Annotated in this window: 40 protein-coding genes; 23 read left to right on the top strand and 17 right to left on the bottom strand. The window is 63.6% G+C overall.

Going from position 1 to position 46328, the window contains the following annotated elements; genetic code table 11:
• Positions 1 to 68 precede the first annotated feature (68 nt).
• The 3 genes from D3227_RS32755 to D3227_RS32745 all read right to left on the bottom strand — a co-directional run bounded on the left by D3227_RS32755 (position 69) and on the right by D3227_RS32745 (position 3881).
• A complete protein-coding gene (locus D3227_RS32755) occupies positions 69 to 485 on the bottom strand; it encodes a hypothetical protein (RefSeq protein WP_342634029.1) in 417 nt (138 codons plus the stop codon).
• 130 nt (positions 486 to 615) lie between these two features.
• Complete coding sequence (locus tag D3227_RS32750; protein ID WP_120018315.1) at positions 616 to 2940, bottom strand: NADP-dependent malic enzyme; 2325 nt, start codon at positions 2938 to 2940, stop codon at positions 616 to 618.
• 161 nt (positions 2941 to 3101) lie between these two features.
• The gene (locus tag D3227_RS32745) at positions 3102 to 3881 is read right to left on the bottom strand and encodes an SDR family oxidoreductase (protein WP_120018314.1); all 780 of its coding nucleotides are present in this window, start codon (positions 3879 to 3881) and stop codon (positions 3102 to 3104) included.
• A gap of 121 nt (positions 3882 to 4002) precedes the next feature.
• On the opposite strand from D3227_RS32745, the gene D3227_RS32740 reads away from it, so the two are divergent.
• Together D3227_RS32740 and D3227_RS32735 are read left to right on the top strand one after the other, a co-directional pair.
• Positions 4003 to 4818 (top strand): UDP-2,3-diacylglucosamine diphosphatase, encoded by an 816-nt coding sequence (locus D3227_RS32740; protein ID WP_120018322.1) that lies wholly within the window; start codon positions 4003 to 4005, stop codon positions 4816 to 4818.
• A 127-nt stretch (positions 4819 to 4945) separates the two neighbouring features.
• Positions 4946 to 6160 (top strand): MFS transporter, encoded by a 1215-nt coding sequence (locus tag D3227_RS32735; protein ID WP_120018321.1) that lies wholly within the window; start codon positions 4946 to 4948, stop codon positions 6158 to 6160.
• Here the strand turns inward: D3227_RS32735 and dgcA are convergent.
• On the bottom strand, positions 6131 to 7114 hold the full coding sequence (dgcA, locus tag D3227_RS32730; RefSeq protein WP_120018313.1) for an N-acetyl-D-Glu racemase DgcA: 984 nt from the start codon (positions 7112 to 7114) through the stop codon (positions 6131 to 6133). The two genes, D3227_RS32735 and dgcA, sit on opposite strands and share 30 nt — an antisense overlap.
• Positions 7115 to 7190: 76 nt before the next feature.
• Here dgcA and D3227_RS32725 point away from each other — a divergent pair, with 76 nt between their 5' ends.
• From D3227_RS32725 to D3227_RS32710, 4 genes are read left to right on the top strand one after another with little or no spacing between them, the layout of a single operon-like run.
• Positions 7191 to 8378, top strand: a complete 1188-nt coding sequence (locus D3227_RS32725) for an ABC transporter permease (RefSeq protein ID WP_120018320.1) — start codon at positions 7191 to 7193, stop codon at positions 8376 to 8378.
• A 7-nt stretch (positions 8379 to 8385) separates the two neighbouring features.
• Complete coding sequence (locus tag D3227_RS32720) at positions 8386 to 9195, top strand: ABC transporter ATP-binding protein (protein ID WP_120018319.1); 810 nt, start codon at positions 8386 to 8388, stop codon at positions 9193 to 9195.
• A 14-nt stretch (positions 9196 to 9209) separates the two neighbouring features.
• The gene (locus D3227_RS32715; RefSeq protein WP_120018312.1) at positions 9210 to 10583 is read left to right on the top strand and encodes an MlaD family protein; all 1374 of its coding nucleotides are present in this window, start codon (positions 9210 to 9212) and stop codon (positions 10581 to 10583) included.
• A gap of 37 nt (positions 10584 to 10620) precedes the next feature.
• Positions 10621 to 11271 (top strand): ABC-type transport auxiliary lipoprotein family protein, encoded by a 651-nt coding sequence (locus D3227_RS32710; protein ID WP_425374577.1) that lies wholly within the window; start codon positions 10621 to 10623, stop codon positions 11269 to 11271.
• 109 nt (positions 11272 to 11380) lie between these two features.
• Here the strand turns inward: D3227_RS32710 and D3227_RS32705 are convergent, their stop codons facing one another.
• Entirely contained in the window at positions 11381 to 17611 is a 6231-nt protein-coding gene (locus D3227_RS32705; protein WP_120018310.1) for a kinesin, read from the bottom strand.
• Positions 17612 to 17898: 287 nt separating this feature from the next.
• Here D3227_RS32705 and D3227_RS32700 point away from each other — a divergent pair, with 287 nt between their 5' ends.
• The 3 genes from D3227_RS32700 to D3227_RS32690 all read left to right on the top strand — a co-directional run bounded on the left by D3227_RS32700 (position 17899) and on the right by D3227_RS32690 (position 19902).
• Positions 17899 to 18267 carry an Hpt domain-containing protein gene (locus D3227_RS32700; protein WP_120018309.1) on the top strand — a complete coding sequence of 123 codons (369 nt, stop codon included), beginning with the start codon at positions 17899 to 17901 and terminating at the stop codon, positions 18265 to 18267.
• Between the two features lie 193 nt (positions 18268 to 18460).
• A complete protein-coding gene (locus D3227_RS32695) occupies positions 18461 to 18781 on the top strand; it encodes a 2Fe-2S iron-sulfur cluster-binding protein (RefSeq protein WP_120018308.1) in 321 nt (106 codons plus the stop codon).
• 92 nt (positions 18782 to 18873) lie between these two features.
• Positions 18874 to 19902 carry an NAD(P)/FAD-dependent oxidoreductase gene (locus tag D3227_RS32690; protein ID WP_120018318.1) on the top strand — a complete coding sequence of 343 codons (1029 nt, stop codon included), beginning with the start codon at positions 18874 to 18876 and terminating at the stop codon, positions 19900 to 19902.
• A 14-nt stretch (positions 19903 to 19916) separates the two neighbouring features.
• Here D3227_RS32690 and D3227_RS32685 read toward each other — a convergent pair whose 3' ends face one another.
• Together D3227_RS32685 and D3227_RS32680 are read right to left on the bottom strand one after the other, a co-directional pair.
• Complete coding sequence (locus tag D3227_RS32685) at positions 19917 to 21395, bottom strand: MDR family MFS transporter (RefSeq protein WP_120018307.1); 1479 nt, start codon at positions 21393 to 21395, stop codon at positions 19917 to 19919.
• 234 nt (positions 21396 to 21629) lie between these two features.
• Entirely contained in the window at positions 21630 to 22247 is a 618-nt protein-coding gene (locus tag D3227_RS32680) for a DUF922 domain-containing Zn-dependent protease (RefSeq protein WP_120018306.1), read from the bottom strand.
• Between the two features lie 87 nt (positions 22248 to 22334).
• Between D3227_RS32680 and folP the strand changes: the two genes are divergently transcribed.
• Genes folP through D3227_RS32660 form a run of 4 tightly spaced genes read left to right on the top strand, consistent with a single transcriptional unit; the run spans position 22335 to position 24295 of the window.
• Positions 22335 to 23180, top strand: coding sequence for a dihydropteroate synthase (folP, locus tag D3227_RS32675; RefSeq protein WP_120018305.1), 846 nt, complete (start codon positions 22335 to 22337; stop codon positions 23178 to 23180).
• 3 nt (positions 23181 to 23183) lie between these two features.
• A complete protein-coding gene (folB, locus tag D3227_RS32670; protein WP_006206102.1) occupies positions 23184 to 23543 on the top strand; it encodes a dihydroneopterin aldolase in 360 nt (119 codons plus the stop codon).
• Entirely contained in the window at positions 23527 to 24039 is a 513-nt protein-coding gene (folK, locus tag D3227_RS32665) for a 2-amino-4-hydroxy-6-hydroxymethyldihydropteridine diphosphokinase (protein ID WP_120018304.1), read from the top strand. The genes folB and folK overlap by 17 nt, the downstream gene beginning before the upstream one ends.
• A 31-nt stretch (positions 24040 to 24070) precedes the next feature.
• The gene (locus D3227_RS32660) at positions 24071 to 24295 is read left to right on the top strand and encodes a hypothetical protein (protein ID WP_120018303.1); all 225 of its coding nucleotides are present in this window, start codon (positions 24071 to 24073) and stop codon (positions 24293 to 24295) included.
• A gap of 130 nt (positions 24296 to 24425) precedes the next feature.
• On the opposite strand, the gene D3227_RS41265 is transcribed toward D3227_RS32660, so the two are convergent.
• The 3 genes from D3227_RS41265 to D3227_RS32650 all read right to left on the bottom strand — a co-directional run bounded on the left by D3227_RS41265 (position 24426) and on the right by D3227_RS32650 (position 27149).
• Positions 24426 to 24656: a hypothetical protein gene (locus D3227_RS41265; protein WP_147377733.1), complete on the bottom strand. Its 231-nt coding sequence runs from the start codon at positions 24654 to 24656 to the stop codon at positions 24426 to 24428.
• A 102-nt stretch (positions 24657 to 24758) separates the two neighbouring features.
• Positions 24759 to 25307, bottom strand: a complete 549-nt coding sequence (locus D3227_RS32655; protein WP_120018302.1) for a DUF924 family protein — start codon at positions 25305 to 25307, stop codon at positions 24759 to 24761.
• 3 nt (positions 25308 to 25310) lie between these two features.
• Complete coding sequence (locus tag D3227_RS32650; RefSeq protein ID WP_120018301.1) at positions 25311 to 27149, bottom strand: monovalent cation:proton antiporter-2 (CPA2) family protein; 1839 nt, start codon at positions 27147 to 27149, stop codon at positions 25311 to 25313.
• A gap of 250 nt (positions 27150 to 27399) precedes the next feature.
• Between D3227_RS32650 and D3227_RS32645 the strand changes: the two genes are divergently transcribed.
• A complete protein-coding gene (locus tag D3227_RS32645; protein WP_006206106.1) occupies positions 27400 to 27666 on the top strand; it encodes a hypothetical protein in 267 nt (88 codons plus the stop codon).
• Positions 27667 to 27739: 73 nt separating this feature from the next.
• On the opposite strand, the gene D3227_RS32640 is transcribed toward D3227_RS32645, so the two are convergent.
• From D3227_RS32640 to D3227_RS32625, 4 genes are all read right to left on the bottom strand, one after another.
• Entirely contained in the window at positions 27740 to 28294 is a 555-nt protein-coding gene (locus D3227_RS32640; RefSeq protein WP_120018300.1) for a hypothetical protein, read from the bottom strand.
• A 90-nt stretch (positions 28295 to 28384) separates the two neighbouring features.
• Positions 28385 to 29482 carry a YcjF family protein gene (locus D3227_RS32635; RefSeq protein WP_120018299.1) on the bottom strand — a complete coding sequence of 366 codons (1098 nt, stop codon included), beginning with the start codon at positions 29480 to 29482 and terminating at the stop codon, positions 28385 to 28387.
• On the bottom strand, positions 29479 to 30954 hold the full coding sequence (locus tag D3227_RS32630) for a YcjX family GTP-binding protein (RefSeq protein WP_120018298.1): 1476 nt from the start codon (positions 30952 to 30954) through the stop codon (positions 29479 to 29481). The genes D3227_RS32635 and D3227_RS32630 overlap by 4 nt, the downstream gene beginning before the upstream one ends.
• 64 nt (positions 30955 to 31018) lie before the next feature.
• Positions 31019 to 31522 carry a SixA phosphatase family protein gene (locus tag D3227_RS32625; RefSeq protein ID WP_120018317.1) on the bottom strand — a complete coding sequence of 168 codons (504 nt, stop codon included), beginning with the start codon at positions 31520 to 31522 and terminating at the stop codon, positions 31019 to 31021.
• 233 nt (positions 31523 to 31755) lie between these two features.
• Between D3227_RS32625 and dksA the strand changes: the two genes are divergently transcribed.
• Positions 31756 to 32172: an RNA polymerase-binding protein DksA gene (gene dksA / locus D3227_RS32620; RefSeq protein ID WP_006202025.1), complete on the top strand. Its 417-nt coding sequence runs from the start codon at positions 31756 to 31758 to the stop codon at positions 32170 to 32172.
• Between the two features lie 115 nt (positions 32173 to 32287).
• Here dksA and D3227_RS32615 read toward each other — a convergent pair whose 3' ends face one another.
• A complete protein-coding gene (locus tag D3227_RS32615; protein WP_167480954.1) occupies positions 32288 to 33013 on the bottom strand; it encodes a flagellar biosynthetic protein FliO in 726 nt (241 codons plus the stop codon).
• A gap of 212 nt (positions 33014 to 33225) precedes the next feature.
• On the opposite strand from D3227_RS32615, the gene cckA reads away from it, so the two are divergent.
• Both cckA and D3227_RS32605 read left to right on the top strand, forming a co-directional pair.
• Positions 33226 to 35799, top strand: coding sequence for a cell cycle histidine kinase CckA (gene cckA, locus D3227_RS32610; protein WP_120018297.1), 2574 nt, complete (start codon positions 33226 to 33228; stop codon positions 35797 to 35799).
• A gap of 248 nt (positions 35800 to 36047) precedes the next feature.
• Complete coding sequence (locus tag D3227_RS32605; RefSeq protein WP_120018296.1) at positions 36048 to 36755, top strand: purine-nucleoside phosphorylase; 708 nt, start codon at positions 36048 to 36050, stop codon at positions 36753 to 36755.
• Positions 36756 to 36863: 108 nt separating this feature from the next.
• Here D3227_RS32605 and D3227_RS32600 read toward each other — a convergent pair whose 3' ends face one another.
• Both D3227_RS32600 and D3227_RS32595 read right to left on the bottom strand, forming a co-directional pair.
• Complete coding sequence (locus D3227_RS32600; RefSeq protein ID WP_120018295.1) at positions 36864 to 38777, bottom strand: PhoX family protein; 1914 nt, start codon at positions 38775 to 38777, stop codon at positions 36864 to 36866.
• Positions 38778 to 38907: 130 nt separating this feature from the next.
• Entirely contained in the window at positions 38908 to 39303 is a 396-nt protein-coding gene (locus D3227_RS32595) for a hypothetical protein (protein WP_120018294.1), read from the bottom strand.
• 305 nt (positions 39304 to 39608) lie between these two features.
• Between D3227_RS32595 and urtA the strand changes: the two genes are divergently transcribed.
• The 6 genes from urtA to D3227_RS32565 all read left to right on the top strand — a co-directional run bounded on the left by urtA (position 39609) and on the right by D3227_RS32565 (position 46137).
• Positions 39609 to 40919, top strand: coding sequence for an urea ABC transporter substrate-binding protein (gene urtA, locus D3227_RS32590; RefSeq protein ID WP_120018293.1), 1311 nt, complete (start codon positions 39609 to 39611; stop codon positions 40917 to 40919).
• 136 nt (positions 40920 to 41055) lie between these two features.
• A complete protein-coding gene (gene urtB / locus D3227_RS32585; protein WP_120018292.1) occupies positions 41056 to 42672 on the top strand; it encodes an urea ABC transporter permease subunit UrtB in 1617 nt (538 codons plus the stop codon).
• Positions 42669 to 43901, top strand: coding sequence for an urea ABC transporter permease subunit UrtC (gene urtC, locus D3227_RS32580; RefSeq protein ID WP_120018291.1), 1233 nt, complete (start codon positions 42669 to 42671; stop codon positions 43899 to 43901). The genes urtB and urtC overlap by 4 nt, the downstream gene beginning before the upstream one ends.
• Before the next feature lie 3 nt (positions 43902 to 43904).
• Entirely contained in the window at positions 43905 to 44651 is a 747-nt protein-coding gene (urtD, locus tag D3227_RS32575; RefSeq protein WP_120018290.1) for an urea ABC transporter ATP-binding protein UrtD, read from the top strand.
• A gap of 69 nt (positions 44652 to 44720) precedes the next feature.
• Entirely contained in the window at positions 44721 to 45416 is a 696-nt protein-coding gene (urtE, locus tag D3227_RS32570; protein ID WP_120018289.1) for an urea ABC transporter ATP-binding subunit UrtE, read from the top strand.
• Between the two features lie 544 nt (positions 45417 to 45960).
• Positions 45961 to 46137, top strand: a complete 177-nt coding sequence (locus tag D3227_RS32565; protein WP_120018288.1) for a hypothetical protein — start codon at positions 45961 to 45963, stop codon at positions 46135 to 46137.
• The last annotated feature ends 191 nt before the right edge of the window (positions 46138 to 46328 follow it).

Below are 46328 nucleotides of genomic sequence, written 5' to 3'. Positions count from 1 at the left end.
CCCCAAGCCGCGACTTCTCGCCAAAACCCGCCAACAAAGCCATCCGGAGCCTCCGATTCGTAAGGCCCTCACAGATTCAGCAATCCCTTCAAACGTAAAGTGCCGTTAACCTGACTTCGGCGCCCTGCGGCAAGCCGCTCGCGCTTTGACTGCAAGGCGTCGAGATTGGTATTCATGCGATCGATGCTGGCGTTGAGTGCGGCACATTCGCTGACGTTGCGCGAAAACAGTGAGAAGCCGCAGCTGGCGTTGCTCGCCTGTCCGCGCGCCTTTGCCAGTTGCTGGCGCTGGCGGGTGATGGCGTCGTCATATTTGCGGATCAGGCCCGGCTTGCCGCCGCCACCATTCGCTGCAGCCGCAAGCTGTGCTTCGAGCTGGCGGCAGGCGCGCGAGGCGGCCTGCGGCTCGGTGACGGCAACGACCGATGCCGCCAGCGCGCCAAGCAGCGCGGCAAGGTGCGTCAGCCTCAACCTTGCGCCCGCCATGTGCCCCGAAGCTCCGCTTGCCTATCCGCCACGAAACTAACGTGTCCGCGGTTAACCGCGCCTTAGTCTGCAACCAAACGCAATCGAATCTGCAACCAAACGTGACGGCAGCTTACCGCCAAATGCGGCCTTAGCCCAGATTGACGACAGCCTGTGCCTTGTGCGCCGCCTCAACCACGGCGAGCGCGGTCATGTTGACGACGCCGCGCGAGGTCACCGAAGGCGTCAATATGTGTGCAGGCTTGTCCGTGCCGAGCAGGATCGGGCCGACATGCAGCGCATCCATCATGGCGCGTAACGCCGTCAGCGTGATGTTGGCCGAATCGAGGTTCGGAAACACCAGCAGATTGGCTTCGCCTTTCAGCCGCGAATGCGGATAGACGCGTTGGCGCAAATGCTCCGACAGCGCCGAGTCGGCATGCATCTCGCCGTCGCTTTGCAATTCCGGCGCGATGCGCGCCAGGATCGCCGCCGCATGGCGCATCTTCAGCGCGCTCGGCGAATCGCGCGAGCCGAAATCCGAATGCGACAGCAGTGCTGCCTTGGGCTCGATGCCGAAGCGCTGGATCTCCTCCGCCGCCAACACTGTCATCTCGGCAATCTCCTCCGCGGTCGGGTCGACGGAGACATGCGTGTCGGTGAGGAAGATGATGCCGCGCTGCGAGATCAGCATGGAAAGCGTCGAAAGATCGCGGTCCTTGATGCCCGCGCGCGGCCCGATGATCAGCGTCACGTTGCGCAGATGGCGCTCGAAACGGCCTTCGAGGCCGCAGACCATGGCATCGGCATCGCCGCGCTTGAGAGCGAGCGCCGCGATCACCGTGTTGTCGGTGCGCACCATTGTGCGCGCGGCTTCCGTCGTCACGCCGCGCCGGCCGGCAAGCTCGATCAACAGGTCGACATAATGGCGGTAGCGCGGATCGTCCTCGGGGTTGATCAAGCCGAAATCGACGCCCGGCTTGATGCGCAGCCCATAGCGCTTCAGCCTGACTTCTATGACATGCGGACGCCCGATCAGGATCGGCTCGGCAATGCCTTCCTCCAGCACCACCTGTGCTGCGCGCAGCACGCGCTCGTCCTCGCCCTCGGCATAGATGACGCGCTTGGCGTTCGACGCCTTGGCGGACGAGAACACCGGCTTCATCACCAGGCCGGAGCGGAAGACGAAGCGGTTGAGCTTGTCGATATAGGCGGCGAAGTCGACGATCGGCCGCGTGGCGACGCCGGTGTCGCAGGCCGCCTTGGCGACCGCCGGCGCAATGCGCAGGATAAGCCTGGGGTCGAAGGGCGAGGGGATCAGGAAATCGGGCCCGAAAATCGGCGTCTCGCCGGAATAGGCGCGCGCGGCGACATCTGACGGCTCTTCGCGCGCAAGCGCTGCGATCGCCCGCACCGCGGCCATCTTCATCTCCTCATTGATGGCGCTGGCACCGCAGTCCAGGGCTCCACGAAAAATGTAAGGAAAGCACAGTACGTTGTTGACCTGATTGGGAAAATCGGATCGTCCGGTGCAGATCATCGCGTCGGGCCGGGCCGCCCGCGCCGCCTCCGGCATGATCTCCGGATTGGGGTTGGCCAGCGCCAGGATCAGCGGCTTCGGCGCCATATGCTGCAGCAGTTCCGGCTTCAGCACGCCGGCGGCCGACAGGCCGAGAAAGACATCCGCGCCCGGGATCACATCGGCGAGCGTGCGCGCTGCCGTATCCTTCACATAGGGGTCTTTCCAGCGGTCCATCTCATCCGTGCGCCCCTTGTAGGCGACGCCGAAACGGTCAGTGACCCAGATGTTCTCGAGCTTGGCCCCGAGCGAGACCAGAAGATTGAGGCAGGCGAGGGCGGCAGCACCCGCTCCCGAGGTGACGATCTTGATGTCCGAAATGGTCTTGCCGGCGAATTCTAGCCCGTTGAGCACCGCGGCGGCGACGATGATCGCGGTTCCGTGCTGGTCGTCATGGAATACCGGTATGCCCATGCGCGCCTTCAGCTGTTCCTCGACCTCGAAGCACTCCGGAGCCTTGATGTCCTCGAGATTGATGCCGCCGAAGGTCGGCTCCAGCGCGGAGATCGTCTCGACCATGCGCTCGATGCCGGGCGCGTCGATCTCGATGTCGAACACGTCGATGCCGGCGAATTTCTTGAACAGCACCGCCTTGCCTTCCATGACCGGCTTGGAGGCGAGCGGGCCGATATTGCCGAGGCCAAGCACCGCCGAGCCGTTGGAGACGACGCCAACCAGATTGGCGCGCGCCGTATAGTCAGCGGCGGTCGCCGGATCGTCGCGGATTTCGAGGCAAGGGGCGGCAACGCCTGGCGAATAGGCAAGCGCTAGGTCGCGCTGGTTGCCGAGCGGCTTGGTCGCCTGAATTTCGAGCTTTCCGGGGGTCGGATGCTTGTGGAAGTAGAGAGCGGCCTCGTCGAGGTCCGACCGGGCCGTCTTCTTGTTCTCGCCTTCCATGCCGGCCCTCCCTGCGCTGCTGCCTTGCTGCCTTTTAGCATGCGGCGTCGGTTTTTCGCGACGCCAAATGACGCAAGCGCGACGGAAAGGGTCAAGATCAGAAAGATCGAGTTATTTCAATTCGTTGTGTCGAAATCCTGCAAAAATGCTGGGTCTCGCTGTCAGAAAGCGCTGACATAGAGGCCGCCATCCACCGGTATGTTCTGCCCGGTCAGGTAGCCGGCATGAACCGAGCACAGGAAGGCGCAGATCTGGCCGAACTCCTCCGGCGTGCCGAGCCGTTTGGCGGGCACGTCGGCGCTGATGCGGGCCTTGCGCTGGGCGGCAGCCGCCGGGTCTTCCGGCGTACCGGCCTCATGCGGGCCGCGCAGCCGGTCGGTGTCGAGCTTGCCGGGCAGCATGCTGTTGATGGTCACATTGCGGTCGATCACCGTGCGCGCCACGCCGGCCAGGAACGAGGTCAAGCCGGCGCGCGCGCCGGACGACAGATCGAGGCCGGGGATCGGCACATAGACCGACAGCGAGGTGATGTTGACGATGCGGCCGAAACCGCGCGCCGCCATGCCGTCGATCACCGCCTGGATCAGCTCTATGGGCGTCACCATGTTCTGGGTGACGCCTTCCAGGATCTTTTCGCGGTCGAGCGTGCGGAAGTCGCGCAGCGGCGGGCCGCCATTGTTGTTGACGAGGATGTCGGGATCGGGGCAGGCGGCAAGCATCGCCTTCTGCACCTCTGGCTTCGAGACGTCGCCGAGGATCTCCGTCACCTTGACGCCGTATCGATCACGGATGTCCTGGGCGGTGCCGGCCAGCAGCGCGGCGTTGCGGCCATTGACCACCAGATCGCAGCCGGCCTCGGCCAGCGCCATTGCGCAGCCGCGCCCAAGGCCTTTGCTCGATGCGCAGACGATCGCCTTCTTGCCGCGAATGCCGAGATCCATGGTGATTTTCTCCTCTGATCAACCGCGGCACGCTAGCCCTTCGGCTGGACCAATCGCAACCGTCATACGGTTGTTGCATGAATCGGGGCATAGCCTGCGCGAAAGCAACGGTGACGATCTGATGTCTGGCCCAGAGCCCCGCACTTTCCGCAGCATGTTCATCTCCGACGTCCATCTCGGCTCGAAGGCGGCCAAGGCCGACTTCCTGATCGATTTCCTGCGTCATCACGACGCCGATATCATCTATCTCGTCGGCGACATCGTCGATGGCTGGCGCCTGCGGCGCAGCTGGCACTGGCCGCAGAGCCACAATGACGTCGTGCAGAAATTGCTGCGCAAGGCGCGCAAGGGCGCGAACATCACTTACATTGCCGGCAATCATGACGAGTTCGCCCGCCAGTTCCAGGGCGTGCATTTCGGCGGCATCGTCGTCGCCGATCGTGCCATCCACGAGACTGCCGACGGCAGGCGCCTGCTGGTTATCCATGGCGACCAGTTCGACACCGTCGTCCACAATGCGCGCTGGCTGGCCTATCTCGGCGACTATGCCTATGACGCAGCCATGCTCGTCAACAGGGTGGTGACGCGGCTTCGCCAGTTGCTTGGCCTGCCTTACTGGTCGTTTTCGTCCTGGGCCAAGGTCAACGTCAAGAAGGCGGTGAACTTCATCGGCTCGTTCCAGACCATGCTGACGGAGGAAGCACGCCGCTCGCATGTCGACGGCGTCATCTGCGGCCACATCCACCATGCGGCGATCGAGAACTACGAGGACGTGCAATACATCAACACCGGCGACTGGGTGGAAAGCTGCACGGCGGTGGTCGAGCACTTCGACGGCCGGATGGAAATCCTGCACTGGGCCAAGGTGTTGCCCGAAGCTCCGGACGAACCGTTCATCCCGATGCTCATCGAGGACCAGGTGGTCGAAGCGGCGTGAAGCCAGAGCCGATCGCGTGCTCCTGAATTAATCGATTAGTCCAGCCGGTTTCGCCTGGTTTTTCTCCATGTTAATGGTCGATTGCGCTGCTGGCCGTCTGGAGAACGCGGCGTAATTGGATCGATTCATGTCCCTGCCGCCGCTTTCGCCCGAACAGCTCGTCAAGCCGCGCCATTTCGAACTGCGCATGAGCCTGATCTTCTTTACGTTGTTCGTATCCCTCGGCACGCATCTGCCTTATTTCCCGCTGTGGCTGCAGGCCGAGGGTTTCCATGCCGAACAGATCGCGGTCATTCTGGCCGCGCCGATGTTCCTGCGCGTGGTGACGACGCCGTTGCTGACCGCGCTGGCCGACCGGGCGAAGGACCGCGCCAATGTCTATGTCGTGCTCGTCGCTGCCACCATGGTCATTTCCGCCGGCTATTTCCTTAACCCCACCTACGCCATGGTGCTCGCCGTATCGCTGGCGCTGACCATCGTCTGGACGCCGCATTCGCCGATCGCCGATTCGCTGGCGCTTTCGGGCGTGCGCCGGTTCGGCTCCAATTACACTGCCATGCGCAAATGGGGCTCGATCTCCTATCTCTGCGCCAACATCTCCGGTGGCTTCATCCTGGCCTGGACAGGTCCCAAGGCTGTGCCTGCGATCATCTTCGTGGCCCTTGCCGCCGCCCTTCTGGCCGGATTGCTGGCACCGCGCCTCGGCCGTCCTCGCCGCGCCTCGCCGCTCTCGGCCGCCGACATGCAGCATTCGGCGCCAAAGCTGCTCAACGCCTATTTCCTTCTCTTCACCCTCGGCGTCGGCATTATCACCGCCAGCCATGCCTTTCTCTACGGCTTCGTGTCGATCTACTGGAAGTCGGTCGGCATCAGCGATTCGGTCGTCGGCCTGCTCTGGGCTTGGGGTGTGGTCGCCGAGGTCTGCATGTTTTTGTTTTTCAACCGCATTTTCGCTTCCGTTTCCGTCGTCCAGGTCATGCTGATCGCCGGCATTGGCTCGATCCTGCGCTGGATCGCCTTTCCACTGATCTGGCCGCTTGGCCTTGGCGTCGCCGGCTTCTTTGGCGTCCAGACCCTGCATTCAGTGTCGGTGGCGATGGTGCTGATCGGCCTGCAGAAGATGATCGGCGAAACCGTCTCCGAAGAGCGCACGGGTGCTGCGCAAGGCATCGCCTATTTTTTCAACGGCTTCTTCATGGCTGTGGTGACGCTGGCGTCGGGCCCGCTCTACGACCGTTTTGGCGTCGACGGCTTTCTTGCCATGGTCCCGATCGCCATCATTGGTCTGGTGCTGATCGGGCTCGCCGCGCGCTCAGCCCCACAGCGCCCTGTCAGGGGGTGAGACCAGCGACCCCTCGTAGACGAGGCCGGGCTCGCGGTCGCGAGCCAAGAGCAGTGGGCCATCGAGATCGACGAAATCGGCGCCTTGGGCCAGCAAGACGGCCGGTGCCATCGCCAGCGAGGTGCCGACCATGCAGCCGATCATGATGCCGAAACCGAGCTCTCGGGCACGGTCACGCAGCACAAGAGCGGCCGTCAGGCCACCCGACTTGTCGAGCTTGATGTTGACGGCGTCATAAAGGCCGATCAGCGCTTCGAGGTCCTTGGCCTCGTGCACGCTCTCGTCGGCGCAGATCGGCACCGGATGCGCGATGTGCCGCAAAATACGGTCTCGGCCGGCGGAAAGCGGCTGCTCGATCAACGCGATGCCTTGCTCGGCGGCAAAGGCAAGGTTTTCGACGATATTGTCGTCGGTCCAGCCCTCATTGGCATCGAGGATGATGCGGCTGTCCGGCGCCGCCTCCGCCACAGCACGAATGCGGGCGATATCATTGTCGCCGCCGATCTTGACCTTGAGCAGCGGCCTTGCGGCATTGGCGCGGGCCTGCGCCGCCATCGCCCCCGGCTCGCCGAGCGACAACGTGTATGCCGTCTCGAGCGCTTGCAACGGAGCCTTGCAAGCGCTGGCCGCCACCGACTTGCCGCCTGTCTTTGCTTCCAGGTCCCACAGAGCACAGTCGATGGCGTTGCGGGCGGCCCCGGCGGGCAGGGCATCGAGCAGCGCGATCCGGCTGATGCCGCCTGCAATCCTGTCGCTCAGCGCTTCGATTGCGGCTCGCACGCCCTCCATGGTCTCGCCATAGCGCTTGTAGGGAACGCATTCGCCGCGCCCGATATGGCCATTGTCGCCGATCGTTACGGTGATGACTTCGGCTTCGGTCTTCGAACCGCGCGAAATGGTGAAGGTGCCGGCGATGGGAAAACGCTCGGATTCGACCGAAATGACACGCGCCATATTTTTCTTCTCAGGCTATGCGACAACGGCATGCCGGCAAATGACAGGCCGGTTCCGGCAGGCTAAACAGGACGCCATGTTGACCATCGGCAAACGCGACGCAAGCGGCACCGCCGCCAAGGAGCCAAATGGCCAGCCGCGCATCGCCATCGGCGAGGAGGGCGGCGTTCTTGGCTGCGCCTTTTCCGGAACCTGGACGACACGCACCGTAGCGCTGGTCGACGCGGAGATGCGCCGGATCGAGAAACGCACCGGTTTCAAGACCTTGGCGCTCGATCTTTCGCATATCGAGAAGATGGACACCGCCGGCGCCTGGTTGATCGACCGCCTGGTCAGCGCCTTCGAGAAGAAGGGCATCGAAGTCAAATTGCAAGGGCAGAGCGAGATCGCTTCGATCCTGCTCGGTGCTGTTGGCGACGCCGTCCGGCGCGAGCCCGAATCGGCAGCGTCTGGGCCGCCCAACATCATCATTCGCGGGCTCGAGGCGGTTGGCCGCCGCGTCTATGAGATGCGCGACGATTTCCTGGCCTCAATGAACATCCTCGGTGCCACCATCCGTGGCGCGCAGATGAAGCTCGGCCGCGGCCATGCGGTCAACCCGGCCGCGATCTTCAACCAGATCGACCGCATGGGCGTCGGCGCCATCCCGGTCGTGGTGCTGATGTCGGCCATCGTCGGCGCCATCGTCGCCCAGCAGGGTGCCTACCAGCTCAGCTACTTCGGCGCCGACATCTTCGTCGTCGATCTCGTCGGCGTGCTGATCCTGCGCGAACTCGGCGTGCTGATGACGGCGATCATGATCGCCGGCCGTTCCGGCAGCGCGATCACCGCCGAGATCGGTTCGATGAAGATGCGCGAGGAAGTCGATGCTCTGAAGGTCATCGGGCTGAACCCGATCGGCGTGCTGGTCTTCCCGCGGCTGGTCGCCCTGGTTATAGCCCTGCCTTGCCTAACCATCATCGCCAATTTCGCGGCGCTCGGCGGCGGTATCGTCGCCGCATGGCTTTACTCGGATATCCCCCCGGCCGCCTTCATCGACAGGCTACGCGTCGCCATCGATCTCAGCACCATCTTTGCCGGCCTGATCAAGGCGCCGTTCATGGCCATGATCATCGGCACCATCGCCTCCGTCGAAGGCATGAAGGTCGGCGGCAGCGCCGAATCGCTTGGCCAGCACGTGACCGCTTCGGTTGTGAAGTCGATCTTCGTCGTCATCATCCTCGACGGGCTTTTCGCCATGTTCTACGCAGCGATCGAGTTCTGACATGGCGATGGCGAATCGCAACGGAACCAAGACGGAGGAGCAGGACGAGAGCGAGATCGTGCTTTCGGTGCGCGACGTCACCGTTGCCATTGATGACAAGCTGATCCTCGACAAACTTTCGCTCGACATCAGACGCGGCGAAATCCTGGGCTTTGTCGGCGCTTCGGGAGCCGGTAAATCGGTGCTTTTGCGCACTATCCTTGGCTTGCTGCGCAAGCAATCGGGGACGATCAAGCTGTTCGGCGTCAACGTCGACAAGGCAAGCGACATCGAGCGCTTGCGCATCGACATGCGCCTTGGCGTTCTTTTCCAGCACGGCGCGCTGTTTTCGGCGCTGACGGTGCAGGAGAACGTACAGGTGCCGATGCGAGAATATCTCGACCTGCCCAAGAAGCTGATGGACGAACTGGCTTTGCTTAAGATCGAGCTGGTCGGCTTGCCGCCGGACGCGGCGCAGAAATTCCCCTCCGAGCTTTCCGGCGGCATGATCAAGCGCGCCGCACTGGCGCGCGCGCTGGCGCTCGACCCGGACATCGTCTTCCTCGACGAGCCGACATCCGGTCTTGACCCGATCAGCGCGGCCGAATTCGACGAACTGGTGGTTAAGCTGCGCGACACGATGGACCTGACGGTCTACATGGTCACGCACGATCTCGACACGCTGTTCACCGCTTGCGACCACGTTGCCGTGCTCGGCAAGAAGAAGGTGCTGGTCGAAGGCACGATCGACGACATGCTGAAGAGCGAGGAGCCGTGGGTAAAATCCTATTTCCGCGGAAAACGCGCGCGCCAACTTGATCTTGCGGCGCGCGCATAGCCATAAGTGGGGCAATGGAAACCAGAGCCAACTACGTCATTGTCGGCATCTTCACGCTGGCCGCAATCCTGGCGGCCTTCGCCTTCGTCTATTGGACCGCCGCGATCGGCGACAAGGGCGAGACGACGCTGCTGCGCGTGCGCATTCCGGGCTCGGCGTCCGGCTTGGGACGCGGCAGCTTCGTGCTGTTCAACGGCATCAAGGTGGGTGACGTCAAGCGGGTCTATATCGACCCCAACGATCCGACGGTCGCCATCGCCGACACCGAGATCGACCGGACGACGCCGATCACCAAGTCGACGCGGGCCGATATCGGGCTTGCCGGCCTCACCGGTCAGGCCAATATCGAGCTCAAGGGCGCCGACCCCAAGGAGGTCAAGCTGCTCGACCAGGCCGAAAAGGAAGGCAAGGTTGCCGAGATCGTCGCCAATCCATCCGCCGTGACCAACCTGCTGCAGACCGCGCAGGACATTTTCACCCGCGCCGACAAGGTGCTTTCGAATCTGGAAGGTTTCACCCAAGACGTACGCGGTCCGCTGACCCAGACAGTCAAGAACGCCCAGACATTTTCCGATGCGTTGGCCAAGAATTCCGATGGCATCGACAAGTTCCTCGCCAGCGTCAGTTCGCTGTCGGATGAGCTGAAGGGCGTGTCGGGCAAGCTCGACGGCACGCTGAAGGCCGCGGAAGGTCTGCTCAATGCCGTCGACAAGGACCAGATCAAAAGCATCGTCGCCAATGTCGACACGGTCACCGGCAATCTGAAGGAGACCTCGAAGCAGTTCGACGGTGTGATCAAGAACGTCGACACGGCGGTGGGGTCGATCAACAATTTCGCCCAGAAGACGCAAGGCACGCTAGACAAGGTCAATGGCGTTCTCGACGGCATCGACCCGGCTGAAGTGCGCACGGCGCTCGCCAACATCCAGAAGGCCAGCGAAAGTGCCGACAAGGCCGCCGCCGACATCGCCAAGGTGACCGACAGGATCGCCGACAGAAGCGACGATATCGACCAGACCATCAAGGACGCCAAGCAACTGGCGCAGCGCCTCAACGATGCCTCGGTGCGCGTCGACGGCATCCTGGCCAGGGTCGACACCTTGCTCGGCTCAGGCCAGGCCGACGGCGTGATGGCCGATGCCAGGGATACGCTGAAGTCGTTCAAGCAGGTCGCCGACACGCTGAATGCCCGCCTCGGCACGATCACCGACAATCTGGCGCGCTTTTCGGGCCAGGGCCTGCAGGATGTCGAGGCGCTGGTCCAGGACAGCCGCCGCTCGATCAACCGCATCGAGGAGGCCGTGACCGATCTCAGCCGCAATCCGCAGCGGATCCTGTCGGGCGGTGAGGGCGAGGTCCGGCAATATGATGGCAGGGTGCGGCGTTGACTTCGGCGCCCGTCCACAGCAAGAACATGGACCGCAATTGCGGGTTGATCTTACGATCCGGGGACAACGGGGATCGCGCGTGACGTCGGTATGGGTGAGAACTGGCGGGCTGACATCGGCTGCGGCGCTGCTTGCGCTGACGCTTGCCGGCTGCGCGGCGCTGGGCGGCAAGCCTGCGCCGCTCGATACGTTCGAGCTGTCGGCGCCGTCGATCGCCGCGCAGGGCCACAGCCGACGCCAGATCCTGATCGCCCAGCCCTCCGCGCTCAAGGCGCTGGACAGCCAGAACATCGTCATCAAGCCGTCCGATCGCTCGATCCAGTATCTCAAGGGCGCGCAATGGGCCGACCGGCTGCCGCTGATCGTGCAGGCGAGGCTCGCCGAGACGTTCCAGCGCTCCGGCAGCTTCGCCGGCGTCGGCAAGCCGGGTGAGGGCCTGGCGATCGACTATCAGGTGATCGTCGAGGTCCGCTCCTTCGAGGTCCGGGTCGATGGCGGCGAGCACGCCGAGGTCGACCTGTTCGTGCGCATATTGAACGACCGCAATGGCGAGGTGCGCGCCTCCAAGAGCTTCACCGCCAGCGCGCCCGTCTCGGGCAGCGGCAACCCGGCCTATGTCGACGCGCTGGACAGCGCCTTCGGCCAGGCGGCGAAGGACATCGTTCGCTGGACCGATTCGGTGATCTGAAGGCGCCCGAACGGCTCGGCCGGCGCATCCCTCAAAGTTGAAATCGACGTCGGACAAATAAAAAAGGCGGGCTGGGGCCCGCCCTTTTTGTGTTCAGCCTATCGCCCGTTCAGTGCAGGCGGCCGCTGGCGTGGGCCAGCATGGTGTAGACCTTGCCGGTGTCCGACGTCAGATAGGTCTGCGCCATGATGTTGTCGCGGTCGTTGCGCGACACGTCCTTGAGCAGCTTCTCGAAATCGTCGCAGTAGCGGTCGACGGCGGCACGGAACTCTGCCTCCGTCTGATACTTGCGGCGGATCTCGTCGAAAGTCTGCTGCCCCTTCAGCGTGTAGAGGCGCCGCGTGAACACGTCGCGCTCGCCGCGCCGGTAGCGGTTCCACAGTTCGATCGACGCGTCGTGGTCGATCGCCCGCGCGATGTCGACCGACAGCGAGTTCAGTGATTCCATCACGTGAAGCGGCGAGCGCTGGGCCGGAGCGGAACGTGGGGCGTCCGCGGGCACGGCAGGCCTCGCATCCTCCTCACGCGATGCGCCGGTGAGCAGGTCGCGCACCCAGCCGCCCTGTGGCGTGCGGCTATTGGGGTCGCGGCGCGGAGCCGCCTCGGCGGGGCGCTCGAGATCGAGCGTGCCGCGCAGCGTTGCGCCGCCCAGCGGCGCCTGAGGCGCCGGACGCTCCGGCTGCTCCGGCGCCGGCGGACGGCGCTGTGGCTCAGGCGCACGCGCAACGGGCGGCTGCGGAGTGGGCCGCAAGTTGCGCTGTTCCGCGCTGTCGCCGCCACCGCGGCCCGATTTCGCAACGATGTCGGACAGTTCCTTGAGCGCGTTGATCTGCTCGGAAACGGCGCGGCGAATGGCCGAGGTCGATTCCTTGGCTTCTTCCGGCATCTCGATGACGCCCTTCTTGAGTTCGGCGCGGGTCAGGTCGAGCTCGCTCTTGATCGAGCCGGCCGTGCGCCGCATCTCCTCGGTGGCGTCGGCGAAGCGCTTGGTTGCTGAATCGACGACATCGGCGATGGCGGTGCGGATCTTTTCCGCCGATTCCATTGTCCGGCCCTCGGCATTCTGCATCGTCTGGCCGACCAGGTTCTCGAACGAACGCATCACCTTCTCGAGGTCTTCCGACTTCTTGACCAGACCGACGGCGAGGTCCTCCAGCGAAGACTGCCGTTCCAGCGTGTGTTCGAGGTTGCTCTGCGCCGAGCTCAGCAGGTCCGAAGCGGAAGACAGCAGACGGCTGTGCTCGTCGAACTTGGTGGCGATCGAGGCGACCTCGCGCAAGGTCGCGGACGACAGTTCGGTGAGCCGCGTCGTGTTCGAATCGACCAGGCGTGCCGAGCTGGCGAAGGTCTGCGCGGCCTTTTCCGTCGTCGCCGCGAAGCTCTGCGTGCTGCCGGTGAGGCGTTCGTCGACCTGGCCGAGATTGAGCGCCGCCTGGTCGATCAGCTGACCGAGCTGCGCGCTCGAGGTGCTCATGCGGCCGATGAGGTCGGCGACGCTTTCGGCGAGCGTCGAACGCGCGCCTTCGACCGCCGACAAGGTCTCGGCTGTGCGGCTGGCGAGCGCGTTGACGAGGGCCGCGTTTTCGTTGCGCAGCTTCTCGGTCGCCCGTTCGGTGACCTCTTCCATGCTCTTTTGCAGTTCCGAGCCGCCCTGAGCGAAACGCTCGACCAATGGCCGGGCCGTCTCGTCGAGTATCCTCGACATTTCGGCCGAGCGCGCCGCCAGCATGGTGTTGAGCTCGCGGGTGTTGGCGCCGATGGTCTTGGCCGCATCGTTGGTGCTCTGGCCGATATGCTGGCCGACCGCGGTGAAGGTTTCGGCGATGACATTGGCGCGCGAGATGAGCTGCGCCTCGGCACCCGAAATCTGCTCGTTGAGCTTCTGGCCCATCGTTTCAGCCGTGTAGGCGAGGCGGTTCTCGACTCCGGCAACCTGTTCCTCGACACGGGCGGCGGCTGCCGCCGCGCTCGAAGCCAGGCGTTCGTCGGCACCAGTCAGCGCCTGCTCAATCTCGCGGGCGTGGATGGCCAGTTCCTGACCGGTCTGGCGTGCACGGTCGGCAACGCGCTGCTCGGTGCTGGCAAAGGCGCCGACAATGGTCTCGGCGTGCCCGCCGATCGCGGTGCTGCTGTCGGCGATGCGTGACACCAGGCGCTGGTCCGCATCGTCGAAGATGCGGGCGATTTCGGATGCACGTGACGACAGCGCTTCCGACCCTTCGGCGATGCGCGAGATGAGATGCTGGTCGGCGGCATCGAAGATGCGGCCGAGGTCCGTGGCGCGAGCCGCCAGCGCTTCGGCCGATTCGCCGATGCGCACGCTCAGCCGTTGGTCGGCGCCTTCGAAGTTGCGCAGGATGTCGCCGGCGCGAGCCGCCAGCGACTGCGCCGTTTCGACAGCGCGGGCAACCAGTTTCTGATCCGCCGCGTCGAAGGTGCCGGCGATCTCGCTGGCACGAGCGGCGAGTTGTTCGGCCGTCGCCTCGGCGCGAGCCAACAGCGTGTTCGAGGTATCGTCATGCCGGGCAAGCAGTGCGCTCGACGTGTCCTCGGCCCTCGCAATCAAGGCATGTGTGGTGTCTTCGGCGCGTGCGTGCAGGCGGCGATCCGCTTCCTCGAAGGCGTGCGTGATGTCCTCGGCCCTGGCGAGCAGGGCGGCCGACGTCTGCTCGGCGCGCTCGGCAATCTTGCGGTCGGCGTCGCTGAAGGCGAGCCCGGCCTGCTCGTGCAGAGCGCTGGTGACCTCCATGACCTTCTCGCGCAACTGCCCGGCGACGAAGACGGCGCTCTTTTCCAGCACGCTGCGAACACTGTCGACGCCTGTCGAAAGCGCGCGCTCCATGGTTCCGGCCCGCTCCTCGATGATGCCGGTCTGGCGGCTGAACGCCTGCTCGATCTTTTCGACGTCGGAGGCGATTGCTGCGGAGATATCCGTGCTTCTGGCGGCGATCTGGTCGATGTGGCCGGACAGGGAACGGTCGACGTCCTTGCGTGTATCGGCCAGCTTGGCGAGATCGTCTTCCAGCGCGCGGGCCAGCATGTCGCGGCCTTCGGCAAGCTTGCCGACATGCCCGGCTATGATGTCATCGACCTCGCCGCGGCTGGTCGCGATCTTCTGCAGATCCGCCTCGAGCGCGCGCCTGAGGATGTCGCGGCCTTCGGCCAGCTTCTCGACCTGGCCGGCGACCAGCCCGTCGATCGAGGTGCGGCTTTCCGCCAGCTTGGCGAGATCGTCTTCCAGCGCCTTGGACAGCGTCGAGCGGTCCTGCGCCAGCCTGTCGGAGTGGCTCTGGAGGAGGCCGTTGACATTCTCCAAATCGGCTTCCAGCACCCGTGCGAACTCCGAACGGTTTTCGGTCAGCCTCTGCGACTGGTCGGTAATGGCGTTCCTGATCGTGTTGAGATCGGCCTCCAGCGCCCGCTTTAGGATATCGCGGCCTTCGGCCAGCTTCTCGACCTGGCCGGCGACCAGCCCGTCGATCGAGGAGCGGCTTTCCGCCAGCTTGGCGAGATCGTCCTCGAGCGCTTTTGACAGGGTCGAGCGATCCTGGAACAGCCTGCTCGCGTGGTCGTCCATGATGCCGCTCACATTCCGCAGATCGTCCTCGACGGCTTTCGACAGCGTCGAGCGATCCTGGACAAGCCGGTTCGTATGATCGGCGATCAGGCTGTTCATATTCTGCAGGTCGTCCTCGATGGCTTTCGACAGCGTCGAGCGGTCCTGGACAAGCCGGTTCGTGTGATCGGCGATCAGGCTGTTCACATTCTGCAGATCGGCTTCCAAGGCCTTCGAAAGCTGGCTGCGCTCTTCCGCCACCTGCTCGGAATGACCCGAGATCGCACCCTTGATCGTGTTGATATCGGCTTCCAGGGCGCGCTTGAGGATGTCGCGGCCTTCGGCCAGCTTCTCGACCTGGCCGGCGACCAGCCCGTCGATTGACGAGCGGCCTTCCGCCAGCTTGGCAAGGTCGGCCTCAAGCGTCTGCGACAGCAGGCTGCGGTCGTCGGCGAGCCTGACGGAATGACCCTCGATCAGGTTCCTGATACCCGACAGATCGCCCTCCAGCGAACGGCTGAGTTCGCTCCTATCCTCGGCGAGTTTCGCGGAATGGGTCTCTATCAGGCCCTTGATGCCGACAATGTCGGTCTCCAGGGCTTTTGCCAGGACCGCACGGCCCTCGGCGATCTTCTCGACCTGACCAGCGACAAGACCGTCAATGCTGGCGCGGCTATCGGCCAGCTTGCCGAGGTCAGCCTCCAGGGCACGCGAAAGAATGCTACGGCCTTCGGCAAGTTTCCCAACGTGCCCGGCAACCATTTCATCAATGATCGTACGAGCTTGTACAAGTTTGCCGGAGTCCTCGTTCAAAGCCTGGGTAAGCCGGTTGCGGCCTTCCTCGAGCTGTTCGAGATGGCTGCCCAGCGAGGCATCGATGGCGGCGCGGGACTCGTTGACCTTGCGCAGGTCCTCTTCGAGCGCGCGCGAGATCAGGCTGCGGCCTTCAGCCAGCTTTTGGACCTGGTTGGTAACGGCGTCGTCGATGCCGGCGCGGTCTTCGGCGAACCTAGCGAGGTCCGCCTGCATGGCCTCGGCCATGCGGTCGCGGCCCTCGGCAAGCTTGCGGCTGTGGTTCTCGACGGCTTCCTCGATGCCGGCGCGGGCATCCGCAAGTCGCTGGATATCGCTGTCGAACGACCGCGAGACCACGTGCCGGGCCGCCTCCATGCGGCCGGCGAAATCGCCGGCGCGGGCTTCGAGCATCGACGAGGTGGACGAGATGATGTCGGCCATGTCGGCGCCGATCTGGGTCTTGCCCTGGTCGATCATCGACGACAGGGCGTCCTTGCTCTCGGCGAAGGTATGGGCAATTTCGCGCGCACGTTCGACCAGCGTCTCGTTGATCTGGCGGGCACGGGCCTCGAGCGCGGCATTGAGCTTCTGCGTGCCGGTGTCCAGCGCCTCGGCGCGGGTCTGGAACTCGCTGATCAGCGCCTGGCCGCGTTCGGCCAGGGTGCGTTCGATGCCGTTGAGGCTGGCTTCGAACTCGGAGTTCAGCGTGCGCGCGGCACCGCCGAGCAGTGACACCATGCCGGTGGTGCGGTCGTCGAGCAGATCGGTCAGCGAGCGGGTAAGACCGTCGGTCGTGTCCGTCAGCTTGGCGATGCGGGTATCGAGCAGCGAGGCAAAGGCCTCGCCCGAGGTGGACAGCTTGTCGGTGATCGTGTCGAGACGGCCCTCGACCGAATCGAAGATCGACATCGAGCTTTCGTTGATCCTGTCGATCAGCGTGTCGCCGGAATTGGTGATCGTCATCGACAGCTTGGTCGAGGCATTGAGGATGCTGTCGCGGATGATGTCGCTGGCCGAGCCGATTTCGTCCCTGAGCGTCTCATGCGCGCCGGCAATCGAGGCGCGCACGCGCTCGGCATGGGTGACGACCGCTTCGCGCTCGCTGCCCAGCCCGTCGACCAGTGAGCGGATACGGGCTTCGTTCTCGGAATAGGAGCGCTCGATCTGGTTCACTTCACTGTGGACCAGCGTTTCGAGCTCGACGGCGCGCGCAAGCGTGCGCTCGATGCCTTCGCCCATCGCCGCCACTTCGCGGCGAACGGCCTGGCCGATCATCATGACGCGGTCCTGGGCAAGGTTTTCCGGCTCGGCGAGGCGGAACGCCACCTCGGTCATGGACTGCGCGGCAATGCGCATTTCCTGGGCGCGGCGCACCATGGCCGCGAAGGCCCAGAACAGGATGATGGGAACGATCGCGGCGACAGCCAGGCCGATCAGTTCGGGGCGGGCGAAGAATTGGTCGAACGTGCGGATATTCCAGATGCTCGAGCCGAACAAAAGGTTCGCCAGGCCGCCGGCACCGGCGACCCAGGCCAGCGAAATGAACGCCACCACCCAGTAGATCGTGCTCGATGCGCGCCGGTTGAGGCCGTGCAGAAGCGTCCGGTAGTCTTTCTGGCGGTCGTCATTGGCGGGTGTGAAGCCCGCCGGCTGCGTGCCGTTGCGGTTTTCCACCGGGCGCAGCTCGGCCGGCTTGGTCGTGGCCGAAGTCGTTCCGTACTGACCCTGATTCCCGTTCTGGCCCTGATTCCCGTTTTGGCTCAGATTTGCCGCCTGGGCTTGATTGATCGCTGGCTCAGCTTTCTGGCTGCGCCCTTCGCGCGCCAGTTCGTCCGCTGCCTGCGAAATCTGCGCTTCCAGATCTTCCATCGACGCTGCCATATCGAGGCCGCCGTCGCCATCTCCGCTCAAATCCAGGTCGAGCGCTTTTTCGAGTTCCCTGGCTACGTCGCTGTCGAGATTACGTGTCGTCGTTGGTTTCTTCGCCATGCCTTCGCTACCCTGTACTAGCTGCCGAGGGACTTTTGATTTTGGCCTGATTCTGGCTTCTCTTATCCCGTGCAGGAGGCTGAAAATGGACCCTCGTATCGTAATGACACACAGGGGTAAAGAAAACCTGCATTCCTCGCGATACGTAAAACTTTAAATATAGGGTTAACGCAGACGTGATTTCGCCGCCTCCATCGCAACATTTTTCCGGGCCAATCATTAACCCGTTAGCTACGCGGATGGCCTAGATTTCCCGGCCAGTCAAACATCAAGGAGCTGCAATTCCCATGCGCGGCGAAAGCGGCATTGCCTTTTCCATGCCCGGCGGTGATGTGTCGGGAACGGCCCGGTCTCGGCCTGTGGATCTTGCGCATCTCGCGCGCCAGACGATGGGCGACCGCGGTCTCGAACAGGAGGTGCTGGCGCTGTTCGTGCAGCAGGCGCTTTCCGTGCGCGACAGGATCCTCGAAGCCGACGTCAAGGAGCGGCTGCTTCTGGCGCATGGGCTGAAAGGCTCGGCGCGCGGGGTGGGGGCCTTCGCCATCGCCGATTGCGCAGCGGCCATCGAAGGGCAGCCGGAGGACGTCAAAACCCTCGGGCGGCTTGGCGTCCTGATCGAGGAAGTACGCGATTTCATCGCCGCCATCAGCCGCTAATGCATGTCGCCCAAAAGTGGTGCAGCGGTTTTGGGACAACGACATGCATAAGACAACAACCTGAAGCGCGTCGCCCTTCAGACGCGCTTTAGCTCAGCCTTCCGAAAAAAACGTCACGGAGCGGCGCTTTCGCGCCGCAGTTGACTTGTCCGGCCAAGTGATTATCTCGGCTGGAACTCCCTTCAGGTGACAAATGACCAAGCTGACCTTCATTGCCCATGACGGCACACAGTTCGATGTCGATGCCGAAAACGGCTCGACCGTCATGGAAAACGCGATCCGCAATGCCGTGCCCGGCATCGAGGCCGAATGCGGCGGCGCCTGTGCCTGCGCGACCTGCCATGTCTATGTCGACCAGGCCTGGACGGCGGAGGTCGGCGAGCCGGAGGCGATGGAGGAGGACATGCTGGACTTCGCCTACGAGGTCCAGCCCAATTCGCGGCTGTCCTGCCAGATCAAGGTTCGTGACGCGCTCGACGGGCTTGTGGTACGCGTGCCTGCCCGCCAGGGCTGATCTCACCGCTCCAATCGATTTTTGCCGTGGCCGCTTGGCAGCGGCCCAATGGTCATGCAGTGTCGCGCGGTTTCCGCAACAAGGCGCAACGCATGACCGACACGATCAAGACGGACGTACTCATTGTCGGGGCAGGGCCGGTCGGCCTGTTCGCCGTGTTCGAACTCGGCCTCTTCGACATGAAATGCCATCTGATCGACATCCTGGACCGCCCCGGCGGCCAATGCGCCGAGCTCTATCCGGAAAAGCCGATCTACGACATTCCCGGCTGGCCGCTGATCACGGCGCAGGGCCTGGTTGACAAGCTGCTCGAGCAGATCCGTCCGTTCAAGCCGGACTTCACCTACAACCGCATGGTCTCCAGCCTCGAAAAGCTGGACGACGGCAGCTTCCGCGTCACCACCGACGAGAACGAGGTGTTAGAGGCTAAGGTGGTGGTGATCGCCGCCGGCGGCGGCTCGTTCCAGCCCAAGCGGCCGCCCATTCCTGGCATCGAAGCCTATGAGGGCAAAAGCGTCTTCTATTCGGTGCGCCGCATGGAGGATTTCCGCGGTCATGATCTCGTCATCGTCGGCGGTGGCGATTCCGCGCTCGACTGGACGCTGAACCTGCAGCCGGTGGCAAAGAGCGTGACGCTCGTCCACCGGCGCCCAGAGTTCCGCGCCGCACCGGACAGCGTCAACAAGATGTATGCCATGCAGGAGATGAAGGAACTGGACTTCCAGGTCGGTCAGGTCACCGGCCTGACCGGCGTCGACGGCCAGCTTGCATCCGCGATCATCAAGGGCCCCGACGGAGACGTCGAGGTGCCATGCACGCGCATGCTGCCCTTCTTCGGCCTGACCATGAAGCTCGGACCGATCGCCGAGTGGGGGCTCAACCTGCATGAGAACCTGATCCCGGTCGACACCGAAAAGTTCCAGACTTCGGTTCCCGGCATCTTCGCCATCGGCGACATCAACTGGTATCCTGGCAAGCTGAAGCTGATCCTGTCGGGTTTTCACGAGGTGGCGCTGATGGCGCAGGCGGCCAAGCGCATCGTCAGCCCAGGCGAGCGCATCGTGTTCCAGTACACCACTTCGTCGACGAGCCTGCAGAAGAAGCTTGGCGTCCACGACTGAGGGGGGCTGCGGCCCTATTCGGCGAGCACCGGCGCGGCGGCTTCGTCGCGGCCGCGCAACGGCTTTTCCGGCATCAGCGCGAGTGCAGCCAACGCCAGCACCAGCGTGACGGCCGCGACCAGGAAGATCATCGCGAAAGGCGTCACCGACGTGACCTGGCCAGCGGTCAGCGTGCCTTCCTCGGCAAGCGGCAACCCGTATCCGAGAGCGACGGCACCGAGCATGGCGACGCCAAGTGCGCTGCCCAGCGAACGCAGGAAGGTCAGCACGCCGGTGGCAACGCCGAGATGCATGCGATCGACCGCGTTCTGGACCGAGACGGTGGCGACGGGGAACGTCGTGCCCGTGCCAAGCCCGATTGCGATCGTCAGCATCTCGACCACCAGCAGCGAGGCGTGTCCGGCGACGAAGCTGAGCAATCCGAGACACAAGATGGCGAAGGTCACGCCGATCATGGCGATCCGCTTGTAGTGGACAAAGCGCGGGATCATGCGCCCGCTGAACGTTGCGCCGGCGACGGTGCCGAGCAGCAGCCCGAGCATGGCGGTGCCCGACTGGCTGACCGAGAGTCCGACGATCGATTGCAGGTAGACGGGCAGGTAGACGGCCAGGCCGATATTGGCGGCCTGCAGCAGGAACATGGACAGCGTGCCGGCTAACACGATCGGGTTGCCGAGCACTTCGAGCGAGATCAGCGGTTCGGCCGCGCGCAGCAGGCGCAGCGCGAAAGCGCCCCAGAAAGCCGCCGAGCAAGCGACAAGCCCTAGGATCTCGCGCGATAGCCAAGGGTAGGCGCCGCCGCCCCAGTTCAGCGCCAGCAGCAGCAATGCCGTGGCGATCACAAGCAGCAGCGCGCCGAGCGCATCGATGCGATGGCGCTTGGCGGCAATCGGAAGCTTCTTCAGCGGCCTGTTGATGATCGCCATCGCCAGGAGGCCAAGCGGGATGTTGATCCAGAAGATCAACGACCAGTGCAGGTGCTCGGCGAAGGTGCCGCCGAGCAGCGGCCCGGCGATGCTGGCGACCGCCCATGTGCCCGATATCCAGGCCGCATAGCGCGCCCGCTCGCGCGGCGGCACGAGGTCGCCGATGACCGTTTGCGTCAGGGCGAACAGGCCGCCGCCCCCGGCGCCCTGGATCGCCCGGCCGACCACCAGCACCAGCATGTTGGGAGCCATGGCGCTGACCAGCGATCCGATGAGGAAGATGAGGATTGCGGCATAGATGGTCGGGCGGCGCCCGTAGACATCGGAAATCTTGCCGTAGAGCGGGGCCATGGCCGTCGCGGTCAGCAGGTAGGCTGTGACGATCCATGGCAGATATTCGGCATGGCCGAGCGCGTGCGCAATGGTCGGCAGGGCCGGCGCGACGATGGTCTGGTCGAGTGCCGCCAGCAGCATCGACAGCAGGACGCCGCCGATGATGGCGTTCTTTTCGGTTTCCGTCAGCGGCGATGCCGCTCCCATCGTCAGTCTGTCGACAGCCTGGTCCATTGTCCTGGTCTTTCATGGGCTTGCGGCGCGCTGCCATGGGCGGCCGGCCTGGCCGGTCCGGTGCGTCTGCCGCGTCGATTGGTTATCTCGTGCTTCGAGGGTTCCGCGCTTGCGAACCTGACATATGTCGTTCCGTATAGGTCGATTTCGACAGGGGTTCGAAGGTTTTTCCGGCCTGGCACTATGCTTCGGCGAAATTGGCTTGCGTCGTTTACGCTCCTCACCGGGCGAAAATCAGGCCGGCGGCAACCGACCTTTCTCGATGCCCTCGATCCGGTAGCGCAAGAGCCGCAGGATGCGGCTTTCGAAATTGACGCTCTCGACGCGGTCGAACCGCAGCTGGTCCTGGTCATGCGCGGCGAGTTCAGCCGCCGTGATCCCAGCCGCCTTCGCCTTTGCCGCTGCGCAGGTCTTTTGCGGATAGCTCGCCTTCAGCGCATCCTCGAGTTGCTTGCCATGGTTCTTGGCAATCTCGACATGGCGCTCCTCGTGGCGCTTGATGTCGGCCGACAGCGTGTCCCAGAACAGCCGCACATCCGGGCCTGCCTTGCGCGAACGGCGCCATTCCGGAAGGATCACCTTGACCTTAACGGTCACGATGGCGTCGGCGATGCGGCAGGAGCCCGGCTTTTCCGCATAACTGACGCGGGTGGTGAACGCCATTTGCGTGGCGCCCGGATGCCTCGACCCGGTGCTCTTCACCTGCGGCCCGTTCTTCGACAGCTGCTTTTCGATATCGTCGAGCGTGCGGCCGCCAATGGCGAAGTAGCTGTAGGTCTTGACCAGATTGGCCGCACCCGCCGGCAGAGCGGTCAAGGCGAGCATCAAGGCGCAGAGCAGGTGTTGTTTCATCAGGTTGCCTCTTTAGCCACCTTGCGTTACGGCCGTGCCCGGCGCAACGGATTTGATTTCCGGCGGATCAAAGATGGTTGATGGTCGATGATGACAAGGCGGTGGCAGCTGGCGCACGGACGTCATCTCGATCTTGGCGGCAAGGCCGTGGTCGTCGGCATCCTCAACGTCACGCCGGACAGTTTTTCCGATGGCGGACTGTTCGCCTCCCGCGAGCAGGCAGTGGCCCAAGCGCGCCGCATGGTTGCGGAGGGGGCTGAAGTCATCGACGTCGGTGGAGAATCAACGCGGCCCGGCGCTTCTCCCGTGACGGTGGAGGAAGAACAGGCCCGCGTGCTGCCGGTCGTCGAGGCGCTTGCTGGTCTCGGCGAAGCACTGATTTCGGTTGATACCTATCGCGAAGACACCGCCCGGCTGGCCGTCGCCGCCGGCGCGCACATCGTCAACGATGTCTGGGGCCTGCAGCGCGAGCAGGGCATCGCCCGCGTCGCCGCCGAGACCGGCGCCGGGCTCGTCATCATGCATACCGGGCGCGACAGGCAAAAACTGCCCGACGTGATCGACGACCAGCTCTTCTTTCTCAGGAAATCGCTGGAGATCGCGCATGCCAGTGGCGTTGCCGACGCCCAGATCGTGCTCGACGCCGGCTTCGGCTTCGCCAAGGAAACGGCGCAGGAAAACCTCGATTTGATGGCGCGGTTTTCCGAGCTCGCCGAGCTCGGCTATCCGCTGATGGCCGGCACGTCGCGAAAGCGTTTCATCGGCAACGTCACCGGTCGCGACGCGATGGACAGGGCTGCGGGCACGGCGGCCACCAGCGTTATTTTGAGGCTCAAAGGCGCGCACTTATTTCGCGTCCACGATGTCGCAATCAACGTGGACGCTCTGGCTGTCACCGATGCTATGCTGGCGCGCGAAATTCCAGGAAGCTGAGCCATGTACGTCATCCGCATGAAGAACTGCGCCTTCTTTGCCCGCCATGGCGTGCTGGACGAAGAGGAGACGCTTGGCCAGCGCTTTTATGTCGATGCGGCTTTGACCGTGGAGCCCGGCCGCGCGCTCGTCGACGATTCCATCGACGATACCGTCAATTACGGCGTCGCCTTTGCGGTCATCGAAAAGATCATCACCGGACAGCGGCGCTTTCTGATCGAGGCGCTGGCGCTCGAGGTGGCACGGGCGCTGACGGCGCGGTTTCCGCAGATCAAGAAGGCCGAGATCACCGTGCGCAAGCCCAACGCGCCGGTGCCCGGCGTGCTCGATCATGTCGAGGTGACCGTTGTCTGGCCAGAATAACACCGTCTATCTCAGCCTCGGCGGCAATCTCGGCGATCCCGCGAAGTCGATGGCGGCCGCGCTGCGCATTCTGGACGGCGACGACAAGACCCGTGTCGTTGCGGTCTCCTCACTCTACCGCACATCGCCCTGGGGCAAGCTCGACCAGCCGGATTTTCTCAATGCCGCCGCCGCGATCGCCACGACACTCGCGCCGAGGGCCTTGCTCGAGCTTTGCCTCGATGCCGAACGCCGGCTGAAACGGGTGCGCGAGGAGCGCTGGGGGCCGCGCCTGATCGACATCGACATCCTGGTGTTCGGCGACCGGATCATCCACGAGACGGGCCTGGAAGTGCCGCATCCACGCATGCTCGAGCGCGCCTTCGTGCTGGCGCCACTGGCCGAGATCGCGCCGGACCTTGCCATTGGCGGCAAGAGCGTGTCAGAGCGGCTCAGTGTCGTCGACACATCGGGCATAGAGCGGCTACCCTCGGGACGGGACTGGTGGCAGGCCTAAGGTCAAAACGCATCTAGCCTGGCCGCCGCAAATGGACGAGATCGGTGGAAGCGGTCGCTTAGTTCTCGACGACCAAGGTGCCGTCTGTATCTTGGTAAACGAACAACTCGGCGGCGTCGTGTTTTTGGCGGTCGATCGAGATCGCGAGGAAGTCATCCCGGCCCAAGCGAAGGGTAATCTCTTGATCGGTAGATGTAACGCGTTCGATTACGATCCGCCTGCTGCGTCACTCATGCGCAGCGACACCTCCGAATGAACGGTAAGCCCAGTCCCGTCGGAGAAAAGAACAGCGATCCCAAACCCCGGCTCGCCCCTTTCAATTGAGCGGATCGACTTGCCGATCATTCGTTCTCCGAGGGTTGCACAGCACTCTTCCCGATCTGTGGCTAGCCTGCAGCAGGATCCGTTGGTGGAAGGCGAACCTTGGCTCTGGCAATCATCCATTCGACTACTTCAACAGGCACTCCGGACTGACACAAGGTAATCGCCATCTTCCCATCGACATCTGAGAAGAAAATCTCGCCCACTATGTGCTTGTCTTGGTCGACAAGCTCCAGATACATGCCATCACGTTGAACATCGCTGCCAATCGTGGCTTCATAATTTCGTCCTGCCAACAATCATGTCGCCAATATCCGCGAATGAAGCACGGACCGCAATGGGTCCGAACTCGTCGTTCGGATTGATCGGGTTTTGATCTTGATGCTGCCGGGCGCCAATCAGCCGGAAAACCCGCCACCATCGAGAAACGCCTGTTCCTCCGGCGTCGTCTCGCGGCCGAGCATCTTGTTGCGGTGCGGAAAGCGGCCGAAGCGCTGGATGATATCGCGGTGCTCGATCGCGTATTTCAGGTAGGCTTCGGCCCGGGTCTGCGTCAGGTCGACCGACCTTTCCTGGTCGGCGAGCAACTCCGAATGTTCGTATGGCAGATAGAGGAAAACCCGCAGATCCTGCTCGAGTAAAAGGTCGTGGCCCGCGGCGATAGCCTTGCCGGCGAAATGCCTCGCTAGCGGGTCGGTCGCAAACATATGGCCGGTGCCGCGAAAGCAATTGCGCGGAAACTGGTCGAGCAGGATCATCAGCGCCAGCGACCCCTCGGCATGTTCCGACCAGGCATCGCATTCGCGCCGCGCGGCGGCGTAGTGCAGGTCGAGGAACCGAGCGCGGAAGTCGGTATCGAAGGCGTCGTTCTTCTCGAACCACGCATCTTCGCCGGCATCGCGCCAGAATTTGGCGACTGAGAGCACCCGCTTGTCCAGTTCGGTCATTGCTTACTCCTCGGCAGGCTCGGATTTGTGCAGCACGCCGGCGGTCTCCTCGTTGAGTGCCTGGCCGGCACGCCGCGGCGGCGTCAGCGGCGCCGGAATCGGCGTGCCGATATTGCCCTTGAGGAAGCGCGCCCCGGCGCGAACGCCTTCGGCCAATTGCGTTTCGAAGCGGGCGGTGTCACGGCGGCGGACATCCTCGATCACCTCGGCGACGTCGTCCGGATCGATCCCCAGCGCTTCCAAGGCGGAGCCGCCGAAGACAAGCGCCGATTCGAAGGTTTCACGCAGCTGGAAGTCGACGCCGGCACGAATGAGCTGCAGCGCGGTGCCGCGATCGAAGGCGCGCGCCAGCACCGTCAGCAGCGGAAATTCGGCCTTGATCAATTGCGCGATGCGCACGGCTGCCTCGGGTTTGTCGACGCAGATCAGCACCGCGCGCGCCCGGCCGGCGCCGGCCGCATGCAATATGTCCAGCCGCGTGCCGTCGCCGTAATAGACCTTGAAGCCGAAATCGGCCGCCGCCTGGATCATCTCGACCTCATTGTCGATGATCGACACGTCGATGCCGCGCAGCAGAAGCGGCTGGCTGGCGATCTGGCCGAAGCGGCCGAAGCCGATGACCAGCACACTGCCGGAAAGGTCCGCGGCGACGTCGACCCCATCGAGCGACTGCTCGTCGCGCGGCGTGAGATAGCGCAGCGCGATGATGGCCAAAGGCGTCAGCACCATGGAGATGATGACGATCGCGGTCAGCATCGCATTGGCGCGGCTGTCGATGATGCCGACCGTCGCGGCGGCGGAATAGAGCACGAAGGCGAATTCGCCGCCCTGCGCCATGAACACGGCGCGTTCGAGCGCTTCGCGGTGGCCGCTCTTGAGCATGCGGGCGACCAAGTAGATGCCGAGCGCCTTCATCACCATGTAGGTGACGACGTAGATGGCGATCAGCCGCCAGTTCGCGACCACGACGTGCAGGTCGAGCGACATGCCGACGGCAAGGAAGAACAGGCCGAGCAGGATGCCGCGGAACGGTTCGATGTCGGCCTCCAGCTGGTGGCGGAAGGTCGATTCGGACAGCAGCACGCCGGCCAGAAACGCGCCCATCGCCATCGACAGGCCGGAGAGCTGCATGGCCAGAGCCGACCCCAGGACGACCAGCAGCGCGGCGGCCGTCATCACTTCGCGAGCGCGGGCATCCGCCAGGATGCGGAAGAACGGATTGAGCAGGTAACGACCCGCCACGACCAGCCCGATTATAGCGGCCAGACCGATGCCGACTTCCGTCAGCCGTTGCGACAGGCTCATATCGGCGCCGCCCGGCGCCAGGAAGGCGATCAACGCCAGCAGCGGCACGATCGCCAGATCTTCCAGCAGCAGGATGGAAACGATGCGCTGGCCCTTGGGCGTGGCCATCTCGCCACGCTCTTCCAGCAATTGCATGACGATCGCCGTTGAAGTCAGCACGAAGCCGGCTCCGGCGACGAAGGACACCGCGATCGGAAAGCCGCCGGCCAGCCCGACACTGGTCAACAACAAGGCGCACACGCCGACCTGCAGGGCGCCGAGGCCGAAGATCTCACGGCGCAGGCCCCACAACCGTGACGGCTGCATTTCCAGCCCGATGATGAACAGGAACATGACGACGCCGAGTTCGGCGACATGAAGAATCGCTTCCGATTCGGAAAAGATGCGAAGTCCGAACGGCCCGATCACCACGCCGGCGGCGAGATAGCCGAGAATCGAGCCCAGCCCCATGCGTTTGAAGATCGGAACGGCCACCACGCCGGCGGCAAGCAGCGCCACCACCTGGATCAGATCGCTGCCCGATGCTTCCGCCGCCATGCCTGCTCTTCCGTTTCCTGGAGGTTCCTCGCATATGCTGCGGAATCGAGACCAAGGATAGGGACTTCGGCCGAGATCGAACAGAGCGAATCGGCGCGCTACGGTCCCGGCACTGTTGCAGCCTCGTTACACAAGTTTATGCGGTGCTCGCGTTGCGTGTCACCACAATCAGCGGTTAAGGGACGCTTGGCTTCGGCCATTGGAGGGGGGTGACGATCAAGTCGCCGCCCTTTTTGAGGAGATGACTGACATGAAGAAGTTTTTGCTCGTTGCCGTGGGTGTTGCGGCGCTTGCTGGGTCGGCCTGCTCGAAGGCACCTGAGTGCACCGCCGAAATGGCGACCAAGAAGGCGCAGGACATGACGACCGCGCTGCAGGAAGCCATCACCAAGGATCCGTCCAAGGCAGCCGATCTGACGGCCAAGGTGCAGGCGGTGACGACCAAGTATCAGGGCGCCACGACGCTGGACGAAGCCTGCAAGGCCTATGACGAGCTGACGGCCACCATCAAGGGCTGATTGATCGTTCGGAAATTGAAGAAGGCGGTGGCCCTGGTGGGCCGCCGCCTTCTTTATTGCCCGCTGCCGTTGCTCAGTTCGGCGTGATGGAGCCGACTTCGACTGCATCGACCCGCTTCAGGCTCATGCCGATGACCGGCACCAGCTGCTCGTCGACACGCACCGCGACGGTCACCGTCATCGAGTTGTCGTCGGGAATGCGGGCCTGCATGACACCGCGCAGCTGTTTGCGGTTGATGGTGAAGACGACTTTGTGGGCGTCGACGACATTGCCGCCGATAATGTCGAGGCCTGACCCCGCGGTGCCGCCCATGAAGTTGCCCTTGTAGCCGTCGCGGCCCTTGCGTTCGACGGACGCCGACATTTTCTGGGTGAACATGCCGACCCGGCATCCGCCGTCGAGCGTCATGCCGGTCTTGCCATCGGGAGTCGCGCCGTTGAAACTGCAGGTGAATTTCGTGCCCTTGTACTTGCCGGCGACGATTTCGCCCGGGCCGACCCACTTGCCTTCCACCGATTGAAAGAATTGCTTGTCGGGTTCCGCGCCAAACGCCTTTTCAACGAGGCCGAAAGGGGCTGCAACCGCGACCGCGACAGGCAGGACGCTGGATAGAATAACGCTTTTCATCGACCACACCCGGCAACAAGGAAGCTGTTCTTGGAACACTTCCGACCATGAACAAGATTGGTTAATGCTTGGTGACTGCGGGGCGTCTCTTCACTTGCCGGAGGTCGACGTTTCACTTTCTTTCTTTGTCGCGAACGATGTCAGCGCGGACAGGAAATCGCCCAGTCCCGGCCGTTTGGCGGCGATGAAGGGCAGGGGCCGCGCCGTCTCCATCGCGGCAATGCCGATGCGTGCCGTCATCATGCCGTTGACGACACCTTCGCCGAGCTTGGCCGAAAGGCGCGCGGCAAGGCCGTGGCCGATGATCTGCTGCACGAAACTGTCGCCGACCGCGATCGAACCGGTGACCGCGAGATGGGCAAGAACGCTGCGCGCCAGCCTGAAGAAGCCCAGCGTGCCCGGCCGGCCGCCGTAAAGCTCCGACAGGCGGCGAATGAGCCGCCCGGCCTCGAACACGACATAGGCGACGTCGACGACGGCCCGCGGGCTGACCGCCGTCACCAACGACACGCGCTTGGCCGCTTCGAGGATCATCACCTTGGCACGGGCATCCAGTGGTCCGAGGATCTCGGTCTCGGCCAGCCGCACCAGATTGCCGCCGTCGATGATCTCGCCGCGCAGCTCGGCCAGCGAGCGCCTGCCGGCCGCGGTTTCGGGTTTTGCCGCGACAAAGGCCGAAAGCTCGTCGACAACGGCCCTCGCGGCCTTCGGATCGTCGCGCGCCACCGCATCCAGCGACCGCTTCTGCAGTTTTTCGACCTCGGCCAAGCGGGCAATCGCCAGGAATTCGCGCACCAGGATGACCACAAGCGCCAGCACCGCGATGGCAGCCATTCCGGCAGCCAGCCAGCCTAGCCATTCGGCGCGCTCGAACAGGTCACGAATGAGCTGGTCGGTCCACAGGCCGACGGCCAGCGAAACCAGGACACCCAGCGCGCCGAAGAACAGTCTGCCGAGCAGCGAACGCTTGCGCGGCGCGGTGGCGGGCGGCGGTTCGGCGGCGACGATGTCGGGTTCGTCGAAAACATCGACCTCGGCTGGCACGACGACAGCGACGCCAGCCCCTGCGGCGCGCGGCTTGCGCGTCTGCGGCGGCTCGGCATGGGCGCGACGCGCTTCTCGCGCCTCCTGCTTCGGTTCGGGCTCCGGCTCGATGCGGAATGCCGCGGGTCTGCGGGGCGCTGTCATGCCAGGTGATCTCCGATCAGGAACTGCAAGGCGCGGTCGAGCCTGATATGCGGCAGCGACAGCGTAACGCCTTCGGCCGTGCGCTCAAGCTTTGGCGGACGAAAGCGCACGAAACGGATCGCTGGCCCGTCAGCATCAGGTTGCTGCGACCCCGAAACATCGAACACCGCATCAGTTTTCTCGGGTAAGTCACCGGGAAATATGGCGGTTTCGGCTTTGCCATCGAATGTGTCGCCATTGATCCTTTCACCCTTCAGCGGTGTGCCGATGATGACGGGCAAGGTCTCGCGGTCCTGCTTGACCGTACCTTCGCGCGTCGCCCGCACCGCCGCCATGGCGACCACGTCGACATCGGCGCCGGTGAAATTCGCCCGCGCCACCGCCCGGTCGGCCAGCCGACGTACGATCGCCTGCAGCCGGTCGTGGCTTTCGTGATGCAGCTGATCCGCCTTGGTCGCGGCCACCAGGATGCGGTCGATGCGCCGCGAGAACAGGTCGGTGAGGAAATTGCCCCGCCCAGGGCGGAAACAGGAGAGAATCTCGGTGACGGCGCGTTCCAGGTCGGCCATGGCGCCGGGGCCGGCATTCAATGCCTGCATGGCGTCGATCAGCACGATCTGACGGTCGAGACGCGTGATGTGCTCGCGGAAGAACGGCTTGACGACATGCGTCTTGTAGGCCTCGTAGCGCCGCTCCATCATTGCTTGCAGCGATCCGGAACGCGGCCGCCGGTCGCTCAGTGCCAAAAGGGGCGAGAAGGTCAGCGCGGGCGAGCCCTCGAGGTCGCCCGGCATCAGGAAGCGGCCCGGCGGCAAGGTCGAAAGCGCCCGTTCGTCGAGTTTGCATGCCTTGAGATAGGCGGCGAAGCTCTCGGCGAGGCGGCGCGCCGTCATTTCGTCGGCGTCGGCATTCGGATCGATCGTGGCGGCAAGTGCCCGCCAACTTTGAGAAAGGTCGGCGCGCACCGGCAGCGCCGCCATCTCGACCGCTTCGCGTGAAAAATCGGCGAAGGATTTGCCGAGCAACGGCAGGTCGAGCAGCCATTCACCGGGGTAGTCGACGATATCGATCGACAGTTTGCCGGCTGAAAACATGCGATTCCAGCCGGAAGCCGATTCGTATTCGATGGTCAGCCTGAGTTCCGAGATGGCGCGCGTCGATTCGGGCCAGACGCGATCGTTGACCAGCGCTGCGATATGATCCTCGTACTGGAAGCGGGGAACGGCATCGTCAGGCTGTTCCTCGAGGAAAGCCCGGGCGATGCGCCCCGATTTCTGCGCCTCGAACAACGGCAGGCGCCCGCCATAGATCAGATTGTGGACAAGGGCGGAGATGAACACCGTCTTGCCGGCCCGGGAAAGACCGGTAACGCCCAGCCGCAGCGACGGGGAAAAGAGCCCGGTGGCTCGCCCGGAAAGTGTATCGAGCGCTATCTTGGCTTCGTCGGAGAATGTGGTCAGCGATGATGCCAAAATGGGGTCTCTCGGGCGCTTGTCAGGCTCCGATATAGGCTTTGGAATTGTGGTTTGAAATGGTTCAGAGGTCGGCAGGCGTCAGAAAGGCTTCGAGATAGCCATTGCCTTGCGCAGCACTGGCAAGGGCGCCGGCGAAGCGCACGACCGCAAGACCGGAGGTGGGAAAGCCGTGGTTCATCATGCCCCGGGCGGCTTCTTCGCCATCACCCGAGACCGCCATGGCCAGATCCTCCGTCATCGGGTTGTGGCCGATGACCAGCAGCGAACCAGGCCCGCCATTGTCGCGGATGAGGGTGAGGTAACCGGCGGCGTCCTCGCTGTATAAAGTGTCGAAGAACAGCACCCGGCCGGTGTCGGTCTGCCCGGCCAGACCTTCCAGCGTCTGGCGCGCACGCTTGGCGTTGGAGCAAAGGGTGACGTCGGGAACATAGTTGCGGACGCGCATGGCCTCGCCCATCAGTTCGGCGTCGGCAACGCCGGACGCATCGAGCGGACGATCGAAGTCACGGACGCCGGGCAACGCCCATCCAGCCTTGGCATGTCTCAACAGGTAAAGTCTGCTCACGGCTCCCTCACGCCACAAGACACCCGCCCGATTAGCCATCAGAACGGCCTGCTGCACAATGGCTGGCACCACTCAAGCACAACAAATCATGTCAGAATTCGCTCGCGCCCTTGAAGCAGAAGGGTTCCGCCATCAACTGCTAACATTTGCGTGACTCTATCGCCGATTGCGCTTGTGCAGGCTTCGGTCCGCGAATATATAGGCGCCAAATTTGGGGTTGTTGGGTGAGTCGCATGAACGACATCGTTACCGCCGATTACGTACCCTCCGAAGACGAGCCGTTCATGAACGAACGGCAGAAATCCTACTTTCGCCTAAAGCTCGTCACCTGGAAGAACGACATTCTGCGCGAAGCGCGCGAAACTCTCGAAATTCTGCAGCAGGAAAACGCCAACCATCCCGATCTGGCCGATCGCGCCTCGTCGGAAACCGACCGCGCAATCGAGCTTCGTGCCCGCGATCGCCAGCGCAAGCTCATTTCGAAGATCGATTCGGCGCTGCAGCGCATCGATGAAGGCACCTACGGCTATTGCGAGGAAACCGGCGAGCCAATAGCGCTGAAGCGGCTCGATGCGCGCCCGATCGCGACCTTGTCGATCGAGGCGCAGGAGCGTCACGAGCGCCGCGAGAAGGTCTATCGCGACGACTGACGCGAGCAAAACCAAGCAATTTCATATTCATGGCCGGGTTTTCCGGCCATTTTTGTGCCTGGCTTGTCCAGTACCGGGAAAAGTGAACAAAAACAAAGAGTAGAGCGCTTCAGCTCTAGCGCTTGTGGTTGGCCAGTTCGCCAAGAAGCTTCGTCATCTCGTCGTCGAGCGATTGCGGTGGCGCATTGGCCGCCGTTTGGCTCGCAGGCCTGGGGTGCGAGTTGTCCAGCGAGACCTCGAGTTCCTGCATCAGCGTGTCATCGATGGATTCCTGCTTTGCCGGCGCTGGGGTGTGCCTGGCGGTGTTGATGGTCGACCCATAGGCCGGAAGCGGCGTAACGTTGCTCGCCTGATAGTTGGGCACGGCAGGTTTCGGCGCCGGCGTGACAGGGCGTGGCCGGGCAGGGGCCAGAGCGGCACTGACCGGCTGCGGTGCCGGCGGCGCCTGCTTTGCCGGTGCCGGGGCAGGCTGGACCGCGCGCGGCCGCGGCGCCTGGGCCTGCTGTTGGCCGCCATCTCCGGTCAGTGCCGGGCGGCGGGGTGTCGCCAGCCGGATATCGCGCTCGACGACGACGTCGGTCGGGCCGCCGATCAGCAGCAGGTGCTCGATGTCGTCGCGGCGCACCAGCACCAGCCGGCGGTGGCTGTCGACGGCGGTGGCGTCCATGACGGCGAGCCGCGTCTTGCGGTTCCTGCCGCCGGCGACGAACGTCCCGAAAGTCAGGCTGCGGACAAGTTTGACGATGAGCAGAACGACGACCAGCAGAACCAGGGCCGCAAATGTCCACAGGATTGCGGCGACATATCCAGGACCCGCCACGCCATCCAGCCACTGCAGCATCGGTGCCCCCAATCGGCTTTTGAAGTGAGGCGACACTAGACTGTAGCGGCAGGCCACCGCAAGTTACCTTTCCGCTTCGTGAACAGCTTGAAACAGCAATGGCCGAACGGCGCCATTTTTATCTGACATTTGCGGCCGGGGCCTTTTCCGGAATAGGAGAATGTGATTCAACCGGGCAACGCCGGTAGACCGGATTCACGAGCAGGGGGCACATGGCCAAGGAAACGCGCGGCGATTTCTATCCGGTACCTATCGTCGATCAGAACACGCGTCCGGGCGCCGTCACCCGGCTCATCATCTTCATCGCCGTCCTGACCGGCGCCGCGATCATCTTCGGGCTTTTCCGCGAGCGCCTTGGCGATCCCTTCCTGCTTGGAATGCTGGGCGTGCTGGCGATGATCGGCGTCGGCTTCCTGTTTGCCACGGCAATCGGCTTCGTTCAGGTCGCGCCCCGCTCGACCAGCGACGAACTGTCGAAGGCCTTCGTCGATTCGATGTCGCAAGGCCTTCTGGTCACCGACACCAAGGGCCGTGTCGTCTACGCCAACCGCGCCTATGCCGACATGACGGGTGCTGCCTCGGCGACCGACCTCAAGACGGTCGAAGGCCTGCTTTCCGACGTTCCCGAGGCATCGATGACCATCTACCGACTGGCATCGGGCCTGCGCGACGGCCAGCCGGGCGACGGCGAGTTCCGGTTGGCCCAGTCAATCAAGCCCGGCGCCGAGTCCGGCGCGCGCTGGTACCGCGCCCGCGCCCGCACCTTCAACGTGCCGGGCCAGAGGTTGCCGATGCTGGCTTGGCAACTCGCCGACATCTCGCAGGAGCGGGCCGAGCAGGAGCGCTTCTTCCTCGACCTGCAAAAGGCGATCGATCACCTCGACCATGCGCCGGCCGGCTTCTTTTCGGCCGACCAGGAAGGCCGCGTCACCTATATCAACGCCACGCTTGCGGAATGGCTGGGCATCGACCTTGCCAGCTTCACGCCCGGCGCCGTCTCCTTGCCAGAGATCGTCGCCGGCGACGGCATGGCGCTGGTCCGCTCGGTCAAGGCCGATCCGGGCACCACACGCAACGCCGTCATCGATCTCGACCTGACGACGATGACCGGCGAGGCGCTGCCGGTGCGTTTCATGCACCGTGTTTCGGCGAGCCGCGAGGGCATCGGCAGCCCAACCCGCACCATCGTGCTGAACCGGACGCAGGGCGAGGATGCTTCGGCCGATCTTCGCGCCTCGGAGGTCCGCTTCACCCGTTTCTTCAATTCGACGCCGATGGCGATCGCTGGCGTCGACGCCAGCGGACGCATCCTGCGCACCAATGCGCCGTTCCTGTCGCTGTTTTCCTCCGTCGTCGACCGCGACGCTGTCGACCGCCGCGTGCGGCTCGACACGGTCATCCACGAGCGCGACCGGCCGGCATTCGCCGAGGCCTTCGAAAAGGCGCGACAGCGGCAGGCCGACATCGAGCCCATCGACACGCTGCTGCCCGGCAATGACGATCGCCACATCCGCTTCTACGTCAATGCGGTCGCCGACGGCACCGGCGGCGAGGGGGCCGAAGAATCGGCCATCGTGTATGCCGTCGAGACCACAGAGCAGAAGGCGCTCGAGGGCCAGATGGCGCAGAGCCAGAAGATGCAGGCGGTCGGCCAGCTTGCCGGCGGCATCGCGCACGATTTCAACAACGTGCTGACCGCCATCATCATGGCATCCGACCTTTTGTTGACCAACCACCGGCCGTCGGATCCGTCCTTCCCCGACATCATGAACATCAAGCAGAATGCCAACCGGGCGGCCTCGCTGGTGCGTCAGCTTCTGGCCTTTTCGCGCAAGCAGACCTTGCGGCCGGAAGTGCTCAACCTGACAGACGTGCTTGCCGACCTCAGGATGCTGCTCGCCCGCCTGGTCGGCAACGACATCAAGCTCAAGGTCGACCATGGCCGCGACCTGTGGCCGGTCAAGGTCGATATCGGCCAGTTCGAACAGGTTGTGGTGAACCTCGCCGTCAACGCGCGCGATGCGATGCCGGCAGGCGGCGACCTTACGGTGCGCACCCGCAACGTGACGGCGGAGGAGTGCAAGACATTCACCTATCGCGAACTCACCCCGGCCGACTATGTGGTGGTCGAGGTCGAAGACACCGGCAGCGGCATTGCGCCCGATGTGCTGAAGAAGATATTCGAGCCCTTCTTCACCACCAAGGAGGTCGGCAAGGGCACCGGCCTCGGCCTGTCGATGGTCTACGGCATCATCAAGCAGACGGGCGGCTTCATCTTCTGCGACTCCGAAGTCGGCAAGGGTTCGGTGTTCCGCATCTTCCTGCCGCGCCATGTCGCCGAGGTGAGGGCAGCGAGCGACCCCGGCGAAGCGCCGGCGACGCCGGTCAAAGCGGCCGACTCGGCCAAGGATCTGTCGGGCTCGGCCACCGTGCTGCTGGTCGAGGACGAAGATGCCGTGCGCATGGGCGGCATGCGGGCGCTGACGTCGCGCGGCTACACCGTCCACGAGGCGTCGTCGGGCGTCGAGGCACTGGAGGTGTTCGAGGCGCTCGGCGGCAAGGTCGACATCGTCGTCTCCGACGTGGTGATGCCGGAAATGGACGGGCCGACGTTGCTTGGCGAATTGCGCAAGCGCCAGCCGGACATCAAATTCGTCTTCGTCTCCGGCTATGCCGAGGACGCGTTCGCGAAAAACCTGCCGGCCGACGCGCATTTCGGCTTCCTGCCGAAGCCGTTCTCGCTCAAGCAGTTGGCCACGATCGTCAAGGACGTGCTGGAATCTTAAAGGAATTCCGGGAAAACGGTTTTCCGTCCGGAATTGCGTAAAAACAAATAGTCGCGTGCCCGCCTGAATGTGAACAAGCTCACAGACGCCCGCGCCATGCCGTTTACACGTGGCGGCGCCGGAGAACGAGCCGTCCGTTCATAACCAGTGAGGTCCGGCCACTGGAGCTTCGCAATCGGCGCTTGCGCATCGACGCCAGCCTGCCATGATTGCGGTGACAAAAGCGGCGGGGATTTGGGGTAGATGCCGTGACGCCGCACAATGAAGCGGAGAAGGGCGATTATGCCGAAACGGTGCTGTTGCCGGGTGACCCGCAGCGCGCCGAATGGATGGCTGAGACTTTTTTGGAAGCGCCGCGCTGCGTCAATCGCCGCAGGGGCGCGCTTGGCTTCACCGGGCTGTTTCGGGGCAAGCCCGTCAGCATCCAGTCGACCGGCATCGGCGTCTCGTCTTTCCTGATCTACGCCCACGAGCTGCTGGATTTCCATGGTGTCAAAACGCTTATCCGCACCGGCACATGTGGTGGCCTGAGCGAGGAGGTGGCGCTGCGCAGCGTCGTCATTTCGAGCGCCGTTCGCGCCGAGAGTGACCGCAGCGGCCAGGTCTTCGGGATGTACGAACCGGCAGGCCCCGATCCGACGCTGCTTACGCTGGCCTTGCAAAAGGCGGTCGACCTCGGCATCGCCTGGAGCGCGGGGCTGACAGTCTGCAGCGACATATTCTATCATCCCGATGGGCGCGACCGCTTTGCCGAAGCGCAGGCGCTTGGGGCAGTGGCGGTCGATATGGAAACCAGCGCGCTTTACCGCATTTCAGCTCATTTCGGTGCGCGTGCCTTGTCGCTGCTGAATGTGGTCGATCATGTCACCACCGGCGAGCAGACCGACTATTGCGAACGCCAGGCGCTCTTCACCGACATGACGCGGCTGGCGCTCGAAGTGGCGGTCGACAGCTAGGCGGGGCAGCGATCTATCAAAAGCTGAACCGCCCTACGCATACCCTCCCGACTGCCTGTTGGCGCGGAACATATCTGGCAGTTCTGCGCCCCTTTTTGCGATGCTGCGCTATGCGCCGACCGGCTGCGTATCCTTGCGGCGGATGGCAACCACCGAGGGGCGTGGCGGCTGGCCGTCCTTGAAATCGGGCCACAGCGTCTGAGCCTTGTCGAGCGTCTCTGCATCTTCGGCCGGATGTTGGACCGACAGGAACAGCGTCGTGCCATCCGGCGTGAAGCACGGGCCGGTCGCTTCGGCGCCATGCGGGCAGGTGAACAGCAGTTTTGGCAGGCCGCGCGCAGCACCCTCGGTGTCGACACCATAGACGCCGTCCGGCAGGTCGAAATCATTGGCGCCGTCCGTCGCCACCCACAGCCGGCCGGCCGGATCGAAGGTGATGTTGTCGGGGCAGACGAACCAGCCATTGTCCGAGGTGTCCGGATGGAAGGTGGCGCCGACCGCGGCGTCCTTCGGATTGCCGCACAGCACGAATAGATCCCAGGCATACTTTTCCGCCGTATGGTCGGCGGCCGCGCCGCGGCCGCCGGGCGGGATCAGCTCGACGATGTGGCCCCAGAGGTTTTCCGGCCGCGTGTTGGCCGGATTGACCTTCGACTGGTCGCGCTTCTTGTTCTTGGTCATCACTGCATAGACGCGGCCGGTCACCGGGCTGGTCTCGATGTCCTCGGGCCGGTCCATTGGCGTGGCACCCAGCACATCGGCGGCTAGCCGCGTCTTGAGCAGCACCTCGGCCTGGCCGGCAAAGCCGTTCTCGCCGGTCAGCTTGCCCTGGCCGTGAACAAGCGGCAGCCAGCTCATCGTGCCGTCGGCATCGAAACGCGCCACCGACAGCACGCCGTCGTCGAGCAAATTGTTGCCGGAGGCGGGGTTCGCCGGATCGTAAGCCTTGTTGGAGACGAAGCGGTACATGTATTCAAAATAGTCATCGTCGCCCATGTAGACGACGACGCGGCCGTCCTTGTTGAGCACGACAGTGGAGGCCTCGTGCGACATGCGGCCAAGTGCTGTCCGCTTCACCGGCTTCGACTGCGGATCGTAGGGGTCGATCTCGACCACCCAGTCGAAACGATTGGCCTCGTTCGGCTCCTTGTCGAGGTTGAATCGGTCGTGGAAGCGGCCGCGGCCGTAGATGTCGGAGCCGTCGAAACCGTAGCGATCGAGTATATCGGCAATCGGCGCAGCCGTTGGGTCGCCGCCGAATAGGTCGGAAACACCTTCCTCGCAGGTCAGCACCGTGCCCCAAGGGGTGACGCCGCCGCTGCAATTGTAGCTGGTGCCGAACACCTTTGCGCCGGTTGTGTCGGCCGAAGTCTTCATCAGCGAATGGCCGGCAACAGGCCCGGAGACGGTCATTTCGGTGGTCACCGTAATGCGGCGGTTGAGAGGGCTGTCTTCGACGATAGACCACTTGCCGTCCTTCAGGATCGCTTCGACGATTGAATGGCCCATCGCGGCCATGCCGAGGTCGACCTGCTCCTTGGTCATCGCCTTGCCGGCATCGTCCTCGGTCATGCCGGGAAACATCACATTGGGCGAGAGGTATTCGTTGTTGACGCAGAGCAGGCCGTGGTCGGAATTGACCGAGCCCTTCGGCAGCGGCATGAAGGCGATGAAGTCGCAATTGTAACCAAAACGCTTTTCCTGCTCGTCGGCTGAAACCTTGTTGCCGTCGAACTCCGGCAGGCCGGCAGCAAGCGCGTCGCCCCAGCGCGCGACGATCGTCGTCTCATAGCCTTCGGCGGCGGCATGGGTCTTGTCATAGACGCGCTTCAGCTCGGGAAAGCCGAGCGTCGAGAGCGCTGCCGCGGCATGGGTTTCGCCGGCAAACAACGAACCGACGAAGCTGCCGCCGGCGATCAGCGCCCCGGAGGCAAGGCTGCCTTTCAGCACTTCGCGGCGCGAGACGCGCGCGGCAATGACGTCGCGAATGGCGGGGGAGGATGAAGACGGTGCGTTGGCCATGGTGTCTGCCTCTCAGGGTGGATGGTGACGGCGCACCGCTGCCTAGTCTGCTTCGGCAACATCCCGATGACATGAGAGGAAAGCACGTTTCGCCGCGACGATGCGGCAGGCCAGCGGCAGGCGTCGCCGCTCAGCTTCTGGTGCAGGTCGAAGCGGTAAAGGCGCCGTCGGGCTGTTTCATGATGATGTCGAAGGAGGGACTGGTCTGGCCGTCCAAGGTGGCTTGCGTCATCGAGATCGAATTGCCGCCGGTCGAGTAGCCACCGAGAGGGCCAAGCCAGCTGATCACGCCATTGGCGTCCATCTGATAATTGTAGGCTTGCGGCGCGGTCCCGAACGTCACCGGGCCCTTATAGACGTTGCCCTTGATGGTGATGTCGCCGAGGTTGAGGAACAGGCCGAGCAGGTAGACTTCGCAATGATAGGTCCCGTCGGGCATTTTGCCGTCGGCGAAATCGGCGCGTGCGCTGCCCGTGGCGGAGACCAGAAGCAAGATGCTGAAAATGCAAGTAATCCTGGATACCATGACGTCGCTCGCTTGAACGCCGACCTTGCCTCATTTCTACGCCGCGCCGCAACCCGTCGACGTATGTCGTCTCGATATGCATGCCCCAAATTTAGGCATTGGCAGAATTTGGGCAAAATCTAGGCAAGTGTGCGCAATTTCTCCTCATTCGGGTTTTTTGTCGGCACCATTCATGCTTGGCGTCTAATATAGTAACCGGCTGATAAGACTGGAATATCCCGGCGTGACCGACCTCGTTTCACAGTTTGGCATGGCGGTTGCATAGCTTTGTTGCGGTGCAATCAACCAGCTCGGGAGTGTGGAATATGAGGGGAAATTTCTCAAAAATAACAAAAATGTTTTCGGCAAGCGTGGTTGCTGCCGGCCTGTTGATGTCGGCTCCCGCGAGGGCGGCGGACGACACGATCAAGGTCGGTATCCTGCATTCGCTGTCGGGGACAATGGCGATTTCGGAAACGACGCTGAAGGACGCCATGCTGATGCTCATCGAGGAGCAGAATGCGAAGGGTGGCCTGCTCGGCAAGAAACTCGAAGCGGTCGTCGTCGATCCGGCGTCTAACTGGCCGCTGTTCGCCGAAAAGGCGCGCGAACTGATCTCCAAGGACAAGGTCGCCGCCGTGTTCGGCTGCTGGACCTCGGTGTCGCGCAAATCGGTGCTGCCGGTGTTCTCCGAACTCGACAACATCCTGTTCTACCCCGTCCAGTATGAGGGCGAGGAAAGTGAGCGCAACGTGTTCTACACGGGTGCAGCGCCAAACCAGCAGGCGATTCCCGCCGTCGACTATCTGATGAGCGAGGACGGCGGTTCGGTGAAGCGCTGGGTGCTCGAAGGCACCGACTATGTCTATCCGCGCACCACCAACAAGATCCTCGAAGCCTATCTGAAGGCGAAGGGCGTCGCGGCGGAAGACATCATGGTCAACTACACGCCGTTCGGCTTCTCCGACTGGCAGACCGAGGTCTCGGCGATCAAGAAGTTCGGCTCGGCCGGCAAGAAGACCGCCGTCGTCTCGACCGTCAACGGCGACGCCAACGTGCCGTTCTACAAGGAACTCGGCAACCAGGGCATCAAGGCCGAGGACATCCCGGTCATGGCCTTCTCGGTCGGCGAGGAAGAGCTTGCCGGTCTCGATACCGCGCCGCTGGTCGGCCATCTCGCCGCCTGGAACTACTTCGAAAGCGTCGACACGCCAGAGAACAAGAAGTTCATCGCCGACTGGCATAAGTTCATCAAGAACGACAAGCGCACCACCAACGACCCGATGGAAGCCCATTATATTGGCTTCAACATGTGGGTGAAGGCGGTCGAGAAGGCCGGCACCACCGATCCGGACAAGGTCATCGACGCCATGATCGGTGTCTCGGTGCCGAACCTGACCGGCGGCTATTCGACCATGATGCCGAACCATCACATCACCAAGCCAGTGCTGATCGGCGAGATCCAGGCCGACGGCCAGTTCGAGACGGTGTCGCAGACGCCCGGCCTCGTCATGGGCGACGAATGGTCCGACTACCTGCCGGACTCCAAGGACCTGATCTCCGATTGGCGCGCGCCTCTGTCCTGCGGCAACTTCAACGTTGCCACCGGCAAGTGCGGCGGCAAGGGGACCAACTGATCCCGGCCTGGACCGCCAGGTCCATGGCCCGGTCTGGACCGTCAGGTCCATGACCAAGACCGCGAAGTGTCCGGGCGAGCTCATCCTCAGTCCGCCCGGACGCGCAATTCCAGCTCCCAGAAGAGTATCTGAACGGATGATCCTGTTGCGCGCTCTCGGTCTCACTCTGTTGTTCCTGATGGCAAGCCTGTTGCCGTCGAACGCTGCCGAAGCCGACCTGCGCGCCATCATCGCCAAATTCGCCACCGGCACCGGCTTCTCGGCCACCGAGGCCGTGGTGCGTGAACTCGCCGCCACCGGCGATCCTGCCGTTGAACGTCCGCTTGCGGCTCTGGTCGAGGGCAACCTCTACATCCGCAAGGCCGATTCCGCGGTCTTCGTCGGCAACGAAAGCGGCGACAGCGTCGCCTTGCTTGACCCACTGAGCGGCGAGAAATCCGCCGAGGCCGCCAAGGCCGACATCACCAAGATCAAGGTCAACAACGGGCTGCGCCGCGTCATCCGCGACGCGCTGGGCACGCTGACGCTGCGCGCCAAGGATCCGACTGTCCGCATCGCCGCCGCCGACACCATGCTCAAGACGCCCGATGCCGCCAACATCGAACCGCTCGATGCGGCCATCGCCGCAGAGACCGACGCCAACGTCAAGGCGCTGTTCGAACAGGCCCGCGCCGCGTCGGTTCTTGTTTCCGACAGACCCGAGGCCGACAAACTCGCCGCCGTCGCCCTGATCGGCGCGCGCGGCGACCGCGATGCGCTTTCCCTGCTCACTTCGGTGGAAGCCAATTCGCCAGGCGCGGTGAAGGATGCGGCGACCGCCGCGATCGGCACCATTAACTCGTCGCTGGCGCTGTGGGATGCCGCCCAGAACATCTGGTACGGCATCTCCCTGGGCTCGGTGCTGCTGCTCGCCGCGATCGGCCTCGCCATCACCTTCGGCGTCATGGGCGTCATCAACATGGCGCATGGCGAGATGGTCATGCTCGGCGCCTACACCACCTTCGTCGTCCAGCAGGTGATCCGAACCTCCTTTCCCGGTCTGTTCGACTGGTCGCTGGTTATCGCCCTGCCGCTCGCCTTTCTTGTTGCCGCTTTGGTCGGGCTCATCATCGAGCGCGGCGTCATCCGCTTCCTCTATGGCCGGCCGTTGGAAACGCTGTTGGCAACCTGGGGCGTCTCGCTGATCCTGCAGCAGGCCGTGCGCTCGATCTTCGGACCGACCAACCAGGAGGTCGGCAACCCGTCCTGGATGTCGGGCTCCGTCGACATCGGCCAACTGGCGGTGACCTGGAACCGGCTCTGGATCCTAGTCTTCGCGCTCGGCGTGTTCGCGGTGCTGCTCTATGTCATGAAGCGCACGCCCTGGGGCCTGCAGATGCGCGCCGTCACCGCCAACCGCCGCATGGCCGCCTCGATGGGCATCAGGACGCCCTGGGTCGACGCGCTGACTTTCGCGCTCGGATCCGGCATTGCCGGCATCGCCGGCGTCGCGCTTAGCCAGATCGACAATGTCTCGCCCAATCTCGGCCGTGGCTACATCATCGACAGCTTCATGGTCGTCGTGTTCGGCGGCGTCGGCAATCTGTGGGGCACGCTGGTCGGCTCCTTCTCGCTGGGCATCGTCAACAAGTTCCTCGAGCCTTATGCCGGCGCTGTACTCGGCAAGATCGTCGTACTCGTCCTCATCATCCTGTTCATCCAGAAACGCCCGCGCGGCCTGTTCGCGCTGAAGGGCAGGGCGGTGGAAGCATGATCACCGGACGCTTCTTTGCCGCCGGCGCAGACCGCCGCATCGCCATCACGATTCTGATCCTGCTGGCGGCCGCGATCATCGTGCCACTGCTGAATCTGGCGGTGTCGCCGGCGAGCGCCTTCTACATCCCGTCCTACATCGTTGCGCTCACCGGCAAGTATCTCTGCTACGCGCTGCTCGCCCTGGCGCTCGACCTGGTCTGGGGCTATTGCGGCATCCTCTCGCTCGGCCACGGCGCCTTCTTCGCGCTCGGCGGCTATGCGATGGGCATGTACCTGATGCGCCAGATCGGCTCGCGCGGCGTCTACGGCAATCCGCTGCTGCCCGATTTCATGGTGTTCCTGAACTACAAGGAACTGCCCTGGTTCTGGTACGGCTTCGACCATTTCTGGTTCGCGGCGATCATGGTGCTGGCGGTGCCTGGCCTGCTCGCCTTCGTCTTCGGCTGGTTCGCCTTCCGCAGCCGCGTCACCGGCGTCTATCTGTCGATCATCACCCAGGCGATGACCTACGCGCTGCTGCTTGCCTTCTTCCGCAACGACATGGGCTTTGGCGGCAACAACGGCCTGACCGATTTCAAGGATATTCTCGGCTTCAATGTCCAGGCCGACGCGACGCGCTCGGCCTTGTTCGCGGCCAGTGCGATCACGCTTGCGCTTGGCGTCTTCGTCACCTGGGCGATCGTCGGCTCGAAATACGGCAAGCTGCTGATGGCGGTGCGTGACGCCGAAAGCCGCACGCGTTTCCTCGGCTGGCGGGCCGAGAACGTCAAACTGTTCGCCTTCACCGTGTCGGCGATCATAGCCGGCATTGCCGGCGCGCTCTACGTGCCGCAGGTCGGCATCATCAATCCCGGCGAATTCGAGCCGTCCAATTCGATCGAGGTCGTGGTCTGGGCCGCAGTCGGCGGGCGAGGCACGATCGTCGGGCCCATCATTGGGGCGTTGCTCGTCAACGCCGGCAAATCTTGGTTCACCGGCGCGCTGCCGGAATTCTGGCTGTTCGCGCTCGGCGGCTTGTTCGTCGCCGTAACGCTGTTCCTGCCCAAGGGCATTATCGGCATGTGGGACTCATGGCGCGGCAACGCCAGGGCCATGAGGGCGGCCTCGCTCGCCGAGGAAGCCGGCACAGATCCCGACGTCCCGCCGCCGCCAAAGGTCGTTCGCAGCGCGGCGACAAGGCCGGGCGACTGGTCTGCGTCCGGCCCCGAACCACAGCCGGCGGAGTGAGCGATGTCGAAGTCGAACACCATCCTCTATCTCGACGGCGTCTCGGTTTCCTTCGACGGGTTCCGCGCCATCAACAATCTGTCGCTGGTGCTCGACAAGGGCGAGATGCGCGCCATCATCGGTCCCAACGGCGCCGGCAAGACGACGATGATGGACATCGTCACCGGCAAGACGCGACCCGATGAGGGCGAAGTATTCTTCGACGGCCAGGTGGATCTCACCAAGCACGACGAGGCCGAGATTGCCATGATGGGCATCGGCCGGAAATTCCAGAAGCCGACTGTCTTCGAAAGCCACACTATCGAAGAGAACCTGATGCTGGCGCTGAAGGGCCCGCGCTCGATCTTCCCGGCGCTGTTCCACCGCCGCTCGGCGGCCGAGGCAAGGCGCATCGACGACATACTTGGCATCATCCGGCTCGGCGACAAGCGAGGCGAACTCGCCGGCAATCTGAGCCACGGCCAGAAGCAGTGGCTGGAGATCGGCATGCTGCTGGCGCAGGATCCAAAACTACTGCTGGTCGACGAGCCGGTCGCCGGCATGACCGACGCCGAGACCGAAGAGACCGCGCGCCTGCTCAAGGATATCGCCCGCGACCATTCGGTCGTCGTCGTCGAGCACGACATGCATTTCGTCCGCGAACTCGGCGTCAAGGTCACCTGCCTGCATGAAGGCTCGGTGCTGTCTGAAGGCTCGCTCGATTTCGTCTCGGCCGACGAGCGTGTCGTCGAAGTCTATCTCGGGAGATGAGCATGGTCTGGCGGGTGCAATTCCATCGCTTCGATCTGTCGTTTCTCAGGTTCTGGAGAAGGCGCTGACATGCTCGAAGTTTCCAACGCCACGCTTCACTACGGCGCCGCCCAGGCGTTGCGCGGCGTCTCGCTCAAGGCCGGCGCAGGCCAGATCACCTGCGTGCTCGGCCGCAACGGCGTCGGCAAGACCAGTTTGATGAGATCGATCGTCGGCCACCACCGGCTGACGAGCGGAAGTGTTGCCTTCGAGGGGAAGGCGCTCGACCGGAGCGCGGCGTATGACCGCGCCCGGTCGGGCATCGCATTCGTGCCGCAGGGCAGGGAGATCTTCCCGCTGCTGACGGTCAAGGAAAACCTCGAATCGGGGTTTGCCCCTCTGAAGCGCGCCGAGCGCAACATTCCAGGGCATGTCTTCGAGCTATTTCCGGTATTGAAGCAGATGCTGTCGCGCCGTGGCGGCGACCTCTCCGGCGGCCAGCAGCAGCAGCTCGCCATCGGCAGGGCGCTGGTGATGCGGCCGAAGCTCCTGGTGCTCGATGAGCCGACCGAAGGCATCCAGCCCTCGATCATCAAGGACATCGGCCGCGCCATCCGCTATCTGCGCGACCAGGCCGGCATCGCCGTGCTCCTGGTCGAGCAATATCTCGATTTCTGCCGCGAGCTCGCCGACGAGGTCAACATCATGGACCGCGGCCAGATCGTCCATACTGGTCCGGCGGAAGATTTAGACCGGGCGGATGTCAGGAAGTTCCTGACGGTGTAGCTTCTTCGATGCAGGACAGTTGGAAGCCGGGAACGTGAATCGTTCGCTTTGGCGAATAGCAACCTTGAAGATTAGCCGGAACCGTCCATCCCGTCGTCATCCTGGGGCGAAGCAAGGAGCGAAGCGACGCGGCGCAGACCCAGGATCCATGCCGTGACATCCGCCGAAGAGTCCGGCGGTGCAAGAAGAGCCATTCTTTGGCGCCTTCCATCCTAGATTTTGCACCGTCGTGACGCTCTGATGTCACTGCATGGATCCTTGGGTCTTCGCTCCGCTTCGCGTTCGCTACGCCCAAGGACGACGAAGTTATGAAGGCCTGCTCAGTCTTTCCTCAATCTAAGCTCTGCAACTGTAGCGCGCCAAGAACTGCATGCTACTCTTTGCTTGGCCTTGGTGAGTCGGCCACTTTCCGTACCAGTCTGTTTGGGTCATATCGAAGGGCGCGGGCTCGGCGGCAAGTTCCACGCAAGCATGGCCTCCTATCCTCCTCCTGCGATCTGAGTTGTTCAACGCGTTTGGGCAATCTGGCTAGGGGGAACGGCCAATGGAGCGTTTTGTCGAGGACTACCAGAAACGGCGGCTCACAGAGCGCGTCGACATCATCACCGCCATCAACATCCTGAGGTCGCAGGGCTACGATCCAGACGAACTGATCGGCGAGATCACCAAGGTGTTCTACGTCGACCTCGATGCCTACAACGAGATCGTCATGGCCGCATAGGGCCAGCGACGTGCTCCAAGCTGTGTTGAGATTCAGGTCAGGCCGTGCCGAGAATGGTGGGGTCCGAGAACCGGAGCGGAGCGTACTTGAAGTACGTGTTGGGGTGGACGGCCCCCGACGGCATCGTGATGTGCCAGAATGAGGTCGTTGAGATCTCAAGCAAGGGAGACCGTCCGTGGAAAATCTTATTC

The organism is Mesorhizobium waimense (assembly GCF_003601975.1).
Taxonomy (GTDB): Bacteria; Pseudomonadota; Alphaproteobacteria; order Rhizobiales; family Rhizobiaceae; genus Mesorhizobium; species Mesorhizobium waimense.
The sequence above is the reverse complement of the archived record's forward strand: the minus strand, read 5'-3'. Positions and strand labels throughout refer to the sequence as shown.

What these genes read in the sequence shown, in the direction of transcription:
- D3227_RS32755 (WP_342634029.1), bottom strand. Translation starts at nt 485, where the DNA reads ATGGCGGGCGCAAGGTTGAGGCTGACGCACCTTGCCGCGCTGCTTGGC.
- D3227_RS32750 (WP_120018315.1), bottom strand. Translation starts at nt 2,940, where the DNA reads ATGGAAGGCGAGAACAAGAAGACGGCCCGGTCGGACCTCGACGAGGCC.
- D3227_RS32745 (WP_120018314.1), bottom strand. Translation starts at nt 3,881, where the DNA reads ATGGATCTCGGCATTCGCGGCAAGAAGGCGATCGTCTGCGCATCGAGC.
- D3227_RS32740 (WP_120018322.1), top strand. Translation starts at nt 4,003, where the DNA reads ATGTCTGGCCCAGAGCCCCGCACTTTCCGCAGCATGTTCATCTCCGAC.
- D3227_RS32735 (WP_120018321.1), top strand. Translation starts at nt 4,946, where the DNA reads ATGTCCCTGCCGCCGCTTTCGCCCGAACAGCTCGTCAAGCCGCGCCAT.
- dgcA (WP_120018313.1), bottom strand. Translation starts at nt 7,114, where the DNA reads ATGGCGCGTGTCATTTCGGTCGAATCCGAGCGTTTTCCCATCGCCGGC.
- D3227_RS32725 (WP_120018320.1), top strand. Translation starts at nt 7,191, where the DNA reads ATGTTGACCATCGGCAAACGCGACGCAAGCGGCACCGCCGCCAAGGAG.
- D3227_RS32720 (WP_120018319.1), top strand. Translation starts at nt 8,386, where the DNA reads ATGGCGAATCGCAACGGAACCAAGACGGAGGAGCAGGACGAGAGCGAG.
- D3227_RS32715 (WP_120018312.1), top strand. Translation starts at nt 9,210, where the DNA reads ATGGAAACCAGAGCCAACTACGTCATTGTCGGCATCTTCACGCTGGCC.
- D3227_RS32705 (WP_120018310.1), bottom strand. Translation starts at nt 17,611, where the DNA reads ATGGCGAAGAAACCAACGACGACACGTAATCTCGACAGCGACGTAGCC.
- D3227_RS32700 (WP_120018309.1), top strand. Translation starts at nt 17,899, where the DNA reads ATGCGCGGCGAAAGCGGCATTGCCTTTTCCATGCCCGGCGGTGATGTG.
- D3227_RS32695 (WP_120018308.1), top strand. Translation starts at nt 18,461, where the DNA reads ATGACCAAGCTGACCTTCATTGCCCATGACGGCACACAGTTCGATGTC.
- D3227_RS32690 (WP_120018318.1), top strand. Translation starts at nt 18,874, where the DNA reads ATGACCGACACGATCAAGACGGACGTACTCATTGTCGGGGCAGGGCCG.
- D3227_RS32685 (WP_120018307.1), bottom strand. Translation starts at nt 21,395, where the DNA reads ATGGACCAGGCTGTCGACAGACTGACGATGGGAGCGGCATCGCCGCTG.
- D3227_RS32680 (WP_120018306.1), bottom strand. Translation starts at nt 22,247, where the DNA reads ATGAAACAACACCTGCTCTGCGCCTTGATGCTCGCCTTGACCGCTCTG.
- folP (WP_120018305.1), top strand. Translation starts at nt 22,335, where the DNA reads ATGATGACAAGGCGGTGGCAGCTGGCGCACGGACGTCATCTCGATCTT.
- folB (WP_006206102.1), top strand. Translation starts at nt 23,184, where the DNA reads ATGTACGTCATCCGCATGAAGAACTGCGCCTTCTTTGCCCGCCATGGC.
- D3227_RS32660 (WP_120018303.1), top strand. Translation starts at nt 24,071, where the DNA reads ATGGACGAGATCGGTGGAAGCGGTCGCTTAGTTCTCGACGACCAAGGT.
- D3227_RS32655 (WP_120018302.1), bottom strand. Translation starts at nt 25,307, where the DNA reads ATGACCGAACTGGACAAGCGGGTGCTCTCAGTCGCCAAATTCTGGCGC.
- D3227_RS32650 (WP_120018301.1), bottom strand. Translation starts at nt 27,149, where the DNA reads ATGGCGGCGGAAGCATCGGGCAGCGATCTGATCCAGGTGGTGGCGCTG.
- D3227_RS32645 (WP_006206106.1), top strand. Translation starts at nt 27,400, where the DNA reads ATGAAGAAGTTTTTGCTCGTTGCCGTGGGTGTTGCGGCGCTTGCTGGG.
- D3227_RS32640 (WP_120018300.1), bottom strand. Translation starts at nt 28,294, where the DNA reads ATGAAAAGCGTTATTCTATCCAGCGTCCTGCCTGTCGCGGTCGCGGTT.
- D3227_RS32635 (WP_120018299.1), bottom strand. Translation starts at nt 29,482, where the DNA reads ATGACAGCGCCCCGCAGACCCGCGGCATTCCGCATCGAGCCGGAGCCC.
- dksA (WP_006202025.1), top strand. Translation starts at nt 31,756, where the DNA reads ATGAACGACATCGTTACCGCCGATTACGTACCCTCCGAAGACGAGCCG.
- D3227_RS32615 (WP_167480954.1), bottom strand. Translation starts at nt 33,013, where the DNA reads ATGCTGCAGTGGCTGGATGGCGTGGCGGGTCCTGGATATGTCGCCGCA.
- cckA (WP_120018297.1), top strand. Translation starts at nt 33,226, where the DNA reads ATGGCCAAGGAAACGCGCGGCGATTTCTATCCGGTACCTATCGTCGAT.
- D3227_RS32600 (WP_120018295.1), bottom strand. Translation starts at nt 38,777, where the DNA reads ATGGCCAACGCACCGTCTTCATCCTCCCCCGCCATTCGCGACGTCATT.
- D3227_RS32595 (WP_120018294.1), bottom strand. Translation starts at nt 39,303, where the DNA reads ATGGTATCCAGGATTACTTGCATTTTCAGCATCTTGCTTCTGGTCTCC.
- urtA (WP_120018293.1), top strand. Translation starts at nt 39,609, where the DNA reads ATGAGGGGAAATTTCTCAAAAATAACAAAAATGTTTTCGGCAAGCGTG.
- urtB (WP_120018292.1), top strand. Translation starts at nt 41,056, where the DNA reads ATGATCCTGTTGCGCGCTCTCGGTCTCACTCTGTTGTTCCTGATGGCA.
- urtC (WP_120018291.1), top strand. Translation starts at nt 42,669, where the DNA reads ATGATCACCGGACGCTTCTTTGCCGCCGGCGCAGACCGCCGCATCGCC.
- urtD (WP_120018290.1), top strand. Translation starts at nt 43,905, where the DNA reads ATGTCGAAGTCGAACACCATCCTCTATCTCGACGGCGTCTCGGTTTCC.
- urtE (WP_120018289.1), top strand. Translation starts at nt 44,721, where the DNA reads ATGCTCGAAGTTTCCAACGCCACGCTTCACTACGGCGCCGCCCAGGCG.
- D3227_RS32565 (WP_120018288.1), top strand. Translation starts at nt 45,961, where the DNA reads ATGGAGCGTTTTGTCGAGGACTACCAGAAACGGCGGCTCACAGAGCGC.